General features: G+C 54.3%; 50 protein-coding genes and 1 tRNA gene (2 of these 51 cut by a window edge). 26 read left to right on the top strand and 25 right to left on the bottom strand.

Features of this window, described 5'->3' with window-relative positions; translation table 11 throughout:
* From ada to mgtE, 4 genes are all read left to right on the top strand, one after another.
* Positions 1-595: the 3' portion of a bifunctional DNA-binding transcriptional regulator/O6-methylguanine-DNA methyltransferase Ada gene (gene ada / locus LZ634_RS09220; protein ID WP_234504238.1), read on the top strand. It extends 461 nt beyond the left edge of the window; 595 of the gene's 1,056 nt are visible here — the last part of the coding sequence; its start codon lies off the left edge, out of view; the stop codon is at positions 593-595.
* Positions 595-1,236 (top strand): DNA oxidative demethylase AlkB, encoded by a 642-nt coding sequence (gene alkB, locus LZ634_RS09215; RefSeq protein ID WP_234504235.1) that lies wholly within the window; start codon positions 595-597, stop codon positions 1,234-1,236. Before ada ends, alkB begins: the two co-directional genes overlap by 1 nt.
* A gap of 84 nt (positions 1,237-1,320) precedes the next feature.
* Complete coding sequence (locus LZ634_RS09210) at positions 1,321-2,964, top strand: multidrug ABC transporter permease/ATP-binding protein (protein WP_234504232.1); 1,644 nt, start codon at positions 1,321-1,323, stop codon at positions 2,962-2,964.
* Positions 2,965-3,092: 128 nt separating this feature from the next.
* Positions 3,093-4,529, top strand: coding sequence for a magnesium transporter (gene mgtE, locus LZ634_RS09205; RefSeq protein ID WP_234504229.1), 1,437 nt, complete (start codon positions 3,093-3,095; stop codon positions 4,527-4,529).
* On the opposite strand, the gene LZ634_RS09200 is transcribed toward mgtE, so the two are convergent.
* Positions 4,492-5,721, bottom strand: coding sequence for a SulP family inorganic anion transporter (locus LZ634_RS09200; RefSeq protein WP_234504226.1), 1,230 nt, complete (start codon positions 5,719-5,721; stop codon positions 4,492-4,494). The two genes, mgtE and LZ634_RS09200, sit on opposite strands and share 38 nt — an antisense overlap.
* A gap of 273 nt (positions 5,722-5,994) precedes the next feature.
* On the opposite strand from LZ634_RS09200, the gene mqo reads away from it, so the two are divergent.
* A complete protein-coding gene (mqo, locus tag LZ634_RS09195; RefSeq protein ID WP_234504222.1) occupies positions 5,995-7,647 on the top strand; it encodes a malate dehydrogenase (quinone) in 1,653 nt (550 codons plus the stop codon).
* Positions 7,648-7,725: 78 nt separating this feature from the next.
* Here the strand turns inward: mqo and eco are convergent, their stop codons facing one another.
* Positions 7,726-8,217, bottom strand: a complete 492-nt coding sequence (gene eco, locus LZ634_RS09190) for a serine protease inhibitor ecotin (RefSeq protein ID WP_234504219.1) — start codon at positions 8,215-8,217, stop codon at positions 7,726-7,728.
* A gap of 179 nt (positions 8,218-8,396) precedes the next feature.
* Between eco and LZ634_RS09185 the strand changes: the two genes are divergently transcribed.
* From LZ634_RS09185 to LZ634_RS09175, 3 genes are all read left to right on the top strand, one after another.
* Entirely contained in the window at positions 8,397-8,897 is a 501-nt protein-coding gene (locus LZ634_RS09185) for a phospholipase D family protein (RefSeq protein WP_234504217.1), read from the top strand.
* Positions 8,898-8,933: 36 nt separating this feature from the next.
* Positions 8,934-9,266: a hypothetical protein gene (locus tag LZ634_RS09180; protein WP_234504215.1), complete on the top strand. Its 333-nt coding sequence runs from the start codon at positions 8,934-8,936 to the stop codon at positions 9,264-9,266.
* Positions 9,267-9,489: 223 nt separating this feature from the next.
* Positions 9,490-10,128: a CatB-related O-acetyltransferase gene (locus LZ634_RS09175; RefSeq protein ID WP_234504213.1), complete on the top strand. Its 639-nt coding sequence runs from the start codon at positions 9,490-9,492 to the stop codon at positions 10,126-10,128.
* A gap of 94 nt (positions 10,129-10,222) precedes the next feature.
* Here the strand turns inward: LZ634_RS09175 and LZ634_RS09170 are convergent.
* The 3 genes from LZ634_RS09170 to LZ634_RS09160 all read right to left on the bottom strand — a co-directional run bounded on the left by LZ634_RS09170 (position 10,223) and on the right by LZ634_RS09160 (position 12,375).
* Positions 10,223-10,299 (bottom strand) — tRNA-Pro (locus LZ634_RS09170).
* Between the two features lie 75 nt (positions 10,300-10,374).
* Positions 10,375-12,129: an LPS biosynthesis-modulating metalloenzyme YejM gene (gene yejM / locus LZ634_RS09165; RefSeq protein ID WP_234504210.1), complete on the bottom strand. Its 1,755-nt coding sequence runs from the start codon at positions 12,127-12,129 to the stop codon at positions 10,375-10,377.
* A gap of 18 nt (positions 12,130-12,147) precedes the next feature.
* A complete protein-coding gene (locus tag LZ634_RS09160; RefSeq protein ID WP_234504208.1) occupies positions 12,148-12,375 on the bottom strand; it encodes a YejL family protein in 228 nt (75 codons plus the stop codon).
* 183 nt (positions 12,376-12,558) lie between these two features.
* Here LZ634_RS09160 and yejK point away from each other — a divergent pair, with 183 nt between their 5' ends.
* Together yejK and LZ634_RS09150 are read left to right on the top strand one after the other, a co-directional pair.
* Complete coding sequence (gene yejK / locus LZ634_RS09155) at positions 12,559-13,566, top strand: nucleoid-associated protein YejK (RefSeq protein WP_234504206.1); 1,008 nt, start codon at positions 12,559-12,561, stop codon at positions 13,564-13,566.
* Between the two features lie 280 nt (positions 13,567-13,846).
* Positions 13,847-15,811, top strand: a complete 1,965-nt coding sequence (locus LZ634_RS09150) for a glycosyl hydrolase family 28 protein (protein ID WP_234504202.1) — start codon at positions 13,847-13,849, stop codon at positions 15,809-15,811.
* 53 nt (positions 15,812-15,864) lie between these two features.
* Here the strand turns inward: LZ634_RS09150 and rplY are convergent, their stop codons facing one another.
* Together rplY and LZ634_RS09140 are read right to left on the bottom strand one after the other, a co-directional pair.
* A complete protein-coding gene (gene rplY / locus LZ634_RS09145) occupies positions 15,865-16,149 on the bottom strand; it encodes a 50S ribosomal protein L25 (RefSeq protein ID WP_061279436.1) in 285 nt (94 codons plus the stop codon).
* Between the two features lie 188 nt (positions 16,150-16,337).
* Positions 16,338-17,297 (bottom strand): YbgA family protein, encoded by a 960-nt coding sequence (locus LZ634_RS09140; RefSeq protein ID WP_234504199.1) that lies wholly within the window; start codon positions 17,295-17,297, stop codon positions 16,338-16,340.
* Positions 17,298-17,410: 113 nt separating this feature from the next.
* Between LZ634_RS09140 and LZ634_RS09135 the strand changes: the two genes are divergently transcribed.
* Entirely contained in the window at positions 17,411-17,944 is a 534-nt protein-coding gene (locus LZ634_RS09135; protein WP_234504195.1) for a lipocalin family protein, read from the top strand.
* On the opposite strand, the gene LZ634_RS09130 is transcribed toward LZ634_RS09135, so the two are convergent.
* On the bottom strand, positions 17,941-19,698 hold the full coding sequence (locus LZ634_RS09130; RefSeq protein WP_234504191.1) for a DEAD/DEAH box helicase: 1,758 nt from the start codon (positions 19,696-19,698) through the stop codon (positions 17,941-17,943). The two genes, LZ634_RS09135 and LZ634_RS09130, sit on opposite strands and share 4 nt — an antisense overlap.
* Before the next feature lie 153 nt (positions 19,699-19,851).
* On the opposite strand from LZ634_RS09130, the gene rsuA reads away from it, so the two are divergent.
* From rsuA to LZ634_RS09115, 3 genes are all read left to right on the top strand, one after another.
* Entirely contained in the window at positions 19,852-20,559 is a 708-nt protein-coding gene (rsuA, locus tag LZ634_RS09125) for a 16S rRNA pseudouridine(516) synthase RsuA (RefSeq protein ID WP_234504188.1), read from the top strand.
* Positions 20,560-20,578: 19 nt separating this feature from the next.
* The gene (locus LZ634_RS09120; RefSeq protein WP_234504185.1) at positions 20,579-21,775 is read left to right on the top strand and encodes a Bcr/CflA family multidrug efflux MFS transporter; all 1,197 of its coding nucleotides are present in this window, start codon (positions 20,579-20,581) and stop codon (positions 21,773-21,775) included.
* 315 nt (positions 21,776-22,090) lie between these two features.
* Positions 22,091-22,432 (top strand): YejG family protein, encoded by a 342-nt coding sequence (locus LZ634_RS09115; RefSeq protein ID WP_234504183.1) that lies wholly within the window; start codon positions 22,091-22,093, stop codon positions 22,430-22,432.
* Between the two features lie 3 nt (positions 22,433-22,435).
* Here the strand turns inward: LZ634_RS09115 and yejF are convergent, their stop codons facing one another.
* The 9 genes from yejF to LZ634_RS09070 form a co-directional block, all read right to left on the bottom strand.
* Positions 22,436-24,025 (bottom strand): microcin C ABC transporter ATP-binding protein YejF, encoded by a 1,590-nt coding sequence (gene yejF, locus LZ634_RS09110; RefSeq protein WP_234504181.1) that lies wholly within the window; start codon positions 24,023-24,025, stop codon positions 22,436-22,438.
* Position 24,026: 1 nt separating this feature from the next.
* Positions 24,027-25,049, bottom strand: a complete 1,023-nt coding sequence (locus LZ634_RS09105; RefSeq protein ID WP_234504179.1) for a microcin C ABC transporter permease — start codon at positions 25,047-25,049, stop codon at positions 24,027-24,029.
* 1 nt (position 25,050) lies between these two features.
* Positions 25,051-26,142, bottom strand: coding sequence for a microcin C ABC transporter permease YejB (locus LZ634_RS09100; RefSeq protein ID WP_234504177.1), 1,092 nt, complete (start codon positions 26,140-26,142; stop codon positions 25,051-25,053).
* 9 nt (positions 26,143-26,151) lie between these two features.
* Positions 26,152-27,942 carry an extracellular solute-binding protein gene (locus LZ634_RS09095; RefSeq protein ID WP_234504255.1) on the bottom strand — a complete coding sequence of 597 codons (1,791 nt, stop codon included), beginning with the start codon at positions 27,940-27,942 and terminating at the stop codon, positions 26,152-26,154.
* 99 nt (positions 27,943-28,041) lie between these two features.
* Positions 28,042-29,607 carry a cyclic di-GMP phosphodiesterase gene (locus LZ634_RS09090; protein ID WP_234504174.1) on the bottom strand — a complete coding sequence of 522 codons (1,566 nt, stop codon included), beginning with the start codon at positions 29,605-29,607 and terminating at the stop codon, positions 28,042-28,044.
* 123 nt (positions 29,608-29,730) lie between these two features.
* Positions 29,731-30,303, bottom strand: a complete 573-nt coding sequence (gene mepS / locus LZ634_RS09085; protein ID WP_234504170.1) for a bifunctional murein DD-endopeptidase/murein LD-carboxypeptidase — start codon at positions 30,301-30,303, stop codon at positions 29,731-29,733.
* Positions 30,304-30,717: 414 nt separating this feature from the next.
* Entirely contained in the window at positions 30,718-31,437 is a 720-nt protein-coding gene (locus LZ634_RS09080) for a phosphatase PAP2 family protein (RefSeq protein WP_234504167.1), read from the bottom strand.
* A 44-nt stretch (positions 31,438-31,481) separates the two neighbouring features.
* Positions 31,482-32,459, bottom strand: coding sequence for a CobW family GTP-binding protein (locus LZ634_RS09075; RefSeq protein ID WP_234504165.1), 978 nt, complete (start codon positions 32,457-32,459; stop codon positions 31,482-31,484).
* Positions 32,460-32,575: 116 nt separating this feature from the next.
* The gene (locus LZ634_RS09070; RefSeq protein ID WP_234504162.1) at positions 32,576-34,042 is read right to left on the bottom strand and encodes a mannitol dehydrogenase family protein; all 1,467 of its coding nucleotides are present in this window, start codon (positions 34,040-34,042) and stop codon (positions 32,576-32,578) included.
* 205 nt (positions 34,043-34,247) lie between these two features.
* On the opposite strand from LZ634_RS09070, the gene uxuA reads away from it, so the two are divergent.
* Positions 34,248-35,438 carry a mannonate dehydratase gene (gene uxuA / locus LZ634_RS09065; protein ID WP_234504158.1) on the top strand — a complete coding sequence of 397 codons (1,191 nt, stop codon included), beginning with the start codon at positions 34,248-34,250 and terminating at the stop codon, positions 35,436-35,438.
* A gap of 92 nt (positions 35,439-35,530) precedes the next feature.
* Here the strand turns inward: uxuA and yeiP are convergent, their stop codons facing one another.
* On the bottom strand, positions 35,531-36,103 hold the full coding sequence (gene yeiP / locus LZ634_RS09060; protein ID WP_061279423.1) for an elongation factor P-like protein YeiP: 573 nt from the start codon (positions 36,101-36,103) through the stop codon (positions 35,531-35,533).
* A 155-nt stretch (positions 36,104-36,258) separates the two neighbouring features.
* Between yeiP and LZ634_RS09055 the strand changes: the two genes are divergently transcribed.
* On the top strand, positions 36,259-36,513 hold the full coding sequence (locus tag LZ634_RS09055; protein WP_234504156.1) for a YkgJ family cysteine cluster protein: 255 nt from the start codon (positions 36,259-36,261) through the stop codon (positions 36,511-36,513).
* Here LZ634_RS09055 and setB read toward each other — a convergent pair.
* On the bottom strand, positions 36,510-37,691 hold the full coding sequence (gene setB, locus LZ634_RS09050; protein WP_234504154.1) for a sugar efflux transporter SetB: 1,182 nt from the start codon (positions 37,689-37,691) through the stop codon (positions 36,510-36,512). The two genes, LZ634_RS09055 and setB, sit on opposite strands and share 4 nt — an antisense overlap.
* Before the next feature lie 362 nt (positions 37,692-38,053).
* Between setB and fruB the strand changes: the two genes are divergently transcribed.
* Genes fruB through fruA form a run of 3 tightly spaced genes read left to right on the top strand, consistent with a single transcriptional unit; the run spans position 38,054 to position 41,827 of the window.
* Positions 38,054-39,184, top strand: a complete 1,131-nt coding sequence (gene fruB / locus LZ634_RS09045) for a fused PTS fructose transporter subunit IIA/HPr protein (RefSeq protein ID WP_234504153.1) — start codon at positions 38,054-38,056, stop codon at positions 39,182-39,184.
* On the top strand, positions 39,185-40,123 hold the full coding sequence (fruK, locus tag LZ634_RS09040; protein ID WP_052285143.1) for a 1-phosphofructokinase: 939 nt from the start codon (positions 39,185-39,187) through the stop codon (positions 40,121-40,123).
* Positions 40,124-40,138: 15 nt separating this feature from the next.
* A complete protein-coding gene (gene fruA, locus LZ634_RS09035) occupies positions 40,139-41,827 on the top strand; it encodes a PTS fructose transporter subunit IIBC (RefSeq protein ID WP_234504150.1) in 1,689 nt (562 codons plus the stop codon).
* An 84-nt stretch (positions 41,828-41,911) separates the two neighbouring features.
* On the opposite strand, the gene nfo is transcribed toward fruA, so the two are convergent.
* Together nfo and LZ634_RS09025 are read right to left on the bottom strand one after the other, a co-directional pair.
* On the bottom strand, positions 41,912-42,769 hold the full coding sequence (gene nfo / locus LZ634_RS09030) for a deoxyribonuclease IV (RefSeq protein WP_234504149.1): 858 nt from the start codon (positions 42,767-42,769) through the stop codon (positions 41,912-41,914).
* A gap of 66 nt (positions 42,770-42,835) precedes the next feature.
* Positions 42,836-43,888 carry a YeiH family protein gene (locus LZ634_RS09025; protein WP_234504148.1) on the bottom strand — a complete coding sequence of 351 codons (1,053 nt, stop codon included), beginning with the start codon at positions 43,886-43,888 and terminating at the stop codon, positions 42,836-42,838.
* Between the two features lie 118 nt (positions 43,889-44,006).
* Here LZ634_RS09025 and yieE point away from each other — a divergent pair, with 118 nt between their 5' ends.
* The 3 genes from yieE to cirA all read left to right on the top strand — a co-directional run bounded on the left by yieE (position 44,007) and on the right by cirA (position 48,755).
* Positions 44,007-44,873: a DNA-binding transcriptional regulator YeiE gene (gene yieE / locus LZ634_RS09020; RefSeq protein WP_234504147.1), complete on the top strand. Its 867-nt coding sequence runs from the start codon at positions 44,007-44,009 to the stop codon at positions 44,871-44,873.
* A gap of 134 nt (positions 44,874-45,007) precedes the next feature.
* Positions 45,008-46,477, top strand: a complete 1,470-nt coding sequence (locus LZ634_RS09015) for an amino acid permease (RefSeq protein ID WP_234504146.1) — start codon at positions 45,008-45,010, stop codon at positions 46,475-46,477.
* A gap of 310 nt (positions 46,478-46,787) precedes the next feature.
* Positions 46,788-48,755, top strand: a complete 1,968-nt coding sequence (gene cirA / locus LZ634_RS09010) for a catecholate siderophore receptor CirA (protein ID WP_234504145.1) — start codon at positions 46,788-46,790, stop codon at positions 48,753-48,755.
* 113 nt (positions 48,756-48,868) lie between these two features.
* Here the strand turns inward: cirA and LZ634_RS09005 are convergent, their stop codons facing one another.
* From LZ634_RS09005 to LZ634_RS08995, 3 genes are read right to left on the bottom strand one after another with little or no spacing between them, the layout of a single operon-like run.
* On the bottom strand, positions 48,869-50,062 hold the full coding sequence (locus LZ634_RS09005; protein WP_234504144.1) for a glycoside hydrolase family 88 protein: 1,194 nt from the start codon (positions 50,060-50,062) through the stop codon (positions 48,869-48,871).
* Between the two features lie 18 nt (positions 50,063-50,080).
* On the bottom strand, positions 50,081-51,346 hold the full coding sequence (locus LZ634_RS09000; RefSeq protein WP_234504143.1) for an oligosaccharide MFS transporter: 1,266 nt from the start codon (positions 51,344-51,346) through the stop codon (positions 50,081-50,083).
* A 31-nt stretch (positions 51,347-51,377) separates the two neighbouring features.
* Positions 51,378-53,156 (bottom strand): DUF2264 domain-containing protein, encoded by a 1,779-nt coding sequence (locus tag LZ634_RS08995; RefSeq protein ID WP_234504141.1) that lies wholly within the window; start codon positions 53,154-53,156, stop codon positions 51,378-51,380.
* 186 nt (positions 53,157-53,342) lie between these two features.
* On the opposite strand from LZ634_RS08995, the gene LZ634_RS08990 reads away from it, so the two are divergent.
* Positions 53,343-54,230: an AraC family transcriptional regulator gene (locus tag LZ634_RS08990; RefSeq protein WP_234504138.1), complete on the top strand. Its 888-nt coding sequence runs from the start codon at positions 53,343-53,345 to the stop codon at positions 54,228-54,230.
* Positions 54,231-54,266: 36 nt separating this feature from the next.
* Here LZ634_RS08990 and fghA read toward each other — a convergent pair whose 3' ends face one another.
* On the bottom strand, positions 54,267-55,103 hold the full coding sequence (gene fghA, locus LZ634_RS08985) for an S-formylglutathione hydrolase (RefSeq protein ID WP_234504135.1): 837 nt from the start codon (positions 55,101-55,103) through the stop codon (positions 54,267-54,269).
* A 330-nt stretch (positions 55,104-55,433) separates the two neighbouring features.
* Between fghA and folE the strand changes: the two genes are divergently transcribed.
* From folE to galS, 3 genes are all read left to right on the top strand, one after another.
* A complete protein-coding gene (gene folE / locus LZ634_RS08980; protein WP_234504133.1) occupies positions 55,434-56,102 on the top strand; it encodes a GTP cyclohydrolase I FolE in 669 nt (222 codons plus the stop codon).
* Positions 56,103-56,123: 21 nt separating this feature from the next.
* Positions 56,124-57,281: a DUF418 domain-containing protein YeiB gene (gene yeiB, locus LZ634_RS08975; protein ID WP_234504131.1), complete on the top strand. Its 1,158-nt coding sequence runs from the start codon at positions 56,124-56,126 to the stop codon at positions 57,279-57,281.
* Between the two features lie 156 nt (positions 57,282-57,437).
* Positions 57,438-57,671: the start of an HTH-type transcriptional regulator GalS gene (galS, locus tag LZ634_RS08970; RefSeq protein ID WP_234504130.1), read on the top strand. It continues 789 nt past the right edge of the window; 234 of the gene's 1,023 nt are visible here — the first part of the coding sequence; its start codon is at positions 57,438-57,440; the stop codon falls past the right edge of the window.

Below are 57,671 nucleotides of genomic sequence, written 5' to 3'. Positions count from 1 at the left end.
ACTGGCGGCCGGATTTCCAACCAGCAGCAGCTATTATCGGCACGCGGATGAGATGCTCGGTATGAGCGCGAAAACCTATCGGCAGGGTGGAAAGGCGACAGAGATACACTATGCGACAGGTGAGTGCTCACTGGGGCGCTGCCTGGTGGCGATAAGCGAGCGCGGAATTTGTGCGGTGCTGTTGGGTGATGATGAGCCTGCCTTGATCGATGAATTACAGCGCAGCTTCCCCGCCGCGCGTTTTCTGCCGGCTGATGCCGCCTTTAGCCAACACATTGCCGCTGTTGTCGCCAGTCTCAATCAACCGACGACAGCGTTATCTTTACCTTTAGATATTCGCGGCACCGCGTTTCAACAGCTGGTATGGCAGGCGCTGCGCGCTATACCCGTGGGTGAAACACGCAGCTACCAGCAGGTGGCGCAGAGTATTGGTAATCCGCAAGCGGTGCGGGCGGTCGCTAGCGCCTGCGCGGCAAACCGGCTGGCTATCCTGGTGCCTTGTCACCGGGTTGTGCGCGGCGATGGTTCGCTTTCTGGCTACCGCTGGGGCGTGGCGCGGAAAGCGGCACTCTTGCAACGTGAAAAGGAGCGCTGATGCTGGATCTGTTTGCTGATGAATCGCCGTGGTCTGAGCCGCTGGCGCCCGGCGCGGTGATTCTTCGCCGCCAGGCGCGTGAACAAAGCGCGGTGCTGTTGGCTGCAATCGAACAGGTGGCGGCTATTTCTCCTTTTCGCCAGATGGTGACCCCGGGCGGTTACACGATGTCCGTGGCGATGACCAACTGCGGTCCATATGGCTGGAGTACAGACCGTCACGGCTACTGCTACGCTGCCGTTGATCCGCTGACAGGCGAGCCGTGGCCTGCGATGCCGGAGTGTTTTCGCAGGCTGGCGCAGAGCGCCGCTGCCCGCGCGGGCTATCCGGTGTTTAACCCTGATGCCTGCCTGATTAACCGCTATCAACCCGGTGCAAAGCTGTCGCTTCATCAGGATAAAGATGAAGCATTACTGGATGCGCCGATTGTTTCCGTCTCACTCGGTTTGCCCGCCACCTTCCAGTTTGGTGGTTTGAAACGTACCGATCCGCTACAGCGCGTGTGGCTTGAGCACGGTGATGTGGTGGTGTGGGGCGGCGAATCTCGGCTATTTTATCACGCGGTCCTACCGCTTAAGGCGGGAAACCATCCACAGGTTGGCCCCTGGCGCTATAATCTGACCTTTCGTTGTGCCACCTGATAACGAATAAAAATAAGAATTATTCTTGATGTAACCTCTGAGCAGTTTACACTGCGGGCTGTTTTTTCTTGCCTGGTTGCTGCTATGGAACTTCTGTTACTCGTCTGGCGTCAATACCGCTGGCCTTTTATTGGCGTGATGGCCCTGAGCCTGCTCAGCGCAGCGCTGGGTATCGGGCTTATCGCCTTCATCAACGTCCGTCTGATTGAGACGTCAGATACCACTTTCACCGTACTGCCGGAATTTCTTGGTCTGTTGCTACTGCTGATGGCGGTCACGCTCGGTTCTCAGCTGGCATTGACGACGCTAGGACATCACTTTGTTTATCGGCTGCGCCGCGAATTTATCAAACGTATCCTCGATACGCAGATTGAGCGGGTAGAAAAGCTTGGCAGCGCTTCTTTGCTGGCGGGGCTGACCAGCGACATTCGGGCTATCACCATCGCCTTTGTGCGCCTGCCTGAACTGGTGCAGGGGATTATTCTGACCTTCGGTTCTGCCGCCTATCTGGCGGTGTTGTCGACCAAAATGCTGCTGATCACCGCGCTGTGGGTGGCGCTGACCATTTGGGGCGGTTTCCTGCTGGTGGCGCGCGTCTACAAACATATGGCGACGCTGCGTGAAACCGAAGACCGGCTGTACAACGACTACCAGACGGTGCTGGAAGGGCGCAAAGAGCTGACGCTTAACCGCGAACGCGCGGAGTACGTGTTTGAACAACAGTTCACGCCGGATGCGAAAGCCTATCGTCACCATATTGTGCGGGCGGATACCTTCCACCTGAGCGCGGTCAACTGGTCGAATATTATGATGCTTGGCGCCATTGGCCTGGTGTTCTGGATGGCTAACGGTCTGGGCTGGGCGGATACCAACGTCGCCGCCACCTATTCATTGACGCTGTTGTTCCTGCGTACGCCGCTGCTGTCGGCGGTGGGCGCACTGCCGACGCTGTTAAGCGCACAGGTGGCGTTCAACAAGCTGAATAAATTCTCGCTGGCGCCGTATCAGGAAGCCTTCCCGCAGCCGGTGGCACATCCGAACTGGCAGACCCTTGAGCTGCGCGATGTGACCTTCCACTATGAAGACAACACGTTTGCCGTTGGCCCGCTGAATCTGACGCTAAAACGCGGTGAACTGGTGTTCCTGATTGGCGGCAACGGGAGCGGTAAATCCACGCTGGCAATGCTACTGACCGGGCTTTATCAGCCGGTTTCGGGACAAATTCTTCTCGATGGTCAACCGCTGGCAGCGGAAAAACCGGAGGATTACCGCAAGCTGTTCTCGGCGGTGTTTACCGATGTCTGGCTGTTTGAGCATTTACTGGGACCGGATGGTCAACAGGCTAATCCTCAATTGGTCGATAAATGGCTGACGCAGCTGCAGATGACCCATAAGGTTAAACTTGAAAACGGCCGCATTCTGGACCTGAAATTATCCAAGGGACAGAAGAAGCGTGTGGCGTTGCTGCTGGCGTTGGCGGAAGAGCGAGATATCATCATGCTGGATGAATGGGCCGCCGATCAGGATCCGCACTTCCGTCGCGAGTTTTATCAGGTGTTACTGCCGCTGATGCAGCAAATGGGCAAAACCATTTTCGCCATCAGCCATGATGACCACTACTTCGTGCATGCGGACCGCCTGCTGGAGATGCGCAACGGCCAGCTCAGTGAGCTGGTGGGTGAAGAGCGTGAACGCGCCTCACGAGATGCTGTGGCTCGTACTGCCTGATTTTTTGGCCGCTCTGCTGTTTTTTTCAACGCTTGAGCGGCCGGTTTAACCTTTTTTACATCACCCCGCGCTATGCTTAGAGCGCCCAGTCATTCGATTGGGCGAACCTTCACGAATAAGGATTATTCATGTCTCTGTTGAAGAAGAACAGCGCCCGGCTGCGCGATGAAGAGCGTATGCGCCTTATCTGGTTGCTCACCACCGATAAGGCCATTACCTCAGCGCTACTGGGCAAACTGACGCTCGCCGAGCAGTATGATGAAAGCACGCTGGCTGACGATCTTGCGGAGGTCGGCATGCTGGTGGCCCACCTTCAGCCGCCGGATCTCGCCGACACCCTGGAAGCGTTGCCGTCAGAAGAGCGTCATGCCCTGTGGAACATGATCGAAGACGATCGTCGCGGGAAGGTGTTGCTGGAAGCATCGGAGAACGTCTGGGACGACCTCATCGAAGATATGAGCGACCGGGCGTTGCTCGATGCACTGCAAACGCTGGATATTGACGAACAGATCTACCTCGTTCAGCACCTGCCGCGCGATCTAACCGGACGCCTGCTGGCCTCCATGACGCCTGAAGAACGCGCGCGCGTGCGTCAGGTGATGAACTATGCCCACGACTGTGTCGGTTCGATCATGGAGTTTGAGGTGATCACCATTCGGCCCGACGTCACGCTGGCTTCGGTGCAGCGTTTCCTGCGTCGGCTGGGCAAAATGCCGGAGAACACCGATAAGCTGTTCGTTATCAAGCGCGACCAAACGCTGATTGGTGAACTGGAGCTGAAAACGATTCTGCTTAATCCGGCCGATCGCCTCGTGCATGAGGTGATGGAAGCGGATCCGGTAGCTTTCCATCCGGAGGAGAAGTCGGAGAGCGTTGCGCGTACCTTCGAACGTGACAACCTGATCAGCGCCGCGGTCATTGATACTCAGGGTAAGCTGATGGGACGTTTGACCATCGATGAGATCGTTGATGTGGTTTATGAAGAGACCGACAGCGATTTACGTCGGATGGGGGGCTTGAGCAGTGATGAAGATGTCTATGCTCCGGTGATGAAAGCGGTGAAAACGCGTTGGGCGTGGCTGGCTATTAACCTCTGCACTGCATTTATCGCCTCGCGAGTGATCGACGGTTTTGAACACACTATTTCGCAACTGGTGGCGCTGGCTTCGCTGATGCCTATCGTCGCGGGAATTGGCGGTAACACCGGCAACCAGACCATCACCATGATTGTACGTGCGCTGGCGTTGCAGCACATTCAGCCGGGTAACTTCTCGTTCTTGATCCTGCGTGAAATGGGCGTAGCGCTGATTAACGGCGTCGTCTGGGGTGGGATTATGGGCGGCGTGACCTGGTTCTTGTATGACGACATGCATCTGGGCGCGGTGATGTCGCTGGCGATGATCTTAAACCTGCTGGTGGCTTCGGTCATGGGGGTGCTGATCCCGATGATCATGGTCAAGTTTGGCCGCGACCCGGCGGTCGGCTCAAGCGTGATGATCACCGCGATCACCGACACCGGGGGCTTCTTTATTTTTCTCGGACTGGCGACGGTGTTTCTGCTTTAAGCTTTGCCCGCTGCTTCAAACGGGCGGGTACCAACAGCATCATCACGATCCCTGCCAGTACGCCGATGGCCAGATTACCGGTGCTGACCGTCGCGGCGACGGTCACTATCATCACCAGCGTTTCCGGCCACGGCGTGCGTTTAAGCGTCGCGGGCTGGAGGCTCTGCCAGCTAAAGGTCTTAAACGCCACAATCACCATAATCCCCGCCAGTACCGACATTGGGATCATCGCCATCACTTCACTTAACGCAGTTACCAGCAACAGCAGCACCAGCGCGGCGGCGAGGGTGGAAATACGGCTGCGGCCTTTGCCCATCTCAACGTTAACGATGGTTTGACCAATCATCGCGCAGCCCGCGATACCGCCGTAGCAGCCCGCCAGGATATTGGCGATGCCCAGGCCGGCGCTTTCGCGGGTTTTGTTTGACGGCGTGTGGGTCAAATCATCCACCAGTTTGGCGGTGAGTAGTGACTCCATCAGCCCGACAAAAGCAATGCTCAGCGCGCATGGCCAGATAATCTGCAGCGTATCGAGGTTAAACGGCACCAACCACTGGGTGAACCCCGGTAGACCGCCTGCCATGGAACCTTCGTCGCCAACGGTCGGGAGAATTTGCCCGCTGGTCGCGGTATAGAGCGTTAATAAAACCACCGCAACCAGCGGCGAAGGGATACTTTTCACGACCTTTGGCAGCCACAGCACAATCAAAATAGTGGCGGCAAAGAGCGCGACGATAAGCGGGCTGCGGCTCCAGAAGTGGGGCACCTGGGCGAAGAAGATGAGGATACCCAGCGCGTTCACAAAACCGCTCATTACCGATGCGGGGATAAAGCGCATCAGTTTTGCCATGCCGCACAGCGCAAATAGTATTTGAATCAACCCTGCCATTACCACGGCTGGCAAAATGTATGCCACCCCGTGCTGGTGTACCATTGGTCCGATAACCAATGCCACCGAACCGGCTGCCGCAGTGACCATCGCCGGGCGGCCGCCGAGAAACGACATCGACAGGCATAACACCACCGAAGCAATCAGGCTGACTTTGGGGTCGACGCCAGCAATCACTGAAAACGAAATAACTTCCGGGATCAGCGCAAGGGCGGTAATGACGCCAGCCAGTACTTCACGGGTCAACAGAGTAGGCGATTGTAAAATTGTAACGAAGGAACTGCCAGGAGAGGAGTTTGACATAGGTTATTCGCAGGTTATCGATGGCCGGTTTTCCATAAGCCACTGCTTCCGTGCGTACCATCACAAAGGGGAGAATAATACCGCTTCCCGTCACACTCTACCAGTACCAAATCTCATTTTCTGTACACATTTATTAAACATTTTAATAACAGATCTCAAAACTCAACTTAAATTTTAAACAATATTTAAATTCAACCCGCCTGGTGGTAACGTAACCGTACGGATGTTTTTACCTGCATGTAACAAATCGCAAGTCAAGTAAGGCCCCCTACGATGAAAAAAAACAAAGCTGTACCCAACGCACAGAACTCGGGTACCGAGACGGTTTCTGTGGCGACTAAGGCGAAGACTCGTGAGGTGCACGAGACAGATGTATTGCTGATCGGTGGCGGAATCATGAGCGCCACGCTGGGTACATGGCTGCAGGAGCTTGAGCCAGACTGGTCGATTACCATGGTTGAGCAGATGGAGAGCGTGGCAGAAGAGAGCTCTAACGGCTGGAACAACGCTGGGACCGGCCACTCGGCGTTGATGGAACTCAACTATACCCCGCAAAAAGCCGATGGCTCGGTCAGCATTGAAAAAGCCATTGATATTAACGAAGCCTTCCAGATTTCCCGTCAGTTCTGGGCGCACCAGGTGACCCGCGGCGTGCTGACGCAGCCGAAAAGCTTTATCAACACCGTGCCACACATGAGTTTTGTGTGGGGCGATGACAACGTTAACTTCCTGCGCGCGCGTTATCGTGCGTTGCAAAAGAGCCCGCTGTTTAACGGTATGCGCTACTCTGAAGACCACGAACAGATTAAACAGTGGGCGCCGCTGGTGATGGAAGGGCGCGATCCGCAGCAGAAAATTGCCGCCACCCGTACTGAAGCAGGCACCGACGTTAACTATGGCGAGATCACCCGCCAGATGATTAACGCGCTCAAAACACACGACCGCTTCACGTTGCAGCTCAACACCGTGGTCCGCCGTTTCCGTCGCAATGCGGATAACAGCTGGAACGTCACGGTTTCTGATGCCAACAACAGCCACGAAAAACGCACCATCAAAGCGAAATTCATCTTTATTGGTGCCGGTGGTGCAGCGCTGAAGCTGATGCAGCAGACCAAAATCCCACAGGCCAAAGAGTATGCGGGCTTCCCGGTTGGCGGCCAGTTCCTGGTGTGCGACAACCCTGAGGTGGTCAATCACCACCTGGCCAAAGTCTACGGCCAGGCTTCGGTTGGTGCACCGCCGATGTCGGTGCCGCATATCGATACCCGTATCATTGACGGGAAGCGTGTGGTGCTGTTTGGGCCGTTTGCCACCTTCTCAACCCGTTTCCTGAAAAATGGGTCGCTGTGGGATCTACTGGCATCCACTAACAAATCAAATATTCTGCCGATGCTCAACGTGGGGCTGGATAACTTTGACCTGGTCAAATATCTGGTAGGTCAGGTGCTGCAAAAAGACAAAGATCGTCATGCGGCGCTGCGTGCTTACTATCCAATGGCGAAAAAACAGGACTGGCGCCTATGGCAGGCGGGCCAGCGCGTGCAGATTATCAAACGTGATGCGCGTATTGGCGGCGTCCTGCGTCTGGGCACCGAAGTAGTGAGTGATGATGAAGGCACCGTTGCCGCGCTGCTAGGGGCATCTCCAGGCGCATCAACGGCGGCGCCGATCATGCTGGATCTGCTGGAAAAAGTGTTTAAAGACAAAATGCAGACCGCCGAATGGCAGGAGAAAATCCGCGCCGTAGTGCCTACTTATGGCTCGACGCTCACCGAGAATCCGCATTTAATCGACAAAACGCTGGCTTACACCAGTGAAATACTGGGGCTGCATCATGAAGTTGCGCGTGAGGCCGATCCGGTCCCGGCGGTGCAGGTCCCAGCGAAGCCGCTCGAAGTGAAAGAAGTCGCGGATATTGCGCTGTAAGTTTATGGCATAAAAAAACCGGCCTGCGGGCCGGTTTTTTGTTTCTAAATTCCAGGGGAAGGGCTCTGGATTTTGCGATTAACGCACAACGGCATCCTGCACGGTTTCCTGTGCTTGCCACACGCGATATTTCACGTCGACGTTATCCGGGGTATAGACCACGATTGGCAGTTTGCTGTTGTAACGCAGCATGCCATCATCACCCAGCGTTGCGCTAACAAATTGCTTGGTTTTCTTCTGGTTAGGACAAGCCATCATGGTGGACATTGGCCCACTGACTTTCTCAACGACGTAGTAGTCGTAACCCCAGCCTTCCAGCGTCTTGCTTTCCAGCTTAGCGCCCAGGCGATGGTGGTTGCAGTCGACGTCCAGCGTCTGACCAATCAATAACTCTACCTTATAGGTAGATTCATCTTTCTGTACCGGCAACTGAATGACCTGACGCTTCATGCCTTTCTGTGCCTGCGGATAAGGGGCGACCTTTTCCAGCGGCTGTTCTGCGGCCCATGCGGTGCTGGAAGCACAGGCAATGGCGAGTAATGAAGCGGCAAGTTTATGTGTGTTTTTCACTGTTCATCCTTTATATCAGTATGCAACAAGAGGAGAATATCATTCCTGACATCAATGGTAATCGTATTTTACTGAATTTTGCATTAGGAATAGTTCTATATATTGAGTTAGTGAATGATTGTAGCGATTATCACTTCGTTCTATTAACGATGTTGTCCGGACATTCCGCGGAGTGACTCATGATCAAACGATTGGTAATTATAGCCACAATGTTGGCTTCTATCTCTGCGGCGCACGCTTCGGTACAGGTGGGCTTTTCTCCAGAAGGCTCTGCTCGCGCACTGGTGCTTACGTCAATCAATCAGGCCCAGCGGTCGATCGATATGATGGCCTACTCCTTTCAGGCGCAGGATATTGTCGAAGCTTTAGTTCGTGCCGAAAAACGCGGCGTAAAGGTGAGGGCGGTGATTGATAAACGGCGCAATAAAGGTCGCGTGAGTCAGAAGGCCATCGCGCTGGCTCAGGCAAATGGCGTTGAGCTTCGCCTTGACGATCACTACCACCTTCAGCATGACAAGCTAATGATTATTGATGACAATATGCTGGAAACGGGTTCGTTTAACTTTGCTAAATCTGCCGAGGTGGCTAACTCAGAGAATGTTCTGGTTATCCGTGATGAACCCGCCGTTATTGGCCAGTATCAGGCGCATTTTGATAGCCGCTGGCGGATAGCAAAATAATGGCGCAATACTGAGTTTTTTACCGGGGTTCACTTTATGAAACGTCTTCTTTCTTTGTTATGCCTGTTTATTTGTAGTGCAACCGCCTATGCCAATGGCTATGAAGGCACTTACAAAGCAGTGGAGACAAAGTACAGCTTCAAAACGCTGGTGGTTGGCCCTGATACCTTCCAAAACCGCATCCGCTACTGGTTTGTCGACGACAAGGGTAGCCGCAGCATTTATGACATTGCTGAGAAAGTGAAATCTGGTCGCTATAAAATCATCAGCAATGATCGCAACTATTTGTTATTTAAAGGTGACGTGGTTGAGGTGCATCACGTTGGTTCAACCGGTTGGGTCGATGTTTTCCAAAAGGTGAAGGAATAAAAGGGCACCAGGATATGCCTTGCAGTTTACCGCCTTAAGATAAGTCTCTGCTGGAGAAATGCCAGCGCTTCTTTTTTCACTGTACTAGATTGAATCAGGTACAACGTGACAGCGTTGACCGTAATACGGCTAATCGTCAGATATATGATGCTCAATATCTTTAAAGGTAAAATACCTCTTCATGACGACAAACTAACCTCAATTCATCGAGTTACATAAAATAATGAATGATAAACACTGGACCGAAGTTGAGTATTTGCACCAAACAGTCACCAATCCAAACATTATTATAAAAGGGACTCGCAGCTACTACAGCGACTGTTGGGATCACGGCTTTGAACGCTCAGTCGTGCGTTATCTGCACGGCAGCGCGTTGAGCCAGCAGTGGCCGCCATTAGGGCCAGTGGACCAATTGATAATCGGTAATTTTGTCTGTATTGCGGCCGAGGCAGTTATCCTGATGGGAGGAAATCATACTCATCGGATGGACTGGATTAGCCTTTACCCTTTTGCGGAGTCCATTGAAGCGTGTTACCGGGAGCGCGGTAATACCGTGCTAAAAGATGGATGCTGGATTGGTATGCGCGCCATGATAATGCCTGGCGTCACGATAGGTGAGGGCGCGGTTATTGCCGCAGGGGCGGTTGTCACCAAAGATGTTCCTGCGTATGCGGTATATGGTGGAAATCCGGCAAGGTTTATTAAATATCGCTTCGCGGAACCGGACGTTGCGCGTATACGGGCATTAAACCTCTATGAACTGAACGAAGATGAAATCCTTTCCCTTCAGCCACTGCTCTCCAGTACCGATATTAACGGACTTGAAAAAGCAGTACAGCAGCTACGAAAATATCCTGACTAAAATTTCAGCGAATCAATGTGCCATATCGGTCCTGATGCACAGATGAGCAAACGTAAAAAAACCAGCCCCGAAAAGGCTGGTTTCTGTTAATTTTTGGTCGGCACGGAGAGATTTGAACTCTCGACCCTCGCCACCCCATGACGATGCGCTACCAGGCTGCGCTACGTGCCGATGCATGGATAAAATACTACTGCTTTTATCGCTGATTGCAAGCGGGCAACTGTCGACTGATTCACAATTAATCAATCAGTTAGCAATGAAGCGTTTTTCCTCGGTCAGCACCTGTAGCAGCAAGCTGAGCTGCGGTTTTGGATCGTGTTCCTTCTCACCCGCAGCGGTCCACGTTTTATAGTGGCCATTGTGGTCTAGCACCACAGTCATGGTCGGCGTCGTAATCGCCAGCGTACTGTTATCCGCCGCTGTGACCCAATTGTGCCGACGGGTGGCGCTGAACAGATCCTGACCCTGAGAGTACTCATTGGCCGGGGTGCTGACATGCAGCAGGCGTTGCATCAGGGTGGTCATAATATCTTTATGGTCGGTCAGCAGGTCGATACGCTGCGCCGGTGTCCCCGGCCAATGGATGACCAGTGGAACCTGCAGTCGCGCGCGAGACCAGTCGGAATTGCTCTTCTGGTTGTTCAGCGCGACGCCGTGGCCTGCGGTAATAATGACCACCGTATCGTTAAGCTTGCCGGACTCACGCAGCGTATCCAACACGCGACCAATCTGCGTGTCGACATCAGCTGCTGCACGGGAGTACTGGCGATCGCTGAGCTCAGTGTTGTTGACCGTGGTGCCGTTAAACGAAACCCATGAGAACCAGCGGTTTTCATCCTGAGCATTATTATTCAGCCAGCTTATCCACTGGCTGGCAGTCTGCGTATCGTTCTGTGACTTGCTCGGCGGCAATGAAAAATCGGACAGCAACGCCTGACGATAGATTGGGCTGGTAAAGCCGTCAGAGGAGAATAAACCCAGCTGATAGCCCTGTTGATTGAGGGCGCTAATTAGCGCCGCAGGCATACGCGCGGCGAGCACACCATCCATATAGCCTGGAGAAATGCCGTAAAACAGACCAAAGATGCCGTTGTCCGCGGTGTTACCGGCACTCATATGCTGGGTGAAATTCACGTTGTTATTGGCGAAGCTCGCCAGCGACGGCATCTGTTGCTCGTAGCGCGAGTAGTTCAGCCCGTCGATGGTAATCAGCAGCACATTTTTCCCGGCACCCATATCCCGGTAGCGTAAATCGCTTAACGGATATTGCACGGAAACCGCTTCAGGATCGCCTTGTTCAATCAGGCGACGCTGGTAATCCTGAGCATCAAGCAGACCGTGTTTCTCCAGAAAACGGCGAGCCGTCATTGGATAAGACAGCGGCAGGTTAGCGCGCTGCATGGTCACCGGACGATAGAAATTGGCGTCCGCCCAGATATACATCACGTGTGAAGCGATGAATGAGGCGAAAAAGAACCAGGCGACTGGCCGCGCGTAGTGGCGGCGGCGCGTCAGGCTGCGCAGCTTTTGCCAGCTCCAGGTGGCGAACAGCATCTCAACTAAGAGAATCACCGGCACGCTGATAAACATCAGCTGCCAGTCGCGCGCCATCTCATTCTGGTCGGGGTTTATTACCAGTTCCCATACCACCGGGTTCAGGTGCAGGTGGAAACGGGTAAAGACCTCGCTATCGATAAGCAGCAAAGTCATGCCCGCCGTCGCCAGAATGGCGGACAGGAAGCGCATCAGGCGCTGGGACATGACGATAAAGGTCAGGGGGAACAAGATCAGCAGATAGGTGGAGAACACCAGGAAGCTGAAATGCCCGACAAGGCTGATGTAGGAGTAAATCCGTCCTGCTAGCGTCGTCGGCCAGTCGGCGACAAAAAGATAGCGACTACCGAGCACCATGGCCAACAGCATGTTGAACAGGGCGAACCAGTGCCCCCAGCTAACCATCTGGGAGACTTTTTCTCGATAAGGCTGACGATGTGTCACCATAAACTGTTGCTTGTACCCTTAGTGCGCAGGATCGCTGTCAATAGAAGACTGCAGCGCCTGGGCGAAAGAACGTGCGATAGCCTGGCGTTGAGCCGGAGCTACGCTGCTGTTAATCAGGTTGGTGACCATATTACCCAGCACCATCAAAGACAGGTCGGTTGGGGTCTTATGTTCTTCCAGTACGTTGGCGAGCTCGCTCAGCAGCTGTTCGACGTGTTCATCACTATAGCGGGATTGTTGTGGCATAAATCGAAATCGGTCCGTTCATTAAAGGGCAGTATATTACCGTAGCAGCAGTATTTTTTCCGCTTTTTTTCAGCGTAACGCGTTATCCTTTCGCCATTATACTGCCACCACCGCGGTAATGTGCGAGTTGCACTGTTGCATCGGGGGTGGTTGAATACACCCGATCTTAAAGGAGAGTTTAACATGAGTCTGGATATCGACCAGATTGCTTTGCATCAGCTCGTCAAACGCGACGAGCAAAACCTGGATGTTGTGCTGCGCGATTCGTTGCTGGAGCCCACCGCGCCGGTTGAAGAAATGATGGCTGAGCTACATCGGGTGTATAGCGCGAAAAACAAAGCGTACGGTCTGTTTACCGAAGAGAGTGAACTGGCGCAGGCGCTTAAGTTGCAGCGCCAGGGCGAAGAAGATTTCCTCGCGTTCAGCCGCGCGGCCACTGGTCGTCTACGCGATGAGCTGGCGAAATACCCGTTTGCTGACGGCGGTATCGTTCTGTTCTGCCACTACCGCTATCTGGCGGTCGAATATTTGCTGGTGGCGGTGCTGAACAACCTCAATAGCATGCGTGTAAATGAGCAATTGGATATCAGCGCTACCCACTATCTGGATATCAACCATGCGGATATCGTGGCGCGTATTGACCTCACCGAATGGGAAACCAACCCGGAATCAACCCGCTACCTGACCTTCCTGAAAGGACGCGTTGGGCGCAAAGTGGCTGATTTCTTTATGGATTTCCTCGGCGCAAGCGAAGGGTTGAATGCCAAGGTGCAAAACCGTGGCCTGCTGCAAGCGGTGGACGATTTTGCAGCCGAAGCCCAGCTTGATAAAAACGAACGCCAGAACGTGCGTCAGCAGGTTTACAGCTACTGCAACGAACAGCTACAGGCAGGTGAAGAGATTGAATTGGAATCACTGTCGAAGGAGCTTTCCGGCGTCAGCGAAGTGAGCTTCAGCGAGTTTACCGCGGAGAAAGGCTACGAGCTGGAAGAGAGTTTCCCGGCAGACCGCAGCACGCTGCGCCAGTTGACCAAATTTGCCGGTAGCGGTGGCGGGCTGACGATTAATTTCGATGCCATGCTGCTGGGCGAACGAATCTACTGGGATCCGGCCACTGATACCTTAACCATCAAAGGTACGCCGCCGAATCTACGCGACCAGCTACAGCGCCGCACCTCCGGTAAAAGCTAACTTACCGCTAAAGCCCGCTCAGCACCGAGCGGGCTTTGTCTATCAGCGCTATCGCCTGTTTTGGGTGACGCCACTCTCATTTCTGCTATCGACTATTTTTCACACGGGTTAAATCTTGACCTGACTCTCAGTTATTCCTTATAAAAATAAATAAAAATGCGTTTCATTTTAAATGCAAAAATATTTTGATTTTTAAAAGAGAGAGCTGAACCTTGCTGGAAGAGGCTCATGGACGCGGTATTTGCAGACGACCGCGAATAACAGAGAGGAAAAATAAAATATGCACAATACCTTCAGACCCTCCCGACTTATGCTGGCAACCACGGTCATGCTCGCAGGAGCCGCAAGCGGCTGCGATGATAGTGCGGCCGCACAGCGCGAGGCATCGGCTGCGCCACAAAATGTTCAGTCACCGGTATTATCCGCCGATGACGACAGGGTGGTGCTGGTGTGGGAAAAACCGCTGGCGGAGGCTGATAAGGTGGTGGATTACCATGTCTACCGTAGCGGGCAGCTTCTTGGCAGCGCGCGGGATAATCAGGATAGTTTTTCCCCCGCCAAACCCTATATCGACAACTTCTACCAGACGCTGGATAGCGATAACTGGCAGCACCGAGTCGATCTGCGCACCTTTACCGTGGATGGTCTGAAGGCGGATAGCGAATATCAATTTACCGTGCGGGCGGTCTATTCCGATGGTAATGAGTCCATTGACAGCGTGCCGGTGACTCTCCATACCACTCAGGAACCTCACGTAGTCGATGTGAAAACGACCGGCGCCGTGGGTGATGGGAAAACGCTCGATACCGCTGCCTTACAGCAAGCGATTGATAGCTGTACGATTGCCAGTTATCCGCAGGGATGCAAGGTTAGCGTGCAGGGCGGCGTATTTAAAACCGGGGCGCTGTTCCTGCACAGCGATATGACGCTGGAAATTGCTGAAGGCGCAACGCTGCTCGGCTCAGAAGACCCCGCGCAGTATCCGCTGAGTAAAGGCTATTATCTCTATCCTTATACCGATAACCCGCTGCCGAAGCGTCCGCCGTCGCTTATCAACGCCCTGACTGAAGATGATAAGGGGAGCTCGCTCGCAGGAACATTCCGTAATATTCGGATCGTAGGCAAAGGTACTATCGATGGCAACGGCTGGACGCGCGGCGTGAAGCATGGCGGAGCCGAGTCTATCACCGATGAGCTAGGTAACTCGCTGCCGCAGTATCGTGCCAGTAACGCCAAAAAGGTTGGCGATGACGGCATTCTGGCGAAAAACCAAACTGAACTGGCGGTAGCGGAGGGTATGGACCGCGATAGTGCCTATAAAAACCGCCGCTCCAGCCTGATGACCCTGCGCGGCGTCAGTAACCTCTATATCGAAGGACTGACCATTCTCAACCCGGCGTTCCACGGCGTGATGGTGCTGGAGTCGGAAAACATCACCATGAATGCGCTGGTGCATAAAACCTTCGACGGCAACAATGCCGACGGTATTGAGCTGGGCAATAGCCAGAATGGGCTGATATTCAATAACTTCTTTGATACCGGCGATGACGGCATGAACTTTGCGGCAGGTTTTGGCAAAGGCGTGGAAACCTTTGGTCAGAAAGCGCAAAGCGGCGCGTGGATCTTCAATAACTATTTCCGTAAAGGGCATGGCGCGGTAGTGACCGGTAGCCATACCGGCGCATGGATTGAAAAGATCACCGCCGAAGATAACGTCATGTACCTCACCGACGTTGGCCTGCGCATGAAAAGTCGTCCTTACTACGGCGGCGGCGCGCGCGACGTGGTGTTCCGCAATAATGCGATGAAAGATTTGGCCAAGGAGCCGTTTGTCTTCACCATCAAGTACAGCGCGGACGTCAATGATACGACGCCTGCGGCTGAACCGGCGCAATTCCGCGATGTTACCGTGCAGGACGTGAGCGTCGATGGCACGGCTGCGAAGAAGAGCATTATGGTCGATGGGATGACGATGCAGGAGATGACGGCAGCGTACGGAATGACCTATTCGCGCGATGCGTACCATCAAAATCTGATGTTTAGTAACGTGAAGTTCCGTAACGTGCAGGCGAGCAACATAACGTTCCTGCACGATAGCCAGTTTAACCACGTCACATTTGAAAATACCGACAAAGCCTGGAATTTTGCGCAGGTCAGCGGAGTGACGCTTTCAGACAGCGTGAATAATGAGAAAATTTCGGCAACAGGGAAGGAAACGGTGGTGCGGGAGGCGGCAACAAGGTAAAAAAAAACGGCTCCGTAAGGAGCCGTTCTTCCGTCACGTTGACTTGTTTGCGATTAAGCGCGAACGAAGTCGATGTGAGCCAGCTTTGGCTTGAACGGGTGACGCTGTACAGCCTGAGCTTTAACTTTTTCTTCTTTACCATCAACAACGATGGTCAGAACTTCGCTGTAGAATTCAGCGTTGTTCTGGAGGTTCCACAGCTTGTCGTGATCCAGTTCGATAGCAACCGGAGCTGCTTCGCCACCATAAATGATAGCTGGGAACTTGTTAGCTGCGCGCAGGCGGCGGCTCGCACCCTTACCCTGCTCTTTACGTGCTTCTGCATTGAAAGTAAACATTGATAGCTCTCTATATATAAATCCTGCTACAGGCGACCCAGCAGCAGGCAATTGATCTGCTTCACGGATGTGAAAGCGGGCGGCATTATAGCCTCCAATTGCCTGTCGGGCAATGAAAACATCGAATTGGCCGGGAGGAGAGGCTGCCCAGTAAAGGCTGGGCAGCGATATAGCTTGCGCAGGGTGGGTCAGTTGGCCGTTAAGCGCAACCTCAGGCTATCGGGATAAGGTGCGAAATACTTCTGCGTCAGTAGATAATCGTCGGGATGCTCGGCCAGATAATGCTGTAGCAGCGTCAAAGGTGCGAGGATGGGCAGGCGCCCTGCGTGGTAGTTCACAATCACATCGCGTAACTCGGCCCGTTGGCGGACGTTAAGCTGCTCGCGGAAGTAACCCTGAATATGCATCAGCACGTTGGTGTGGTTTTTGCGCGAGGCGGGCTGCTGCAAAATGGCCATCAGCTTTTCCCGGTACGCGACAAAAAAAGCCTCCAGATCGTCCCATTCATGAATACGCGCGATAAACGGACCGATTTTCCGATATCCCGGCTGACTGTGTGCCAGCAGATGCAGTTTATAGCGGCTGTGAAACGCCAATAGCGCCCCACGACTCAGACCGTCATTGCGTAGAGCGTTGAGTTCATGCAGTGCAAATACCCTCGCCACGAAATTTTCGCGCAAAACCGGATCGTGTAACCGGCCATCTTCCTCAATCGGCAGCCACGGATAGCGCGCTCGAAGGGCCGCGGTAAACAAGCCAACGCCTTCTTTAGCTCCGCGATTTCCTTGTTCATCATATAACCGCACGCGCTCCATACCGCAGCTTGGGGATTTGGCGCAGACAATAAAGCCGGCAAAATCGGCGGCATTGGGTAGGTAGCCGTCGGCAAAATGCTGCATTTTCTCGGTAATGTCTTTATCCAGATCGAGGCTAAAGCGTAATCGGGTATCCCCGGCAGTCGTATTAACGAGCCTTAGCGCCGGACGAGGCGTTGGCAGGCCGATAGCCATCTCCGGGCAGACCGGTTTGAATGTCACCCATTCGGCGAGTTCATCCATGATGAATCCCATTCGTTTATGCCCACCGTCAAAGCGCACCGCCGCGCCGGTCAGGCAACCGCTAATCCCGAGTGTCGGTTTATTGTTCATGCTCCCTTCCGTTTACCGTGCGTGATACCTAAAGCATAGATTCTTCTGTTTCTGGTAGCGTCAGTTTTTTATCCTCTACACTTAACAAATTAATAATCCGCAGGGGAGGTTACATGAAGTTATGGCCCGTTGTGACCGGGGTTGCTATCTCACTGGCGCTGGTGGCCTGTCGTGCGCCCACGCCGCCGAAAGGCGTCACGCCGATAAACCATTTTGATGCCAGCCGCTATCTCGGTAAATGGTATGAAGTTGCACGTCTGGAGAATCGCTTCGAGCGGGGACTAGAGCAGGTGACGGCGACCTATGGCAAGCGTCAGGATGGCGGTATTTCGGTGTTAAATCGCGGTTTTGACCCGCAAAAAGGTGTCTGGAAAGAGAGCGAAGGCAGGGCTTATTTCACCGGCGAACCGACCACTGCCGCGCTAAAAGTCTCATTTTTCGGGCCGTTTTACGGAGGCTATAACGTCATTGCGCTGGATGATGACTATCAGTACGCCTTGGTTAGCGGGCCGAATCGCGACTACTTGTGGATCTTAGCGCGCACGCCGACGCTGCCGCCCCAGGTGCGGCAGAATTACCTGAGCATCGCGCGTGGTCTCGGCTTCCCGACCGACAAACTGCTGTGGGTGAAACAGCCCGGCGGCTAGCGTAGCTCGCCGGCGCGGCGAAAGCGCCCCTGATAGTCGAACACTTTTTCGCGCACCTGCCAGTATCTGTCTTTTTGGCGGGCGACGACAAAATCCGGGGCGCGCAGCAGCGCCTGCTGAGCGAGGATGTCGCCCGGGGTAATCCAGCGTAGCGGCACACCCGGTGTGCGGGTGTGCGGGCGGAGAAATAGCTGCTCAAAGGCCATTCGCTGCGCGGGAGTATGCAGGCGGAAGCGCTCACTAACGTCCGCGCCATCTTCATCGTAGTAGGTGATTTTCAGCCAGCCGCCTTTCTCATCCATCCCGTCCTGAAGCGTCATTCCACTACAGCGTAATACCAGCGCATCTTTTAGTTTGAGCGCGGCTTTCAGCATATCGTCCGGGTCCACCAGCACCGTGTCACACTCGCGGCAGCGGCGGGCGGCAATATCATTTTCGGCGTTACACTGCGGGCAGTTTTTAAAGCGAAACCGGTAGTCGCACTGCTCGCGGTGCCCGTCGTCATCTTCCAGCCAACCCTGACAGCGGCGGCCGAAGTGCTCAATAAGAGTGCCGTCGGCGGTCGTTTTTCCCCAGAAGGTGTTGGCAAAACCACAGCCGGGGCAAAAAACCTGCACCGGGACGTTATCGCTTTTGCCCTTCGGCGTGCCGACCTCCGGCGTATAGAGATCGTGTGGGTTACCGGCATAATCGAGAATTAAGCAGTCGGTTTTCCCCGGCGCCAGACGCAGACCTCGGCCGACAATCTGTTGGTACAAACTGATGGATTCGGTCGGGCGCAGAATGGCTATCAGGTCGACGTGCGGGGCATCAAAACCGGTAGTCAGCACAGAAACGTTAACCAGATAGCGGAACTGTTGCTGCTTGAATGCTTCGATCAGATCATCGCGCTGCGGGCCGGGCGTTTCACCAGTTATCAGCGCCGCATCGTTGGCGGGTAGCAGGCCGGTAATTTCGCGGGCGTGTTCGACGGTGGCGGCAAAAATCATCACCCCTTTGCGATCCTGGGCAAACTCAATAATCTGGCTGATGATATGCGGCGTAATGCGCTGCTGCTGTTTAAGCTCGCGATTAAGATCGGCTTCGCTAAACAGCCCGTTGCTGTTGGCCTGCAGGCGGCTAAAATCATACTGCACCACAGGCATATCCAGCCGCTCCGGCGGCGTGAGATAGCCGTGTTTAATCATGTAGCGGAGCGGCAGTTCGTAAATGCAATCACGGAACAGGGCTTTCTCATCGCCACGGACCATGCCGTGATAGTGGAACTGATAAATCCACCCTTTGCCCAGGCGGAACGGCGTGGCCGTCAGCCCCAGCAGGCGAATGTGAGGATTCACTTTGCCGAGGTGAGTGAGGATTTGCTGATACTGGCTGTCATCGTCGTCGCTGATTCGATGACACTCATCGACAATCAGCAGCGAAAATTCTCCCTGGAAATGGTCAAGATTCCGGGCCACGGACTGCACGCTGCCAAACACCACTTTGCCGTGGCTCTCTTTGCGTTTCAGACCCGCGGCGTAGATATCGGCCTCGAGACCCAGCGCGAGGTATTTCGCATGGTTTTGTGCAACCAGCTCTTTGACGTGCGCCAGTACCAGCACGCGGCCGCGTGCCAGCCGCGCCAGCTCGGCAATAACAAGGCTTTTCCCCGCACCCGTCGGCAGAACGATAACCGCCGGTTGGGTATGGCGACGAAAATAGGTCAGGGTGGCGTCAACCGCTTCCTGTTGATATGGGCGTAGTGTAAAAGTCATTAGCGTGATGATTGTCCTTAACTGCCAAATAGTATGCCATGAATCTTTTCACTTGAGTGACATGACAAGCCCGTTATACTTACCGGTTGTTACTACCCCTTTTTTCGGACGCTAAGTCCGACACCCGGCACTATTACAGGCTAAAAATACTTCATGCGACTTGATAAGTTTATCGCTCAGCAACTCGGCGTCAGCCGTGCTATTGCCGGGCGTCAGATCCGCGGCAACCACGTGACCATCGACGGCGAAGTGGTGCGCGATTCGGCCTTTAAACTGCTGCCTGAACACGAGGTTGCCTATGAAGGCAACTCGCTGACGCAGCAGAACGGCCCACGCTACTTTATGCTGAACAAACCTCAGGGTTACGTCTGCTCGACCGACGACCCGGATCATCCAACGGTGCTTTATTTCCTCGATGAGCCGGTTGCGTACAAGCTTCATGCCGCCGGGCGTTTAGATATTGATACTACCGGTCTGGTCCTGATGACCGATGACGGCCAGTGGTCGCACCGCGTTACCTCGCCACGCCATCACTGCGAGAAAACCTATCTGGTGACGCTGGAGAACCCGGTCAGCGATGATACCGCCGAGCAGTTCACGAAAGGCGTTCAGCTGCACAACGAGAAAGATCTGACCAAACCGGCCGTGCTGGAAGTTATCACGCCGACCGAAGTGCGTCTGACCATCAGCGAAGGGCGCTACCATCAGGTGAAGCGCATGTTTGCCGCCGTGGGCAATCGCGTGATTGGTTTACACCGTGAACGTATCGGTGCGATTGCTCTTGATTCAGACATGGAACCGGGTGAATACCGCCCGTTAACCGAAGAAGAAATTGCCAGCGTTGGCGCGCCAGAGCGCTAACAAACCACAGAGGTAGATTGTGACGTCCAGGCCGCGCTCGTCGTTAAGTATTGTCTTTATTCTTGGCCTCTTGGCCATGTTAATGCCGCTGTCGATCGATATGTACCTTCCGGCACTGCCGGTCATTTCGGCGCAGTTCGGCGTGCCGGCGGGCAGCGCGCAGATGACCCTCAGCACCTATATTCTTGGGTTTGCTGTCGGTCAGCTGCTGTATGGTCCAATGGCGGATAGCCTTGGGCGTAAGCCGGTTATTCTCGGTGGTACGCTGATATTCGCCGCCGCTGCGGCGGCCTGTGCGCTGGCGCCGACCATCGACTACCTCATTGCGACCCGTTTCTTCCACGGCCTGGCGGCCGCGGCGGCAAGCGTGGTTATCAATGCGTTGATGCGCGATATCTACCCGAAAGAAGAGTTCTCACGAATGATGTCATTCGTGATGCTGGTGACCACCATTGCGCCGCTGGTTGCGCCTATCGTCGGCGGGGCGGTGCTGGTGTGGTTTAGCTGGCACGCGATATTCTGGATCCTGGCGGTGGCAGCGCTATTAGCTTCGGCGATGGTTTGCTTCTTTATTGATGAAACCCTGGCCGTCGAAAAACGCCAACCGTTCCACCTGCGCACCACGCTTGGCAATTTTGCCTCGTTGTTCCGCCATAAGCGCGTGCTTTCTTATATGCTCGCCAGCGGCTTTAGCTTTGCGGCCATGTTCTCGTTTTTAAGCGCCGGGCCGTTTGTTTATATTGAACTGAACCACGTTTCGCCACAGCACTTTGGTTACTATTTCGCACTGAATATCGTCTTCCTGTTTGTGATGACCACCATTAACAGCCGCTTCGTTCGCCGGATGGGTGCGCTGTGGATGTTCCGCGCCGGGCTGACCATTCAGTTTTTAATGGCGGTGTGGATGGTGGCGTGTGCGCTGCTGGACGTCGGCTTCTGGTCGCTGGTGCTGGGGATTGCGGTATTTATCGGCTGCGTGTCGATGGTCTCTTCCAACGCAATGGCGGTGATCCTCGATGAGTTTCCGCATATGGCCGGGACGGCGTCGTCGCTGGCAGGCACCTTCCGCTTCGGTATCGGCGCGATTGTTGGCGCGTTACTCTCAATGGCGACTTTTACCACCGCCTGGCCAATGCTCATCTCCATTGCTTTATGTGCCACCGGCTCGATTTTCTTCTACCGCTACGCCAGCCGCCCACGAAAAACCGCGCAATAATCCCTCATCCCTGGGGCGAATTGCGCCCCTTTTTTGATAAACATCAACAGAAATTGCATTTCCGATAGGGTGTAATGTTTCTTTTATGTAAAATCCATTTGTGTAAAAAGTCACATTGTTGTAGATAAAAAGGTTGTGTTAGATCACAGAAACGGGTACATATAGCGCGAAAACGCATCAGTACACCGAACTATGTCGTAGGAAGAATGTTGAATGCTGGCGTTTTTTTTCGGGATACAGGACGATTTGTCAACAATGTGTTAATATGGATGTGAAATAATTGTGAAGCACTTTTGCTTCCGGGGAAAGAACGTAATGACATTTCAGCTCTCAATCGTACATCGACTGCCGCAGGACTATCGCTGGTCTGCGGGTTTTGCAGGTTCGAAGGTTGAACCGATTCCGCAAAACGGCACGTCAAATGACAACACGCTGGTGGCGCTTAAATTATTGAGCCCAGACGGCGATAAAGCGTGGCCGGTAATGCACTCGTTAAGCCAGGCGTTAACCGATATCTCCGTCGACTGCTCGGTGCTCGAGTGCGAAGGCGAGCCGTGCCTGTTCGTAAAGCGCCAGGACGAGTTTGCGGCAACCTGTCGACTGAAGAATTTTGGTGTGGCAATAGCTGAACCATTTTCTGGTAACAACCCGTTTTAACCGTCAGCTCAATGCAATGAGCTGACGCGTATACGCCTGTTTCGGTGCCGCAAAGATGCGCCGACACTCACCTTGCTCGACGACCTCTCCTTGCCGCAGAACGATAACCTGGTGGCACAGTGAACGAATCACCTGCAAATCGTGGCTGATAAAGATATAGGCCAGCCGATGCTTTTCCTGTAATGCCTTGAGCAATGCCAGAATCTGCGCCTGTACCGTACGGTCGAGTGATGACGTGGGTTCATCCAGAACAATAAGCTGCGGCTTAAGAATCAGCGCCCGGGCAATCGCAATACGCTGACGCTGACCGCCGGAAAACTCCGCAGGATAGCGCTGCCGTGTTTCGGGCTCCAGCCCCACCTCATGCATCACCTGAATAACTTGCAGCTCGCGCTCGCTCGCTGAGAGCGCAGGATGATGCACGCGTAGTCCCTCCTCGATAATCTGTAACGCCGTCAGACGTGGATTCAGCGATGAGTTGGGATCCTGAAACACGACCTGAATACGGTGACGCAACGGCAACATCTGCTTGCGCGTGCGGCCCTGTAAGGGCTCACCATTGAAGCGAATGTCTCCCTGCGAGGCAATAAGACGCAGTAGCGCCAGCCCGGTGGTACTTTTGCCAGAACCGGACTCGCCGACCAGCCCCAGCGTTTCGCCTGCCCGCAGCGTAAAGCTCACCTCTTTGACCACCTGATTGTCATCAACGACCCGACGTAGAATGCCTTTGCGGATAGGAAATGCCACGCTGAGCTGTTTCACCTCCAACAACGGCGCAGACTCAGGCGGCAACGGAATAGGCTCACCGGCGGGTTCGTTGTCGAGCAGCTTGCGGGTATACGGGTGTGCAGGGGCTGCGAAGAGTGTCGCGGCGCGGTTGTGTTCCACGCAGCGGCCGTGCTGCATGACCGCCACCCGATCGGCCAGCTTACGCACAATGCTGAGGTTGTGGGTGATAAACAGCATGCCCATGTTCAGCTCAACGCGCAGTTCACGCAAAAGCTGGAGAATTTGTGCCTGTACCGAAACATCCAGGGCCGTGGTCGGTTCGTCGGCAATTAGCAGTTCCGGGCGCGTTAGCAGCGCCATGGCGATCATCACCCGCTGGCGTTCACCGCCGGAGAGCTGATGCGGAAAATCAGCCAGCCGTTTGGCCGCATTGCGAATACCCACCCGGTCAAGGCAGTCGAGGATTTCACCGCGTGCAGCCTCTTTACGCATTCCTCGGTGTAGAGAAAGCACCTCGTAAAGCTGTTTCTCCAGGTTATGCAGCGGGTTCAGTGACACCATCGGTTCCTGAAAAATCATCGCAATACGGTTGCCGCGCACGCTGCGTAACGTCTGCTCGCTGGCATGAAGCAGCGATTCGCCATTAAAACGGATATCGCCGGTCGGGTAACAGGCTGGCGGTTCAGGCAGCAGACGAAGGATGGACAACGCCGACACACTTTTACCCGAGCCAGATTCGCCGACCAGCGCCAGCGTTTCTCCGGCGTTAACCGTTAACGACAGCTCTTCCACCACGGTGGTTATCCGGCCTTGCTGACGAAAGGCAATGGAGAGGTTGTCAATATCCAGAAGTGGCTGCTGCATCTTATACCGCCTTAGAAGGATCGAAAGCGTCACGCACCGCTTCGCCGATAAAGATCAGCAGCGACAGCAGGACGGCCACACAGAGAAAACCCGCGATCCCAAGCCATGGAGCCTGTAGATTATTTTTACCCTGTAACAGCAGCTCACCCAACGACGGCGAGCCGAGAGGCAGACCAAAGCCGAGAAAATCCAGCGAGGTCAGAGTGGTTATTGAGCTGCACAGAATAAACGGAATAAAAGTCAGTGTAGCCACCATCGCGTTTGGCAGCATGTGGCGCAGGATAATACTGCGGTCGTCGACGCCAAGCGCCTGCGCGGCCCGGATATAGTCAAAATTTCGGGTACGTAAAAATTCTGCCCGCACTACGCTAACCAGCGACATCCAGCCAAACAGCACGGTAATCGCCAGCAGCCACCAGAAGTTCGGCTGCACTACGCTTGAGAGCAGAATAATCAAGAACAGCGTCGGCATACCCGACCACACTTCAATGAAGCGCTGACCCCATAGGTCGATGCGCCCGCCGTAATAACCCTGTATCGCGCCAACCAGTACGCCCGTGACGCTGGCGCAGAGGGTGAAAATCAAGCCAAATAACAATGAGATCCGGGTGCCGTAGAGAATGCGCGCCATCACGTCCCGGCCGTTGGCATCGGTACCGAGCCAGTTTTGTTTCGACGGGGGGGAAGGGAAGGGGATATCCGTACTGTAGTTAATGCTGCTGGCCGCAAAGCGGATCGGCGCCCATAGCACCCAACCGTTGTTCTCCAGCCGCTGCTGTAACCACGGATCCTGATAGTCAGCGGTGGTCGCAAACTCGCCGCCAAAGGTTTTCTCACTGTAGTTTTTCAGCACCGGCGCATAGAGGCTGCCCTGATAGCTGACCAGCAGCGGACGATCGTTAGCAATCAGCTCGGCGCACAGGCTACAGAGAAAGATAACCGCGAAGATCCACAGCGACCAGTAGCCGCGACGGTTATGGCGAAAGCGCGCCCAGCGCGCCTGGTTAACGGAGCTCAGCGTCATGTTAGCGGCCCTCAAAATCAATACGCGGATCCACCAGCGTATAGCTGATGTCGCTGATGATATTCGCCAGCAGTCCGATGAGCGTGAAGATGTATAGCGTGCCAAACATCACTGGATAATCGCGCGAGACCGTCGCCTCGTAGCCCAGTAGTCCCAGTCCGTTTAAGGAGAACATCACTTCAATCAGCAGCGAGCCGGTGAAAAACATGCTGATGAAGGTGGCTGGGAAACCGGCAATGACCAGCAGCATGGCGTTGCGAAAGATGTGTTTCCACAGGATCTGTTGTTCGCCAACCCCTTTTGCCCGCGCGGTGACCACGTACTGTTTACGGATCTCATCGAGAAACGAGTTTTTGGTCAGCATGGTGAGCGCGGCGAAACCGCCAATCACCGTCGCCAGCACCGGCAGGGTGATATGCCAGAGATAATCGGTGATTTTCAGATACCAGGGAAGGGAGTCAAAGTTAGCGGATACCAGCCCGCGCAGCGGGAAAATATCGTAGTAGCTGCCGCCGGCGAAAATAACAATCAGCACGATGGCGAACAAAAACGCCGGAATAGCGTAGCCGATAATAATGCCGGTGCTACTCCAGATATCAAAGCGGCTGCCGTTATACACCGCCTTGCGGATGCCGAGCGGAATGGAAACGAGGTAGATAATTAATGTGCTCCACAACCCTAATGAGGCCGATACCGGCAGACTTTCTTTCATCAACTGCATGACCGACGCGTTGCGAAATAGGCTGTTGCCGAAATCAAAGCGCAGATAGTCGCCGAGCATTTTGAAATAGCGCTCGTGCAGCGGTTTGTCGAAGCCATAGCGCTGGGTTATCTCGGCGATCACTTCTGGATCAAGGCCGCGTCCGCCACGGTACTGGCTTTCAGCAATATTGCTGATGCCGACTCGCGATTGACCGCCGTCCATGCTGCCACCGCCGCCGGGCAAGGTGCCTTGATGGCCAAATTCCACCGCGGCAATCGCCTGGTCAACCGGGCCGCCGGGCGCTATCTGCACGATAAAGAAGTTGAGGGTGATGATTGCCCATAGGGTAGGGATTATCAGCAGCAGGCGGCGTATCAGGTAGGCACCCATAAAGTCTCCTTAACGTCGGGAAGCGGGCAGCTTCGCCGCCTTGTTAACGTCATACCACCAGGTGTCAAAGCCGGGCGCATCGGTGCCAGAACTGTAGAGCGGGTGAATTCCAGGGTATGAAAATTTATCCCAGTGGGCGATTCGGCTACCGGACATAAACCACATCGGCAGCATGTAATAGTTCCAGGTGAGCACCCTGTCCAGTGCGCGTCCCAGGGGGATGAGCTTCTGTTGGTTGCCCTGCCAGCGGATTATTTGATTAATCAGGCTGTCGATTGCCGGACTGGCAACACCTGGGGCGTTGTAGGTTGAGTTGATGTATTCAGACGACCACGAGATCTGTAAATCAGCGCTAGGCCATGGGGTGGCGCGCCACAGGCTCGGCATCATGTCGTAATCACGTTTACGCAGCCGGTTGGTAATTTGTGAGATATCCACCTGACGAACGTCCATGGTGACGCCCAGGCGCTGTAAATTATGCTGAAACGGCATAACCCATTGATCGTTGCCGCCGGACGGCAGCAACAGTTCAAAGCGCAGCGGCTGACCGGTTTTAGGGTTGACGCGCTGCTGGCCTTTTAGCACCCATCCTGCCTCGGTAAGCAAGTTTCCCGCTTTTAGCAGATTCTCGCGGTCGAAGCCGTCGCCGTTAGACGTCGGCGGCTGATAGATAGCGGTGAATACTTCGGGCGGAACTTCATTTTTTAACGGCGCCAGCAGCGTCAGTTCATCGGCTTTCGGATAGTCGCGAGCCGCGTATTCGGTATTCTGGAAATAGCTGCTGGCACGGCTGTAAGCGTTGTAAAACAGCGCCTTGTTCATCCATTCAAAATCAAATGCCATGCTGACTGCCTGCCGTACCCGGCGGTCGGCAAACACCGGGCGCTGAATATTAAACGCCAGCCAGCGGGTATCACGGGCGGCGTTATTCTTCTGCTCATCTTTGACGATATAGCCGTTGGCAAAATTTTTACCGATATAGCGGGTGGCCCAGTTCTTGGCGCTGCTTTCGGTACGCACGTCGAATGCGCCCGCCTTAAAGGCTTCAAAGGCCACGTTATCATCGAGGTAGTAATCGTAGCGCAGCGTATTGAAATTCCAGCGTCCACGGTTAACCGGTAAATCGGCGGCCCAGTAGTCATTTACCCGCGAGTAGACGATGTACTGCCCCATTTTCCAGTCGCTGATGCGATACGGGCCGCTGGCCAGTGGTGGCGTACTCAGCGGCTCGCTGAGTTTATGATCCTTCCAGAATTTCTCCGGCAAAATCGGCAGGGTAAACAGCCCCAACATGTCCTCTTTACCCGGTTTTGCCAGCGCGATGCGGATGGTCAGTAGCGAAATGGCTTTGACGGTGGTGCCTTTGTAGAGCAGGCGAAACTGCGGTACGCCTTCGGTCATGAATTTATTGAAGGTGAACGCAACGTCGCTGGCGAGAATAGGGCTGCCGTCGTGGAAACGGGCGTGGGGATTAATGGTCAGCTCAACCCACGAATAGTCATCGGCGTAGCGGGCGTGTTCGGCGACCAGCGGATAGTAGCTACCGGCCTCGTCGTCTGAAGTGGTAAATAAGGCATCATACAGCGACTCAGTGCGGACGGCAGCGTTACCGCGTAGTGCATAACGGTTGAAATTGTCGAAGGTCCCCAGCGCCGCCAGCGTGACGTTGCCGCCCTTGGGGGCGGCGGGGTTAACGTAGTCGAAGTGATCAAAATTTACGGCGTATTTGGGTTCGCCAATCACCGCAAACGAATAGCTCTCTTTGACAGTCTGGGCCTGAAGAGACAGGCTAAACATCATGAGCAGGGCAAAACAGATACGCGCTATGATCACGACTTGGCTACCCCGCGGTAAACATATTGATTGAGCTAACTTTTATCAGTAAATCTTAAATGACCTTCAGACGCTTGTGAAATACTTTGCTGGCTTATTATGTTCTTCTATCAGCTGTTGTAAGGTCAGCGGCCGGCTTATCAGGTAGCCCTGCAGGTAATCGACGCCATGCTCGCGCAGCCAGGTTGCCTGTTCTTCGGTTTCAACCCCTTCGGCAACGGTCACCAGATTCAGGCGTTGAGTGAGCGTTAACACGGCATCGAGAACCGGGGAGGTGATGGTTTCACGGCCAATCGCATTAACGAAACCGCGGTCGATTTTCAGGTAATCAAGAGTAAAGCGCTCAAGATAGATAAGTGCGCTATGGCCGGTGCCGAAATCATCAATAGCCACCTCAATGCCCTCGCCGCGCAGCCAGCTAAACAGGCTCATCGCTTTTTCCTGATTCAGCATGTCGCGTTCGGTAATTTCCAATACTAACTGGAAATAGTTATCCGGCAAGCTCGCGTTAAACCGGCGGATATCTTGCTGGAAGCTCTCGGCAATAAGATGGCCCGGGGCAATATTAATACCGAGTTTAGCGCCTGGCGGCAGAATATCTTTCAATGTTGGCGCATCGCGAGCAATCAAATCAAACAGATGGTGGGTAAGTGGCACAATGAGATTCTGCGCTTCAGCAAAGCTGATAAAGGCATCGGGAGGGATATTCCCCGCCGAAGGATGCGACCAGCGCATCAACGCTTCAACCCCGGCAATCTGCTGATTTTTGGCATCCACCACCGGCTGATACACAACATAAAATTGACGATGTTTGATGGCGGAAAGGATCTCTTTTCCCGGACGCGAACGGATGGTCAGAATATAGAAACAGAGCAACCCGCCGACCAGGCCGCAGGCCAAGCCTAATAAAATGGAATACAACGAGTTATCGGTGCCCGACGTATTGCTGTAGAGATAGATTTCCAGCGGGACGCCTTTGACCTTCACGTGCCTGACGGCGGTATCGGTAATGGCACTGAGCGGGAGGGGCTTATTGCTGAAGGTTGAAATCGCCGTTTTGCCGTTAACCACCAGCGCGACCCCATTGTACGGGCTCTGTTTCGATGAGTAGAGCACCCACGGCATCAGGTTGGCGTTAATTGAGGCGAAAATGCCGCGATTTTCAAACAGCGGACTTTTCACCCACAGCACGAAGGCCGGGGTGGTTGGCATCATTGGCGTGCCGGGCAGAATGCCCATGACATGATTTTTGCTGAGATCGAGATCCGGCACCAGAACCTTTAACGGCAGCGACATCGGACCGGTAGCCGAAGAACAGTAGGCAACCTGATCGTTCACCAGCAAAAATGCCCGTACGTTCATGCTAAACGCCGCACGGGCGGTCAGCTCTGAGGTGACTTCTTCACAATGATTCAGGGTTAAGGGCTGCAGTGAGTCCATCGTAACCAGAATCTGGCTGAAGTAGTTATCCAGGTAGTTTTGCAGGCTGGAAATAGTAACGTCAAACTGAACCGCGCGACGGTGATGAAAAATAGAAAACTGTACTGCGCCGGAGATAAGGGCTACCAACAGGCCGGCAGCAATACTGGTGAGAATAGTCCGGCGGTTAATTGATCTTTGACGAGTAAACATGCTACTTCTCTATGCTGCGGAACTCTAAAGAAAAGAATACTGATGAAGCATAAAAAAAGCACTGCCATAGCAGTGCTTTTTTTATGCTTACCGTCAGCCAAGGGAAACCGACGGTAAACGACATTACGAACGACTCAAGACTCGGCGAGCTTCGTTGTAACGCTTATTCCAGTATGGCTCATTCATGCTGGAGATGGTCACACCGCTGCTGGTGGATGCATGAACGAACTGGTTATTACCAATATAAATGCCAACATGACGTCCGGTAGAGCCTGCACGGAACAGGACTAAATCACCGGTACGGAGCTGATTGCGTGAAACAGATTTACCTGTTTCCTGCTGTTCCCAAGTGGAACGCGGCAACTCTAAACCGAACTGTTCGCGGAATGTGCGTTGCACAAAGCTGGAACAGTCAATACCTCGTTTAGTATCGCCGCCCAGACGGTAGCGAACACCTTTCCATCCTGCGTATTGATCCATCAGACGGGATTTCACGTCGAGGTTACGCACCATGGTTTCAAATTCATCCTGAGAGGCTTGCAGTGAAGAAGTGTCTTCGCTACCCACACCATGCGTCTCAGAATGCATATTCTTAGCGGTATTACTGGTTGTACTACATGCAGAAAGCAGAACCGCGACTGCTACTGCTGGAATCGCTCGCAAGATATATCTCAAAATCGGCTGAGATTTGACCATTTTAGTTGTTTTCCCTTGAAGTCCTTAACGACAGAGTCGTTATAAAAAATGCCAAACGCGTCTGAGACTAAATACACGCAATCAATGAGACAATTCTTTGAATTCAGTTTTGTGGTGCAGCGCACAAAACTTTAATTAATGACCACAATAATTGCTCTTTGAAACGACAAACGCAAATGAGAGTACCTTAACGAAAGGGGCATTGCGAGTGCTTTTGGCCGATTTTTTATAAGAAATTGTGATACAGAAAGTTAAAAAATGTGAATGGCTAAAAATACATCTTTATCGTATGAATAATAGGCAACTCATTCATTATAAACACGAATGTTGTGACAAGAAGATGACGGGAAATAGACGGGGTAAAAAAACAGGCGAAAAGCGATGACTCTTCGCCTGATATGTCAGAGGCAATGGTTATTTATTGGCTGATTTTAATTTGCCCAAATTGGGTAAATTACGCTCAAATATCCCGATGGTTTTATCGCTCAATGGTGTCAACAGAACCCACGGTACACCGATCAGGACCGAGGTCAGCGATCCCACGGCGATATCCGTGAACCAATGCGCTCCAATCATCACCCGTGGGAAAGCGAAAACCACAAAAATAACCAGTGAAATAAGGAATGCTTTCCCGCCAAAATAGCGCCACATGAAGCAGGAGAATATCAGCAGCATCATACCGTGATCGCCCGGGAAGCTATCGCGTGAACCGTCTTTGGTGTTAAAGGCCACGTAGTCGCTTACCCGATGAGCGCCTTGAACAGAAAGCGACGGGCTGCTGCGAGTGACCGGGATGAGGTGCTGCGCGAGTTGGTTGATGATGACCGCTGCCAGCAGCATCACCAGGCCCATAATAATGATGCGGCGACGCCCTGTAGCGTTTTCCTTTAACCAGTAGCTCAGCATCAGGCCGCCCATGGCTAGCAGCGAGCAGCCGTCAAAGGCGCGATTGTTGATAATGGCTAAAAACCACGCGTAGGTCAGATTCCCGGCATTCAGTCCCTGGTTGAAGAAACGGAAAATAGCAACATCAATAGTCGACCAGATCCCGTGGTTTACCGGCAGGTACCAGGACAGAAATAACGCCACACCGGCGGCGTTAAGCATAATAATCAAGGGAAAGCGTGTACGCATTATCATCTTCACAGCAGTTAATCTCGCTGGCAACCTTAGCGGCATTACCCTAAACGAAGTTTCAACAGTGCGGATTGGAGCACATTCCAGTCGGTCTCAGCATCATTGATGAGCTCAATACGGCTGTCAGGTGGCGCAACGTTTTGGGTCTCAATATGCAGGTCCGCGCCCTGACGATTAATGCGTATCAGCCCTTCGGGGATGCGCATTACAGCTTTGAGTCGAGCGACCGGTGCCAGCCGCGCCCACTCTAACAGGCCGATGGTCGCAAACTGGGTATCAGCATCAAAAATCCAGCCGCAGGCGTGGTAGCCCTGTCCCTGGTTTACGCTCCGCCGCCAGCGCTGGTGTTCAGGCAGACTTAACGCGCCCAGCCCTTTGGTTGAAGGGTGCGAGTGCGCATGCGCGGCGCTTGCTGCAAGCTCGGTTAGGTTAGTGCGCGTGGTATCAAGAAGTGCGACATCAATATTGCCCTGCGTCGTGTCCAGATGCAGGCGCTCGCCGCCGTTTTGTTGCCACCACTCGGTCATCGCCCGCTGGCTTTCCGGCGTGGCGCGGTCAGATTTATTGCTGACCACAATGTCCGCCGCCGCCAGCTGGTCGCGAAAGTTTTCGTTGTTGACGATTTTCTCGTCCAGCAGTTGGCGCGGGTCCATCACACAGAGCGTCGCCCGCAGGTCGATCCACGGTTCGTAAACCTGGGCGGTCAACAGGTCGAGGATCTGTTTGGGATGACCGAGGCCAGTGGGTTCAATCAGCAAACGGTCTGGTTTACCCTGGCGTAGCAGAGTGTTCAGGCCGACCTGCATCGGCAAACCGTTGACGCAGCACATACAGCCACCGGGGATCTCCTTCAGCAGTGCACCGCTGTCAGCCAGTAGCGCGCCGTCAATGCCGACTTCGCCAAACTCGTTGACCAGCACGGCCCATTTTTCATCGGCGGGCTTATTGGCAAGAAGGTGCAAAATAGAGGTAGTTTTCCCGCTACCGAGAAAGCCGGTGATCAGATTGGTTTTAGTCACGAAAACTCCACAGAGGAAAGAGTGTTAACCAGATCACTTTATCCTGGGGAAAAGGCGACGAAAAGAGGTGCTTTTCGGTGAGCCGGATGAATCGGCTCACCGGAGGAGTAAAAATCTTAACCGTTCAGCGCTGTCAGCAGCGCCTGACGCGCACCTTGTTGAACCAGGTGTTGCCAGGCCTGACTGACCGCGTTGACGAACTGCGGGTTGGCCGGCAGATCATTGCCGAAGATTTCCTGGAGCGTTAACAACGTCTCTACGCGGGTATCATTATTGCTGTTTGCAACCAGCGCATGAATTTTCTCTGCCAGCGGATCGCGAATATCGATGGTGTTACCGGCATCATCCACACCGCTGACGTAACGCATCCAGGCGGCAACGCCCAGCGCCAGCAACGGCCAGCGGCTGCCTTCGCTGAGATGGATACGGATCCCATCAAGTAGACGCTGGGGGAGTTTCTGGCTGCCGTCCATGGCAATTTGCCAGGTACGGTGCTGAAGCGCAGGGTTGCTAAAGCGCTCAACCAGGCTGTCGGCGTAGGCGTTAAGGTCAACGCCGGTAATGCCCAGCGTTGGAGCCTGTTCGGTCATCATCAGATGACGCGCGGCGCGGCGGTAGGATTCATCCTGCATGCAGTCACTAATGTGCGCGTAACCGGCCAGATAACCGAGATAGGCGAGGAAAGAGTGGCTGCCGTTGAGCATCCGCAGCTTCATCTCCTCCCACGGCAGTACATCATCGACCAGCTGCGCGCCTGCGCTACCCCAGTCAGGACGTCCGGCGACAAAGTTATCTTCAATGACCCACTGAATAAACGGCTCGCAGCTAATAGCGCAAGGATCTTCCACACCCAGCTCGCGGGTGATTTCCGCCAGTGAGGCATCGGTCGCCGCCGGGACTATGCGGTCGACCATGGTGCCCGGGAAGCTGACGTGTTCAGCAATCCATGCCGCCAGCTCTGGTGAGCGGCGGGTCGCCATATCGAGCACCGCGTTTTTGACCACGTGGCCATTATTGGGAATGTTATCGCAGGAGAGCACGGTAAAAGCCGCAAGCCCGCGTTCGCGGCGGCGGTGAAGGGCTTCAACGAGAATACCAGGGGCGGAATGCGGTTCGCTCGGCGACTGAAGATCATGGACGATCCGCGGCTGAGTCGCATCCAGATGCCCGGTTGCCGGGTCAATGCAGTAGCCTTTTTCGGTAATGGTCAGCGAGACAATCGCCACCTGCGGTTCACAGAATTTTTCAATGATAGCCGCCAGCGTATCGAGCTTCGCGTTGAGACACTCGTTCACCGCGCCGACAATAATCGGCTGATTGCCAGCCGCGCTTTTCTCCATCACCGTAAACAGATGGTCCTGTTGACGTAGCTGGCTCATCAGCACATCGCCGCTAAACAGGCTGATTTCACAAATGCCCCAGTCGCCGCCATGCTGATTCAGCACCCGGTTGGTTAACAACGCCTGGTGCGCACGGTGAAAGGCACCGAAACCGAAGTGCACAATCCGCGAGCGTAGCTGTTGTCTATCATATTGCGGTAACTCAACGCAGGCGGGAAGGGCGACAGAGGCTATTGTATTCATTGTGTACACATCCGATTAACGATTAATTAACGTCGCCAGTGTAAAGTTATATGACAGCAAATTGAATTGGTGTGCCGTATTTATCGCGTTAGTGTGAGCTGGATCAATCAATCCAGGCGGATTTATTGACCGTCACGAATAAGCCTGTATGGTAGTCGTCATTAACAGTGATTTTATTGGTATAACAACTTTAGAGGGTTAGGCAATGGAACAAACCTGGCGTTGGTACGGCCCGAACGATCCGGTATCTCTTGATGATGTGCGTCAGGCTGGCGCGACGGGTGTTGTCACGGCATTGCACTACATTGCAAACGGTCTGGTATGGCCGGTTGAAGAAATCAAACAGCGCCAGGCGATGCTGGCTGAAAAGGGGCTGACCTGGTCCGTTGTTGAAAGTATTCCGGTGCACGAAGATATTAAAACCCACTCCGGTGAATATAAGACCTGGATTGCGAACTACCAGCAGAGTATTCGTAACCTGGCCGAGTGTGGCATTGATACCGTGTGCTACAACTTTATGCCAATCCTCGACTGGACGCGTACCGATCTTGAGTACACGCTGGAAGATGGTTCGAAAGCGCTGCGTTTTGACCAGATTGCTTTTGCTGCATTTGAACTGCATATCCTTAAGCGCGAAGGCGCGCAGAACGATTACACCGCAGAAGAGCAGCGCCAGGCTCAGGCTTACTTCACCGCGATGAGCGAAGCAGAAGTCACTAAGTTAACCCGCAATATCATTGCTGGCCTGCCGGGCGCGGAAGAGGGCTACACCCTTGACCAGTTCCGTGCGCGTCTGGCGGAATACGATCACATCAGCAAAGATCAACTGCGTGAAAATATGGCCGTGTTCCTGCGGGCGATTGTCCCGGTTGCGGAAGAAGTGGGCGTGCGTCTGGCCGTTCACCCGGATGATCCACCGCGTCCAATCCTCGGTCTGCCGCGTATCGTTTCGACCATTGAAGATATGCAGTGGCTGAAAGAGACCGTCGACAGCATCAATAACGGTTTCACGATGTGTACCGGTTCTTACGGCGTACGCGCTGATAATGATCTGGTGAAAATGATTGAAACCTTCGGCGACCGCATTCACTTCACGCACCTGCGTTCTACCTGTCGTGAAGAGAACCCGAAAACCTTCCACGAAGCTGCGCATCTGCAGGGCGACGTGAATATGGTTGCCGTCGTTGATGCGATTCTGACCGAAGAGCAGCGTCGTAAGAAAGCCGGCGATCTGCGCCCAATTCCAATGCGTCCTGACCACGGTCATCAGATGCTGGACGACCTGAAGAAGAAAACCAACCCGGGCTACTCGGCGATTGGTCGCCTGAAAGGTCTGGCGGAAGTCCGCGGCGTTGAGCTGGCGCTGAAAACCACCAAGTTCCGCGATCTGCTGTAATCTAGCGAATCCCTGTAGCGGGAAAGCGGCAGCAAGAAACAAAAAAGGACAGCCAACGGCTGTCCTTTTCTTTTAATGCGTATAGCCAGAGCTTAGTCTGCGCGGCACATATAGCGTTTTTCTTCGATATGAACGCGGATTTTTTCGCCGGTAGTCAGGTACTCAGGAACCTGGACAACCAGACCGGTGGTCAGGGTTGCTGGTTTGGTACGGGAGCTAGCGGACGCGCCTTTGATGCCCGGTGCGGTTTCAACGATTTCCAGATCGACCGTCTGCGGCAGTTCCAGCGCCAGAACCTGGCCGTCCCACAGCAGAACCTGCATATCCGGCATGCCGCCTTCTGGAATAAACTGCAGTTCGTCAGCAATCTGATCGTGAGCGAAGATATACGGGGTGTAGTCTTCTTTATCCATGAACACGTATTCGTTGCCGTCGATATAGGAGAAGTCAACGAAGCGGCGGTTCAGAGTCACGGTATCGACCATGTCATCGCCTTTAAAACGCTCTTCAACTTTCAGACCGGTGCTAACGTCAGAAAAACGCATTTTGTACAGCGTTGCAGCGCCGCGGGCGCTCGGTGACTGAATATCAATGTTTTTTACAATCAGCAGTTTGCCGTTGTAATTCAGCACCATACCTTTTTTGATTTCGTTCGCTCTTGGCATTGCAATTATCCTGTGAAAAAGGGTGTCGAAAATATCGCGTAAAAGTACTCGTGCCGGGCGTTTCAGGCAAGAGGAATTAAAGGCTTTTGCTATCCCTGACTAAAAGGTGGTACTGTGCCCGACTGCTAACCCAATACCCGAACAGAGAGCCCGCGATGGAATGTCGTCCCGACTGCGGCGCTTGCTGCACTGCACCTTCTATATCCAGCCCCATTCCCGGAATGCCTGATGGCAAACCCGCCAATACGCCCTGCATACAGCTAGACGAGCGTCAACGCTGTAAAATTTTTGCGTCACCTCTACGCCCGAAAGTGTGCGCCGGGCTGCAGCCAGCACATGATATGTGTGGCGCAACCCGAATGGAGGCGATGACCTGGTTATTGCATCTGGAAGCGCTGACCGCGCCCTAAACGTCTTTAATCCGTACCAGACACGCCAGGGTGCTGACACACAGCACCAGCGCAATCCAGAAAACGGTGTGATAGTTCCAGATTTCTGCCACGACGCCGGCCAGTGAACCGGCAATTATCCAGCCGACGCGTGAAGTATTGGCATACAGCGTAGTGGCCGAACCCGCTTGTCCCGGCATCAGATCCTGAAAATAAAGCATCCCAATCCCGCCGAGAATCCCAATATAAATAGCGTTCAGCAGTTGCATCGCCAATAACAGCGCAGGGCTGTTAAAGGTCAGCATACCGATATAGAAGAGTAGACCGGCGACTGCCGCGATGCGCATCAGGAAACGCTTGCCGAGGTGTTTAGCAAAGTATCCGGCAATCAGCATGGTCGGGATTTCCAGCCCGGCGGCGGTACCCATCATTATCCCCGCTAGCTTCTCTGGCAAGTGCAGTTCGTTGATGATGTACAGCGGCATGTTGATGATATACAGGCTGTTAGTGCCCCACATCAGCGTACAAATCACACACAGCAGCAGGGTATCTTTGCGGTTAGAGCGTGGAGCCTGGATGCCGCCGCTGGCGGCGGCTTTTTCCTTGCGCATGGTGGGCAGGCAGAACCAGACCATCGCACCGCAGACGACAAAGGCTACAGCGGCGGACAGATACATGGTGGTAAAACCAAACCCCATCGCCAGCGCGTAGGCCAGCGGTGGGCCAATCACCCACGCCAGCGAGACCTGGGCACGCATGATTGAACTGAACATTACCGCTTCGCGGCCGGTTTTGTCGGCGTGTTCGCGGGCAAGAGCAAACATCTGCGGGTTAGCCGTAGAACCAAAACTGCTGAGGAACACGCCCACGAACAGCAAAATGAAGTAATTGCGGTTCCAGGCAAACAGCATGCAGGCCAGCACGCCCAGCAGGCAGCAGAAGACTATAAGGTTTTTACGGTCGCCGCGTTTATCGGAATAGCTGGCCAGAAACTGGCTGACAAAGATGCCAATGATGGCGCTACCGGTAAAAAAGAAGCCGACCATGGCCGGGCGAACATGGACTTCATTGCTAAGAAACAGGCTCAGCGTTGGCGTTTGTAGGGCACCCGCAATGCCGGTTAAAAATGCGACAATCAGAAACGAGGATGAGGTGAAATCAAACGATCGCCGTGGGGCGGCGGCGGTACTGTTTTGCATGTTGTTTTATCGGTCACTTTAGGAGAGCCGGGGAGTTTACGCCGCGACTCAGAAAATGAACAGTAACCTAAATCAAATTCGGCACTAAAAAATAAAAGACCATTTTAAAAAGTTAGCTTACGTCTTGCTGACGCTATTAGGAAACGGCACAACGCGCTTCAGCAGATGTGGCGATAATGCTAATGAAATGTGCAGTAGATCTGATTTTTGCGATCAAGTTTGCTGCATAACTTGCAGGCTGATTAAGAAAGGCACAAAATTATTGAAACGTTTCAGCGTCGTCTTCAGCACTTATCACGCTAAGTACGGCAATTTTTTCTCACTAAAGCTGAATCGATTCAATTCGAAAAGCGAGGGGAACCATGTTCCAGTTAACTGTTCAGGATATTCATCCCGGCCAGCAGGCCGCGAATAAAGAAGAGGCTATTCGGCAGGTTGCAGCGGCGCTGGTTAGCGCAGGCAATGTTGCTGATGGTTACGTTGCCGGCATGCTGGCGCGTGAGCAACAAACCTCCACTTTCCTCGGCAATGGCATTGCCATTCCGCACGGCACCACCGATACCCGCGATCAGGTGCTGAAGACCGGCGTGCAGGTTTACCAGTTCCCGCAGGGCGTGACCTGGGGCGAAGGGCAGATTGCTTACGTTGCGATTGGTATTGCCGCCAGCTCCGACGAACACCTTGGCCTGCTGCGTCAGCTGACGCACGTGCTGAGCGATGACGCCGTGGCTGAACAGCTGAAAACCGCCACCACCGCCGAAGAACTGCGTGCGCTGCTGATGGGGGAGAAGCTTAGCGAAGCGCTGAAGCTCGATAATGACATGCTGTCGCTTGATGTTGCCGCCAGCGATCTGGTCACGCTGCAGGCGCTGAACGCCGCTCGCTTGAAAGAAGCGGCGGCGGTTGATGCCAACTTTGTGGCTCGCGTTATTAACGAACAGCCGCTGAATCTGGGTCAGGGTATCTGGCTTAGCGACAGCGCGGAAGGCAATCTGCGCAGCGCTATCGCAGTCAGCCGTGCGGCCACGCCGTTCAGCGTTGGCGAGGCTCAAGCCGCCGTGCTGATCACCGTTGCGATGGCCGATGCCCAGCCGACAGCGGTGCTGAATCGCCTGGTTAACCTGCTGCTGGACAATAAAGCTGAACGTCTGCTGAAAGCGGATGCTGCCACCGTGCTGGCTCTGCTGTCCAGCGATGACGCTGTGGCTGACGATGCGCTGAGCGAAGAGTTCGTTATCCGTAACGAACACGGCCTGCACGCCCGTCCAGGCACCATGTTGGTGAATACCATCAAACAGTTTACCAGTGAAATTACCGTTACTAATCTTGACGGTAGCGGAAAACCAGCCAACGGACGCAGCCTGATGAAGGTTGTCGCGCTGGGTGTTAAAAAAGGACATCGTCTGCGCTTTACCGCTCAGGGTGATGATGCTCGTCAGGCGCTGGACGCCATTGGCGAAGCAATTGCTTCAGGCCTTGGGGAGGGCGCATAAATGAGCAGAAGAGTAGCCACAATTACCTTAAACCCGGCCTATGATTTGGTAGGGTTTACGCCAGAAGTTGAGCGCGGGGAAGTTAACCTCGTGCGCACGACCGGGCTGCATGCCGCGGGTAAAGGTATCAACGTTGCCAAAGTGCTGAAGGACTTAGGCATTGATGTGACCGTGGGCGGCTTCCTTGGCAAAGATAACCAAGACGGTTTTCAGCAGCTGTTCAGCGAGCTGGGGATTGCCAACCGCTTCCAGGTGGTGCAGGGCCGTACTCGTATTAACGTCAAGCTGACGGAAAAAGACGGTGAAGTGACCGATTTTAACTTCTCCGGTTTTGAAGTTACCCCGGCTGACTGGGAGCGTTTCGTTAACGATTCCCTGAGCTGGCTGGGTCAGTTCGACATGGTCTGCGTCAGCGGCAGTCTGCCAGCAGGCGTTAGCCCAGAAGCGTTCACTGACTGGATGACGCGTCTGCGTAGCCAGTGTCCGTGCATTATTTTCGATAGCAGCCGTGAAGCGCTGGTGGCGGGCCTGAAAGCCGCGCCATGGTTAGTGAAGCCAAACCGCCGCGAGCTGGAAATCTGGGCTGGCCGCAAGCTGCCTGAAATGAAAGACGTGATCGACGCCGCACACGCACTGCGTGAACAAGGTATCGCCCACGTGGTTATCTCACTCGGCGCAGAAGGCGCGCTGTGGGTTAATGCTTCCGGCGAGTGGATTGCCAAACCGCCTTCAGTTGAGGTTGTGAGTACAGTGGGTGCCGGTGATTCCATGGTGGGTGGCCTGATTTATGGTCTGCTGATGCGTGAATCCAGTGAGCACACCCTGCGTCTGGCAACGGCAGTCGCTGCGCTGGCGGTAAGCCAGAGCAACGTCGGCATTACCGATCGTACCCAGTTGGCCGCGATGATGGCGCGTGTCGACCTGAAACCCTTTAACTAACAGCGGGAGAGGCGTATGAAAACGCTGCTGATTATCGATGCTAAACTCGGACAGGCTCGTGCTTACATGGCGAAGACCCTGCTGGGTACAGCTGCGCAGAAAGCGCACCTGGAGTTGATTGATAACCCGAATGACGCCGATCTGGCGATTGTTCTGGGCTCTACTTTACCAGTCGATACTGCGCTGGTGGGCAAACAGGTTTACTTAGGCGACATCAACCGTGCGGTTTCGCATCCGGAACTGTTCCTGAGCGAAGCCAAAGCGCATGCCAAACCGTATGAAGCCCCGGCCCAGGCTGAACCAACGGCGACCGGCACGGTTAAGCGCATTGTCGCAGTGACCGCCTGTCCGACCGGTGTGGCACATACCTTTATGGCGGCGGAAGCGATTGAAACCGAAGCCAAAAAACGCGGCCTGTGGGTGAAAGTCGAAACTCGCGGTTCCGTGGGCGCGGGCAATGCGATTACGCCAGAAGAAGTAGCTGATGCTGACCTGGTTATCGTGGCCGCGGATATCGAGGTGGATCTGGCGAAGTTTGCCGGTAAACCGATGTACCGCACCACTACGGGTCTGGCGCTGAAGAAAACCGCGCAGGAGCTTGATAAAGCGATCGTTGAGGCGAAACCGTATCAACCTGCTGGTCAAAGCAAAGCGTCCACTGATGCGGCGAAGAAAGAGAGCGGCGGCGGGGCGTATCGTCACCTGCTGACCGGCGTTTCCTATATGCTGCCGATGGTGGTGGCGGGCGGTCTGTGTATCGCCCTGTCATTTGCCTTTGGTATTAAAGCCTTTGAAGTGAAAGGCACGCTGGCCGCGGCGCTGATGCAAATTGGCGGTGGTTCAGCCTTTGCTCTGATGGTGCCGGTACTGGCAGGTTTCATTGCCTTCTCCATCGCTGACCGTCCGGGTCTGACCCCAGGTCTTATCGGCGGTATGCTGGCAGTGAGCGGCGGTTCCGGATTTATCGGCGGTATCATTGCGGGCTTCCTTGCAGGTTACGTGGCGAAACTTATCAGCACCAAGCTGAAGCTGCCGCCAAGCATGGAAGCACTGAAGCCTATTCTGATTATCCCGCTGGTCTCCAGCCTGATTGTCGGTCTGGCGATGATTTACCTGATTGGTACCCCGGTTGCGGCACTGCTGAACTGGCTGACCCACTGGCTGCAAACCATGGGCACCGCGAATGCGGTACTGTTAGGCGCAATCCTCGGTGCGATGATGTGTACCGACATGGGTGGCCCGGTGAACAAAGCGGCATATGCCTTTGGCGTTGGTCTGCTGAGTACCCAAACCTATGCACCGATGGCGGCGATTATGGCGGCCGGTATGGTGCCACCGCTGGCGATGGGTATTGCCACACTGGTTGCACGTAGCAAGTTCGACAAAGGTCAACGCGAAGGCGGTAAAGCGGCGCTGGTACTGGGTCTATGCTTTATCTCTGAAGGGGCGATTCCGTTCGCGGCTCGTGACCCAATGCGCGTTCTGCCATGCTGTATCATTGGCGGTGCAGTCACCGGCGCTATCTCCATGGCGGTAGGCGCGAAACTGATGGCACCGCACGGTGGTCTGTTCGTGCTGCTGATCCCTGGCGCTATCACTCCTGTACTGGGTTACCTGGTGGCGATTGTTGTCGGTACGCTGGTGGCGGGCCTCTCTTACGCGGTGCTGAAACGCCCGGAAGGTGAAGTGGTCGCCAAAGCGTAAGTTTGTTAAGACGATAAAAAGGGCCGATGATTTGGCCCTTTTTTTACGTCCAGCAATTGTCGCCCGACAATAGAACACATTAACTCAGGCAGCGGCAGACTCAGTCTGCTGTGCCTTCAGCCACGCAATCTCTTCTGCCCAGATATCCGGATTAATGGTTTCCAGAATCAGCGGAATACCGTCAAAGCGGCTGTCCTGCATAATCCATCGGAAGGCGTCATGCCCGATATTGCCTTCACCCAAACTGTGGTGACGGTCAACCCGGCTGCCGAAGGCGCTTTTCGCGTCGTTCAGATGCATGCCGCGCAGATACTGGAAGCCAACGATGCGTTCAAAATCAGCAAAGGTCTCAGCGCAGGTTTCGGTGGTGCGCAGATCGTAGCCTGCGGCAAATGCATGGCAGGTATCGATACAGACGCCGACGCGAGATTTATCTTCCACGCCGTCGATAATCGCCGCCAGGTGCTCAAACTTAAAACCGAGATTGCTGCCTTGCCCGGCAGTGTTCTCAATCACCGCCGTCACCCCTTCAGTCTGGGCGAGGGCTATATTGATAGATTCGGCAATCCGCGCCAGACACTTATCTTCATCAATTTGCAGTAAATGGCTGCCCGGATGGAAGTTCAGCAACGTCAGCCCAAGCTGCTGACAGCGCGTCAGCTCGTCGATAAAGGCTTCGCGAGATTTTTCCAGCGCTTCTTCAACCGGATGGCCGAGGTTAATCAGGTAGCTGTCGTGCGGCAGAATTTGCGCTGAAGTGTAGTGATACTTTTCACATGCGGCTTTGAAATCGTCGATGATTTCCGTTGTCAGCGGTGCGGCGCGCCACTGACGCTGATTTTTGGTGAACAGGGCGAATGCGGTCGCTTCGATTTCCGCTGCCCGAATAGCGGCGTTAGCCAGTCCGCCTGCGGCGCTTACGTGCGCTCCAATGTATTTCATATCGTTAAACCCGCCATACTCAAAAAGGGAGAGTATAGCGGGTTAGGGTAGGGGAGTCGTGCTCCTTTATGCCATCACGGTATGGATGGCGAAGTTAATCGCACCGCCGCCTACAATCAGCCAGATGAACAGCACTAGCGCCATCAAGAGCGGTTTCGCACCGGCTTTTTTCAGCGCGCTGATATGGGTAGTGACCCCGAGAGCCGCCATTGCCATCGCCAGTAAAATAGTATCCAGCGTAATCAACATCTGCACCACGCTTTGCGGCAGCAGGTGGAACGAGTTGAAGATAGCCACCACGATAAACAGAATCGCGAACCACGGAATGGTGATTTTGCTTTTCTGCTCGGCGTTGGCCGGAGCCAGCTGTTTAACTCGGGCTGCCAGAATCAGCAGGAACGGAGCCAGCATCATGACGCGCAGCATTTTGGCAATCACCGCCGCGTTTTCCGCTTCCGGGCTGATGGCATGACCCGCGGCCACCACCTGGGCGACTTCATGCATGGTGGAACCGATATAGATGCCGTAGGTTTCCGGGCTAAACCAGTGTGCCACCAGCGGATACATGGCTGGATAGAGGAATATCGCCAACGTACCGAAGATAACCACCGTCGCCACGGCGACCGTCACTTTACTCGCCTCGGCTTTGACTACCGGTTCCGTTGCCAGAATCGCCGCCGCGCCGCAGATACTGCTGCCCGCACCAATCAGCCAGCTGGTGTGTTTGTCCAGGCCAAAGACTTTCTGACCGAGCCAGCAGGCCATCAGGAAGGTGCTGGAAAGCGTCAGCACGTCAATCACGATACCGCTGACGCCGACGTCAGCAATCTGCGAGAACGTCAGGCGAAAACCGTACAGGATGATCCCCAGCCGCAGCAGATGCTGCTTGGCGAAGATGACCCCACCGTCGCAGGACTGCCACAGTTTTGGATACACGGTGTTACCGATGACCATCCCGAACAGAATAGCCAGCGTCAGCGCACTCATTCCCGCCCCGGCAATGGCCGGAACGTTGCCTGCCCATATCGCCGCGCCGGTAATGACCGCGGTGAGCGCAAGTCCAGGAATAAAATGTTTGATGCTACGATGATGATGCGTCTGTAAGGTGACTTGTGTCATAACCTTCTCCTTTGTCTGGCTAAAAGGTTACGCCTGGCTGGCTTAAAGATAAAATTGATTATATATTTATAATTAATCGTAATAACTGGTAAGGGCGGCTCCGGCGGGCCGAAAAACTATGCATATCACGCTGCGTCAGTTGGAAGTTTTTGCAGAGGTGCTGAAAAGCGGCTCGACCACCCAGGCATCGCAGATGCTGGCGCTGTCGCAGTCGGCGGTCAGCGCGGCGTTAACAGACCTGGAAGGGCAGCTTAGCGTGCAGCTGTTTGACCGCGTCGGAAAGCGGCTGGTGGTCAATGAGCACGGGCGGTTGCTGTATCCGCGTGCGCTGGCGCTGCTGGAGCAGGCCAGTGAGATAGAACAGCTGTTTCGTGAAGATAACGGCGCTATTCGCGTGTATGCCAGCAGCACCATCGGTAACTATATTCTGCCGGGCGTGATTGCCCGTTACCGTAAAGACTTTCCCACGCTGCCGCTGGAGCTGAGTGTCGGTAATAGTCAGGATGTGATTAACGCGGTCGCTGATTTCCGCGTGGATATTGGGCTGATTGAAGGGCCGTGTCACTCTGCTGACATCATTGCTGAACCCTGGCTCGAAGATGAACTGGTGGTCTTTTCCGCTCCTAACAGCGCCTGGTTGCAAGGGGAGATTACGCTCGACACGCTGGCGAAAGCGCCGTGGATACTGCGTGAAAAAGGCTCGGGCACGCGGGAAATTGTCGACTATCTGCTACTTTCGCACCTGCCGCAGTTCCAGCTGGGCATGGAGCTTGGCAACTCTGAAGCAATCAAACATGCGGTTCGCCACGACCTCGGTATCAGCTGTTTGTCCCGTCGGGTGATTGCCGAACAGCTGGAAGCCGGTTCGCTGGTGGAGGTCAATATTCCGCTGCCGACCTTAAGCCGCACCCTGTGGCGTATCCATCATCGGCAAAAACATCTCTCCAACGCGTTAAGGCGTTTTCTTTATTACTGCAATACCTAAACCGGCGTGCGGATGCTTTACTTATAATAAGGGAGCGATCATGAAGCTCTCTTATAACTGCGCATTTCTGCCGTGAGATGCCCGAATCGTCTGTTACAATCGCGCCTCATTTTTTGGATGGATAGCATTTTCACATGGGTTCCGAAACAAAAACCACACAAGCGCCCGCGCTACGTCGCGAACTCAAGGCGCGCCATCTGACGATGATCGCCATTGGCGGTTCTATCGGTACAGGTCTGTTTGTCGCGTCCGGTGCGACAATTTCTCAGGCGGGCCCTGGCGGCGCGCTGTTTTCCTATATCCTGATTGGCCTGATGGTGTACTTCCTGATGACCAGTCTGGGCGAGCTGGCGGCGTACATGCCGGTATCCGGTTCTTTTGCGACCTATGGCCAGAATTACGTCGAAGAAGGCTTCGGCTTCGCGCTGGGCTGGAACTACTGGTACAACTGGGCAGTGACCATCGCCGTTGACCTGGTAGCGGCACAGCTGGTGATGAACTGGTGGTTCCCGGATACGCCGGGTTGGATCTGGAGTGCGCTGTTCCTGTGCGTCATTTTCCTGCTGAACTACATCTCGGTTAAAGGCTTCGGCGAAGCAGAGTACTGGTTCTCGCTGATTAAAGTCGCCACCGTGATTATCTTTATCATCGTCGGTATCATGATGATCCTCGGTATCTTCAAAGGGGCGCAGCCGGTTGGCTGGAGCAACTGGACAACGGGCGATGCACCGTTTGCCGGTGGGTTCTCCGCGATGATTGGCGTGGCGATGATTGTCGGTTTCTCCTTCCAGGGTACCGAACTGATTGGTATTGCGGCGGGCGAATCTGAAGATCCAGAGAAGAATATTCCGCGCGCGGTGCGTCAGGTATTCTGGCGAATCCTGCTGTTCTATGTGTTCGCGATCCTGATTATCAGCCTGATTATTCCGTACACCGATCCAAGCCTGCTGCGCAACGATGTGAAAGATATTTCCGTGAGCCCGTTCACGCTGGTGTTCCAGCATGCCGGTCTGCTGTCTGCGGCAGCCATAATGAATGCGGTTATCCTGACGGCGGTACTGTCAGCGGGTAACTCCGGGATGTACGCGTCTACCCGTATGCTTTACACCCTGGCCTGCGATGGCAAAGCGCCGCGCATTTTCTCCAAACTGTCTCGCGGTGGTGTGCCACGTAATGCGTTATACGCGACGACCGTGATTGCTGGCCTGTGCTTCCTGACGTCGATGTTTGGTAACCAGACGGTATACCTGTGGCTGCTGAACACCTCCGGGATGACCGGCTTTATCGCCTGGTTGGGGATTGCTATTAGCCACTATCGCTTCCGTCGCGGCTACGTGATGCAGGGGCATGACATCAATAATCTGCCGTACCGTTCAGGGTTCTTCCCGCTGGGGCCGATCTTTGCCTTTGTCCTGTGTCTGATTATTACGTTGGGCCAGAACTATGAAGCATTCCTCGCCGACACCATTGACTGGGGCGGCGTGGCGGCAACCTACATTGGTATCCCGCTGTTCCTGATTATCTGGTTCGGCTATAAGCTGTCTCGTGGTACGCACTTCGTGAGCTACAGCGAAATGCACTTCCCAGAGCGCTTTAAGAAATAATTCTCCATTCTTACAACGCATCATAAACCTCTCCCCGGAGAGGTTTTTTTATGTCTTCCATTCATGGGATTGACACTGTTTATTACGTCCTGACATAACTTTAAATAACATTAATTGATAATTGTTATCATTACGTTTATCATCTTCTCCCATACAAAAGGATGAAGCCACTTCCTCTCCTGGCTGGATAACAGGCTGAGGGGACTAGCCACATCTGCAAAAAATAGGCCGCCGGTCAGCGGCTTCGAAGTAGCACGTGTGAGTAAAACCTCTTTGTTTTAATTCAGTATTAACCTCATGGAGAAATGGAATGTTTAGGTTAAACCCCTTCGTTCGGGGCGGGCTGTGTGCGTCCGTAATGTCCCTGGCGCTGCCTGTCGGTGCTGCAGATGATAATGAAGTTATGGTCGTTACGGCGGCTGCCACCGAGCAAAGCGTGAAGGATGCGCCTGCCAGCATCAGCGTTATTACTCAGGAAGATCTGCAGCGTAAGCCGGTGCAAAATCTGAAAGATGTGCTGAAGGAAGTCCCGGGCGTACAGCTCACCAATGAAGGGGACAACCGTAAAGGGGTCAGCATTCGCGGCCTCGACAGCAGCTACACCCTGATTCTGATTGATGGTAAGCGCGTGAATTCGCGTAACGCCGTCTTCCGTCACAACGATTTTGACCTGAACTGGATCCCGGTTGACGCCATCGAACGTATCGAAGTGGTGCGCGGCCCGATGTCCTCACTGTACGGCTCGGATGCGTTGGGCGGCGTGGTGAACATCATCACCAAAAAAATTGGCGCGAAGTGGACGGGAACCATCACCGCGGACAGCATCATTCAGGAACACCGCGATCGCGGCGATACCTGGAACGGCCAGTTCTTTACCTCCGGCCCGCTGATTGACGGCCTGCTGGGGATGAAGGCCTTTGGTAGCTTGTCGAAACGCGAGAAGGACGATCCGCAGACCTCCAACACAACGGCCACCGGCGACACGCCGCGTATCGAAGGCTTCACCAGCCGCGATGGCAACGTTGAGCTTGCCTGGACGCCAAATGAGAACAACGACATCACTGCCGGGTATGGCTTTGACCGCCAGGACCGCGAATCCGACTCGCTCGACCGCAACCGTCTCGAGCGCCAGAACTACTCCTTAAGCCATAACGGACGTTGGGATCTTGGTACCAGCGAGCTGAAGTACTATGGCGAGAAAGTGGCTAACAAGAACCCAGGCAATGCCAGCGAAATCACCTCCGAAAGTAATACCATCGACGGTAAATACGTGCTGCCGCTGGGCGTGATTAACCAGCTGGTGACCTTTGGCGGCGAATGGCGCCACGATGAGCTTAAGGATCCGGTAAACCTGACCGGCGGCTCCAGCAGCAAAACGTCCGCCAGTCAGTACGCGCTGTTTGTTGAAGACGAGTGGCGGATCTTCGAACCGCTGGCACTGACCACCGGTATCCGTATGGATGATCACGAAACCTACGGCGATCACTGGAGCCCGCGTGCTTACCTCGTCTATAACGCCACCGACACGGTGACGGTAAAAGGCGGCTGGGCGACGGCATTTAAAGCACCATCGCTGCTGCAGCTGAGCCCGGATTGGACGACCAACTCCTGCCGCGGCGGCTGCCGCATCGTTGGTAGCCCGGATCTGAAGCCGGAAACCAGCGAAAGCTTCGAAGTGGGTCTCTACTATCAGGGAGAAGAGGGCTGGCTGGACGGTGTTCAGGCAAGCGTGACCACCTTCCAGAATGATATTGACGATATGATCAATATCAACCGTACCCGTGATAAGAACGCGGCGCCGGGCTATCCGAACTTTGTCGGTTTTGAAAACGGTGTGCCGGTATTCGCCTACTATAACGTCAACAAAGCGCGTATTCGCGGCGTTGAATCCGAGCTGAAGGTGCCGTTTGGCGATGAATGGAAAGTCACGCTGAACTACACCTATAACGATGGCCGCGATTTGAGCAACGGTGGCGACAAGCCACTGCAGGAGCTGCCGTTCCATACCGGTAATGGTCGTCTCGACTGGACGCCGGTGCAGGACTGGTCATTCTACCTGGCGGCAAGCTATACCGGTCAGCAGCGCGCAACCAGCGCAACGGCTAAAACACCTGGCGGTTATACCACCTGGGATCTCGGCGGTGCATGGCAGGCAACGAAAGACGTCAAACTGCGTGCCGGCGTGCTGAACCTCGGGGATAAAGACCTCAACCGTGACGATTACAGCTATAACGAAGATGGCCGCCGCTACTTTATGGCGGTGGATTACCGCTTCTAAGCTGTTCTTTTCGCATGCACTAAACCCGGGGCGCTTTGCTTACCCGGGCTACATAAGAGGGTTATCCCTTCTCGTAGCCCGGGCCAGCGAAGCCCCCGGGAACTCACCGTATATTACCAGTAGCTATGCCAGTTCTTTGTGGCGCGGGTTATCGCTTCCATCAGGAAGTAATCTCCCCAGCTACAGCACTCGTCAACGCCCACATCGCCTTTGAAGTAATAGACCGAATGCTCCAGCAGCCCTTGTCCCGGCGCATGTTCCCGGTTGACGTAGTCGTCGAGCATATTGCCAATCATCCGCAGCGCTAAGGTTTCATAACTTTCTCTATCCGGATGGGTTAACGGAAGATGTTTTACCAGCTCCAACAGGGCGCAGGCGACAATTGCTGCCGCCGAGCTATCGCGTTCACTATCAGGGGCGGTGAGCGCCAGATCCCAGTAGCAAATCAGATCGTCGGGAAGACGGTTAAGGTAATAGTTTGCCAGCGTCTGGCTCAGCTCCAGCAGCCGTTTGTCGCCGGTATGCAGGTAGTTCAGCAGGAAACCGTAAACCCCCCAAGCCTGACCACGCGCCCAACATGAGTCATCGGAAAACCCCTGGTGCGTGTTGCCGAAACGCGGCGCACCGGTCTCCACATTCATATACCAGGTATGGAACGTGGAGCCATCCTCGCGCACGATATAGCGACGAGCCTGCTCAATATGCTGTTTCGCCGCAGCTGCATAGCGCGGGTCGCCGCTGGCCTGACTCGCCTGATACAGCAGCGGCAGGTTCATGTTGCAGTCGATAATCATCCGGCCTTGTTGCTCTGGGTTATTCAGTTCTCCCCACGCCTGAATAATTCCCGCTTTCTCGTTGTAGCGCTCCATTAGCGCTTCGGCGGCGAGTAGGGCAATGTAACCGGCCTCGCGGTTACCGGTCAGACGCTGGCCCGCCACGCAGGAGAGGCTGTAAAGAAAACCCAGGTCGTGGTGATTGGTGTGATCGCGGTTGATGATTCGCTTGCCGAAGGAATGGATATGCTGCTCGGCCAGCGCGCGGTAGTGCGCCTCACCGGTCCATTCGTAGGCTAACCATAGTTGCCCGGTCCAGAAGCTGGTGGTCCATTCAATGTTATCAATCACCGGATAGAGACCGTTTTCGCAGGCGGCATCCGGGAAACGCTGACCGAAATAGTCGGCGTTAGCGTCGATGGCTTTCAGCAATGAGGGCATTATCCGACGGATTTTCTGGCTAATCTCTTCTCGCTCTCCTGGCTTCAGGGTATGCAAAGCCAGGGGTTCTTTGTTGATCGTTTCAGAGGTCATGCGGTGCTATTCCCTTTTTTAATTAAGCGCTTGCTGTTTGATTTCCGGCTCCAGCGCCGTTTTGCGATGGCTGTAGCAGGTCGATAAGGTAAGGGTCGATACGCCGGTGAAGATGAGCGCAATGATCCCCATGATCAGATAGGTATGTTCAAAACCGATGGTTTGATAGGCATAGCCCGCCGGTGGCGCGACGACGATAGAGCCGACGTAAATCATCGCCTGATAGCCCAGCAGATACATGGTGGCGTTGACGCGCTTGTCGAAATGCTCGGCGATATATTTGAAGACCGAGACCAGAATGAGCGCTATCTCAATGCCGTAGAGCGGTTTTACCAGGCAGATAATCAGCGGGTCGCTGGTCAGGCCGGAAATAATCAGGCGCAGACTGATGACCAGACCGGTTAATAACATTCCTTGCTTGGCGCCGATGCGGTTAATAATCGAAGGAACCAGCATCATGCCGAAGAATTCGGCTGCCGACTGTGCGGTGCTCATGTAACCAAACATGGCATTGCCTTCTTCCTTAGTGGCAAAGAAGGTGACGAAGTAGCGGGAGAACTGCTGTTCGGCAATAAACATCATCCACGCCACGCCGGCGATATACAGCGAGAACATCCAGAACTTGCGGTTGGCCAGCAGGTGCAGCACGTCGGTAATGACGATCTTCTCTTTTGACAGGACGTCGTTATCCTCTTTACCGAAGTGGTCAACCTTCAGGGTCAGCAGCACGGCGAACATACAGAGTGCTGACACGCTGCTGATGGCGAAGTTAATCTTTGGCGAAATGTTATACAAGAAGCCTGAAAACGATGACGCCGTTGCCCAGCCAAGGGCTGCCCACATACGGATGCGGCCAAATTCCATGTTATAGAGGCGGCTAAAACGGTCGACGTAGGACTCTTCCGCCGCCACGCCTGCATACCAGCCGAGACTAAAGAACAGCGCCCCGACGATCATTCCGCTGATGAAATGGGTTTGCAGCAGCGGGAGATAGATCCAGATATAGAACGGTGCCATCAGCGCGGAGATGATGCAGACAAAATAAAGCAGATGCTTCTTCATGCCGATTTTGTCCATGATGTAGCCGTACACCGGCTTTATCACTACGGCAAAAACGCCGTTTACGGCAAATACGGTACCGATTTCTACAGCGTCCAGCCCGGCCTTATCGCCAAGCCAGATGGCGTACAGGCCGAAGCTTGCCGCCCAGGTAAAGGTAAACAGAAAAACAAACAGGCTTAGCTTTATATATGCCGAACGTGTCGACTGAATTGTTGTTGTCATTATGGTCTCCGCCGTTAATCAGAGGTCAAGGTTATACAATGGTGAGCGAGGTGCCGTTCACGGTTAGCTGCTGGGTAGAATGCGTAAAATGGATCGTTTCCGGCAGCGCCTGCGCCGCACCGGGATCGGCGCTGACGAAGCAGGCCAGCCAGTGCGTACCGGCGCCAAGCTGCGTGGATAAGCAAGGAATATCAGCCGGTGCGGCGTACAGCAGATTGCTGTTGGGCGGTGTCGTGATGAGCCGCGCCTGCCGATCGCCGCTGAGGTTAACGATCTGGCTATAGTCATGCGTTGTTTCGACGGTGACGGCTTCAGGGGTAGACGTCAGGCGCGTTTGTTGATGATGATTGGCCGCGAAGCCGCCTTCGACGCAGGAAAGCGGACGCGGCGTGGTGACGCGGTGGATACGGATATGGCCGCTTTGCTGCGGAATTAGCCAACTGGTGACGGCGACGTCATTCCATGGCCGCCACTCGCTGCGTACCCATTCATGGCTGACCGACACGCTGTCGCACTCGCGGCGGCCGCGGTAGTAATCGTCACCGTTGCTAAATAGCAGCATTGAGTCAACGGCAGCATGGTTCAGGCCGTAGCGTCCGCGTTCAAGGGTGAAACCAAATTGGCTTGAGTAGGCGAATTTGCAGTACTTTTGCTCAAAATTGACGAAGTTGTTTTTATCGAATTGGCCCGACATTAACATCCAGGCATGGCGATTTTTCGCACTGTGCACGATGATTTGCCCTGCTTCGGGGACCGGATGGGTGGCGTCAAGCTCCGGCAGCGGCTCGCATTCGGCCTGCCAGAATGCACTCTCTTCCGGTAGCGCCAGAATCAGCATCGCTTTAAGCGCCCAGTAGGGCGAGCCGGGGCTGTTGTAGTCTTCGGCCATAATCAGGTTGGGATAGCTGTAACCAATGCTAAACAGCCCGTCAGCGTTGATAAACGGCTGCGCCAGCCAGCTGTCGAGGTGGCGTAAAATCAACCCTTTCACGATCCCTGGCGTAAAGACATCGAGCCCGGTAAAGGCCACCGCGCTCCAGTAAGCGGCCTGCACAAATCGATAGGTCAGGCTGCGGCCAAACGGAATGCCCGCGCCATCAGCGGTAAAGTAGTAGACATAGTCTTTAGCAAACTGCTGCGCACGCTGGCGGTAACGCAGACAGCGCTCGGGATCGACATCCTGCATAAAATGGCTGTAGAGCAGGCTGTAAAAGTGAAAGCCGCTGGAGATGTAGTAGTCGCGCGGCTTGCCTTCGCCATCACAATACCAACCGTTTCCCAGCCAAAAAGGTTCAATGGCGTCGAGGTGATGGTTAATCACCGCCATATCGTATTCACGCCCGACGCACTTCAGGCCAACCTGAATCAAGGCGGGGAAAAAGTGCCAGTTATTATTTGGCACGGCGACTTCTGCGCTCTGAGAAAGCCAGTGCACGAGACTATTCTGTTCGGTCTTTGTTAGCTGCGACCACAACGGCGTTTGCAGCGCCAGCCCGAGACCGAATGCGGCCATTTCCACACAGCGCTGATCGTTATCACCGACCGCGCCCCAATAACCCGGATGCTGCGGATTACAGCCATTTCGCAGGCCAGTCAGAAACGTCTCCTGCCATTCGGGTGTGGTACCGCCGCTCATCAGCGGAAACAGGCCCCACAGCAGACGAACAAATCCCTCCATGCCTGCCACGTCGTCCGGATACTGTGCGGCGGTATTGCCGGCATGAAGCCGTGTGCAATCGGCAGAGAGGTGGGGGAGAGCCGCCGCTATCCATTGCTGTACTAAGGCACTGTAATGTTGTTTCGTCCGCATAATGAAATCCCGTTTCAGACCGTTGATGGCGGATGAATAATAGGAAGTTGCGGCAGCCGACAAATGTGATTGTGCTCGTACTTTTACGCATCATAGGTAATTAAAAATAATTTTATGGCGTAATTTAGGCCAAAAGTTTTATTCCAATGATGAAAATATAAGTTTATTAACATCGAGACTGACGCCATGACACCCTCCGGACGCACGGAAGACACCACCTATCTTGAGCAGATCCATCTCAACGATAAGTCGATTTATTTCAACCGAATGCAAAACATGCCGGCCAACTATTATCACTGGCATCAGTGTGCGGAAATTCTGTCGGTATCGCGTGGCGTGGGCATTGCGCTTATGGAACACCAGCAATATACGGTGAAACCGGGCCGGTTATTTATCTTCCCGCCCGGCAAGCTGCATAAGGTGTTCGTCGAGCAGGACGAGCGCAATGTTTATCACCGAACCACGCTGCACTTTAACTCCGTGTTGCTGGAGCCATGGCTGCGCGATTTTCCTCGCCAGCAAATGCTGTTACGTCAACTGTGCGGCCGTGGAGAAAAGGCGCGGGTCTTTGATGTCGGCGACTTACAGCCGGTGATTGAGACGCTATTGCAGCGTTTTGAAGCCCTCACCCGTGAAGCGAGCTGGAGCACCAGCGACAGCGCTTTTTTGATTATGCAGTTGATTAGCCTGTTACCACAGCAGGAGCAGGCGGCAGGGCATAACACATTCTCCTCCACCATTATCCGCTGGCTGGAAACACACTATCATCAGCGCTGTTCGTTGGAAGAGATTGCGGCGGCGATGGGCTGTTCGCGCGGACACACTTCGCGGCGATTTCACGATGAAACCGGCGGAACGATTCAGGAATATTTGATGATGCGACGGATCCGCCAGGCCTGTGAACTGCTGCTGCATTCAAAGCATTCGGTGCGGGAAATTGCGCAACGGGTCGGGTTTACCGAGTATGCGTGGTTTATTACCTGTTTTCGTAAGAATATGGGAAAAACGCCGTTACAGTATCGGAAGGCCTATCCCTACACGTTAGCAGATGAGCAGGAAAACTCAGCGATGTAGGCCTGATAGCACGAGGCTTATCAGGCCAGAAGCCGGTTATTTCAACAGCGACTCTGCGTGGAAGCGCAGATGATCTTCAATAAACGACGCAATAAAGTAATAGCTATGGTCATAGCCTGGCTGAATGCGCAGCGTCAGCGGCCACTCTTTCTGGCGCGCGGCTTCGGCAAATACCGCAGGCTGAAGCTGGTCGGCGAGGAACTGGTCGTTATCGCCCTGGTCAATCAGCAGCGGAATGGCATCGGCGTTTCGGCTTGCCAGCAGGAGTTCGGTACTGTCCCATTCGCTCCAGCGGGATTGATCGTCCCCCAGATAGGCGCTAAAGGCTTTTTGTCCCCACGGAACGCGGCTTGGGTTAACGATCGGCGCAAAGGCTGAGGCGCTGCAATAGCGCCCAGGATTTTTCAGCGCCAGCATCAGCGCACCGTGGCCACCCATTGAGTGGCCGCTGATAGCACGGCGAGTGCTGACGTTAAATTGCGCCTCAATCAGCGCTGGCAGTTCGTCACGCAGGTAGTCATACATGCGAAAATGCGCAGCCCACGGAGCCTGGGTGGCGTTCAGGTAAAAACCAGCGCCCTGGCCAAGATCGTAGCCGGCATCGTTGGCAACGCCTTCACCGCGAGGACTCGTGTCCGGCATAACCAGCACGATGCCCAGTTCGGCAGCAACCCGCTGTGCGCCTGCCTTGGTGGTGAAGTTCTCATCATTACAGGTCAGGCCTGAAAGCCAGTACAGTACCGGTGGCGGTGTTTTTTTCCCTTCAGGTGGTAAAAACAGGCTAAAGGTCATCGGGCAATTTAGCGTGGTGGAATGGTGCTGCCAGCGCTGCTGCCAGCCGCCAAAACAGCGGTGCTCTTCGAGCATTTCCATGCGTGATCCTCGCGTTTTTTGTCAGAATTAATCGTTCCATCATACAGATAATTCATTGGCGATGAGTAACTTTCACTTCCGCATTACCACCACATGCTGCATCATAAAGATAACTTTACATTTACATCTGAGGCGTTAATCGCGGCTCGCCTTCATGCCATAGTTGCTGTTGTCGGTCGATGAACAGATGGTCTCGAGACCTCAGCCTGACAGATATTAACGATTGCAATAATTATCACTACGAATACTGGATTCTGTGCGTCGCCTCACGCACAATGAGTACAAACTTTGCCCCTATAAAGCAAAGCGCACACCTGCAGGAGAGAAAAGATGTCATCACTGAGTAAAGAAGCGGTACTGGTACATGAAGCGCTGGTCGCCCGTGGCCTGGAAACGCCGCTGCGCCCGCCGGTGCGCGAAATGGATAATGAAACCCGTAAGAATCTGATTTCCGGCCATATGACAGAGATTATGCAGCTGCTAAATCTCGATTTGAGTGATGACAGCCTGATGGAAACGCCGCGTCGCATCGCCAAGATGTATGTGGATGAGATTTTCTCCGGCCTCGATTATGCCAACTTCCCGAAAATCACCGTCATCGAAAACAAGATGAAAGTGGATGAGATGGTGACGGTGCGTGATATCACGCTAACCAGCACCTGCGAACATCACTTTGTGACCATCGACGGTAAAGCGACGGTGGCCTATATCCCGAAAGAATCGGTGATTGGTCTGTCGAAAATTAACCGCATCGTGCAGTTCTTTGCGCAGCGTCCGCAGGTTCAGGAACGTTTGACGCAGCAGATTCTGACCGCGCTGCAAACGCTGCTGGGCACCAACAACGTCGCAGTTTCTATTGATGCGGTGCATTACTGTGTGAAAGCACGCGGCATCCGCGATGCGACTAGCGCGACCACGACGACGTCGCTGGGTGGCCTGTTCAAGTCCAGTCAGAATACCCGCCAGGAATTCTTGCGCGCGGTGCGTCACCACAACTAATGCGTTAACGGAGTAGGGTACATGGAGCGGAACGTCACGCTGGATTTTATTCGCGGCGTTGCCATACTCGGTATCCTGCTGCTGAACATTAGCGCCTTCGGCCTGCCGAAGGCGGCCTATCTGAACCCGGCCTGGTATGGCGATATCACTTCGCGCGATGCCTGGACGTGGGCCATTCTTGACGTCTTTGCCCAGGTCAAATTCCTCACCCTGTTTGCGCTGCTGTTTGGCGCTGGACTGCAGCTGCTGTTGCCGCGCGGTGCGCGCTGGATCCAAAGCCGCCTGACGCTGCTGGCGCTGCTGGGATTTATTCATGGACTGCTATTCTGGGATGGCGATATTCTGCTGGCCTATGCGCTGGTGGGCCTGGTGTGTTGGCGACTGGTGCGTGAAGCGCGCGATGTCAAATCACTCTTTAACACCGGTGTGCTGCTCTACGGCGTGGGCGTTGCTGTACTGATACTGCTGGGAATGATTGCCGATAACGGCCAAAGCCGCTCCTGGGTGCCGGATGCCTCCAGTCTGCTGTATGAACACTACTGGAAGCTTAACGGCGGTATGGAGGCTATCAGCAACCGCACCGATATGCTTTCCGCGAACCTGCTGGCGCTGGGCGCCCAGTACGGCTGGCAGCTTGCCGGGATGATGCTGATAGGTGCAGCGCTCATGCGCAGCGGTTGGCTTAAAGGCCAGTTCAGCCTGCGTCATTATCGACGCTGTGCGGCGGTCTGTATCCCGTTGGGCGTAATGATTAATCTGCCGGCTGTCGTTGCGCAGTGGCATCTTAACTGGGATTACCGCTGGTGTGCGTTCCTGCTTCAGGCTCCACGTGAAATCAGTGCCCCGATTCAAACGCTGGGCTACGCGGCGCTGGCCTATGGCTACTGGCCGCAAATCAGTCGTTTCCGGCTGGTGACGGCGGTGGTTTGCGTGGGGCGGATGGCGCTCACCAACTACCTGCTACAAACGCTTATCTGCACCACGATTTTCTACCACTTTGGCCTGTTTATGGACTTTGACCGCCTGACGCTACTGGCGTTTGTAGTACCGGTCTGGCTGGCAAATCTCATTTTCTCGTGGCTGTGGCTGCGCTATTTTCGTCAGGGGCCGGTGGAATGGCTGTGGCGACAATTGACCGCGCGTGCGTCAGGGATATCATTCCGCAGCACATTTAGATAACGATCCAGATCACAACCATTAACAAAACGGATGTAACCGTTTCCAGCCCTGTGACCTCTCTCACGTAGTTGCGCTTTAGACACTGCCAAAATAGCGCTCTTGCTGGACATAGGGGGTGTATCGTGAACTGCAGCAATTTATTACCGGACGGTGAGTATGATCACCATTCGTGATGTCGCCCGCCAGGCCGGCGTTTCCGTTGCCACCGTGTCCCGCGTGCTGAACAACAGCGCGTTGGTCAGTCAGGATACCCGTGATGCCGTGATGAAAGCGGTTTCTTCATTGGGGTATCGTCCCAATGCAAACGCTCAGGCGCTGGCGACCCAGGTCAGCGACACCATTGGCGTGGTGGTGATGGATGTGTCTGATGCCTTTTTTGGCGCGCTGGTG

It is taken from the genome of Kluyvera intermedia (assembly GCF_021440345.1).
In the GTDB taxonomy this organism is placed as follows: Bacteria; Pseudomonadota; Gammaproteobacteria; order Enterobacterales; family Enterobacteriaceae; genus Kluyvera; species Kluyvera intermedia_A.
This window is presented reverse-complemented; position numbering and strand designations above follow the sequence as displayed.

Excerpts from the sequence above, each read along its gene's own strand:
- alkB (WP_234504235.1), top strand. The coding sequence starts at position 595 with ATGCTGGATCTGTTTGCTGATGAATCGCCGTGGTCTGAGCCGCTGGCG.
- LZ634_RS09210 (WP_234504232.1), top strand. The coding sequence starts at position 1,321 with ATGGAACTTCTGTTACTCGTCTGGCGTCAATACCGCTGGCCTTTTATT.
- mgtE (WP_234504229.1), top strand. The coding sequence starts at position 3,093 with ATGTCTCTGTTGAAGAAGAACAGCGCCCGGCTGCGCGATGAAGAGCGT.
- LZ634_RS09200 (WP_234504226.1), bottom strand. The coding sequence starts at position 5,721 with ATGTCAAACTCCTCTCCTGGCAGTTCCTTCGTTACAATTTTACAATCG.
- mqo (WP_234504222.1), top strand. The coding sequence starts at position 5,995 with ATGAAAAAAAACAAAGCTGTACCCAACGCACAGAACTCGGGTACCGAG.
- LZ634_RS09185 (WP_234504217.1), top strand. The coding sequence starts at position 8,397 with ATGATCAAACGATTGGTAATTATAGCCACAATGTTGGCTTCTATCTCT.
- LZ634_RS09180 (WP_234504215.1), top strand. The coding sequence starts at position 8,934 with ATGAAACGTCTTCTTTCTTTGTTATGCCTGTTTATTTGTAGTGCAACC.
- LZ634_RS09175 (WP_234504213.1), top strand. The coding sequence starts at position 9,490 with ATGAATGATAAACACTGGACCGAAGTTGAGTATTTGCACCAAACAGTC.
- yejM (WP_234504210.1), bottom strand. The coding sequence starts at position 12,129 with ATGGTGACACATCGTCAGCCTTATCGAGAAAAAGTCTCCCAGATGGTT.
- LZ634_RS09160 (WP_234504208.1), bottom strand. The coding sequence starts at position 12,375 with ATGCCACAACAATCCCGCTATAGTGATGAACACGTCGAACAGCTGCTG.
- yejK (WP_234504206.1), top strand. The coding sequence starts at position 12,559 with ATGAGTCTGGATATCGACCAGATTGCTTTGCATCAGCTCGTCAAACGC.
- LZ634_RS09150 (WP_234504202.1), top strand. The coding sequence starts at position 13,847 with ATGCACAATACCTTCAGACCCTCCCGACTTATGCTGGCAACCACGGTC.
- rplY (WP_061279436.1), bottom strand. The coding sequence starts at position 16,149 with ATGTTTACTTTCAATGCAGAAGCACGTAAAGAGCAGGGTAAGGGTGCG.
- LZ634_RS09140 (WP_234504199.1), bottom strand. The coding sequence starts at position 17,297 with ATGAACAATAAACCGACACTCGGGATTAGCGGTTGCCTGACCGGCGCG.
- LZ634_RS09135 (WP_234504195.1), top strand. The coding sequence starts at position 17,411 with ATGAAGTTATGGCCCGTTGTGACCGGGGTTGCTATCTCACTGGCGCTG.
- LZ634_RS09130 (WP_234504191.1), bottom strand. The coding sequence starts at position 19,698 with ATGACTTTTACACTACGCCCATATCAACAGGAAGCGGTTGACGCCACC.
- rsuA (WP_234504188.1), top strand. The coding sequence starts at position 19,852 with ATGCGACTTGATAAGTTTATCGCTCAGCAACTCGGCGTCAGCCGTGCT.
- LZ634_RS09115 (WP_234504183.1), top strand. The coding sequence starts at position 22,091 with ATGACATTTCAGCTCTCAATCGTACATCGACTGCCGCAGGACTATCGC.
- yejF (WP_234504181.1), bottom strand. The coding sequence starts at position 24,025 with ATGCAGCAGCCACTTCTGGATATTGACAACCTCTCCATTGCCTTTCGT.
- LZ634_RS09105 (WP_234504179.1), bottom strand. The coding sequence starts at position 25,049 with ATGACGCTGAGCTCCGTTAACCAGGCGCGCTGGGCGCGCTTTCGCCAT.
- LZ634_RS09100 (WP_234504177.1), bottom strand. The coding sequence starts at position 26,142 with ATGGGTGCCTACCTGATACGCCGCCTGCTGCTGATAATCCCTACCCTA.
- LZ634_RS09095 (WP_234504255.1), bottom strand. The coding sequence starts at position 27,942 with ATGATGTTTAGCCTGTCTCTTCAGGCCCAGACTGTCAAAGAGAGCTAT.
- LZ634_RS09090 (WP_234504174.1), bottom strand. The coding sequence starts at position 29,607 with ATGTTTACTCGTCAAAGATCAATTAACCGCCGGACTATTCTCACCAGT.
- mepS (WP_234504170.1), bottom strand. The coding sequence starts at position 30,303 with ATGGTCAAATCTCAGCCGATTTTGAGATATATCTTGCGAGCGATTCCA.
- LZ634_RS09080 (WP_234504167.1), bottom strand. The coding sequence starts at position 31,437 with ATGCGTACACGCTTTCCCTTGATTATTATGCTTAACGCCGCCGGTGTG.
- LZ634_RS09070 (WP_234504162.1), bottom strand. The coding sequence starts at position 34,042 with ATGAATACAATAGCCTCTGTCGCCCTTCCCGCCTGCGTTGAGTTACCG.
- uxuA (WP_234504158.1), top strand. The coding sequence starts at position 34,248 with ATGGAACAAACCTGGCGTTGGTACGGCCCGAACGATCCGGTATCTCTT.
- yeiP (WP_061279423.1), bottom strand. The coding sequence starts at position 36,103 with ATGCCAAGAGCGAACGAAATCAAAAAAGGTATGGTGCTGAATTACAAC.
- LZ634_RS09055 (WP_234504156.1), top strand. The coding sequence starts at position 36,259 with ATGGAATGTCGTCCCGACTGCGGCGCTTGCTGCACTGCACCTTCTATA.
- setB (WP_234504154.1), bottom strand. The coding sequence starts at position 37,691 with ATGCAAAACAGTACCGCCGCCGCCCCACGGCGATCGTTTGATTTCACC.
- fruB (WP_234504153.1), top strand. The coding sequence starts at position 38,054 with ATGTTCCAGTTAACTGTTCAGGATATTCATCCCGGCCAGCAGGCCGCG.
- fruK (WP_052285143.1), top strand. The coding sequence starts at position 39,185 with ATGAGCAGAAGAGTAGCCACAATTACCTTAAACCCGGCCTATGATTTG.
- fruA (WP_234504150.1), top strand. The coding sequence starts at position 40,139 with ATGAAAACGCTGCTGATTATCGATGCTAAACTCGGACAGGCTCGTGCT.
- nfo (WP_234504149.1), bottom strand. The coding sequence starts at position 42,769 with ATGAAATACATTGGAGCGCACGTAAGCGCCGCAGGCGGACTGGCTAAC.
- LZ634_RS09025 (WP_234504148.1), bottom strand. The coding sequence starts at position 43,888 with ATGACACAAGTCACCTTACAGACGCATCATCATCGTAGCATCAAACAT.
- yieE (WP_234504147.1), top strand. The coding sequence starts at position 44,007 with ATGCATATCACGCTGCGTCAGTTGGAAGTTTTTGCAGAGGTGCTGAAA.
- LZ634_RS09015 (WP_234504146.1), top strand. The coding sequence starts at position 45,008 with ATGGGTTCCGAAACAAAAACCACACAAGCGCCCGCGCTACGTCGCGAA.
- cirA (WP_234504145.1), top strand. The coding sequence starts at position 46,788 with ATGTTTAGGTTAAACCCCTTCGTTCGGGGCGGGCTGTGTGCGTCCGTA.
- LZ634_RS09005 (WP_234504144.1), bottom strand. The coding sequence starts at position 50,062 with ATGACCTCTGAAACGATCAACAAAGAACCCCTGGCTTTGCATACCCTG.
- LZ634_RS09000 (WP_234504143.1), bottom strand. The coding sequence starts at position 51,346 with ATGACAACAACAATTCAGTCGACACGTTCGGCATATATAAAGCTAAGC.
- LZ634_RS08995 (WP_234504141.1), bottom strand. The coding sequence starts at position 53,156 with ATGCGGACGAAACAACATTACAGTGCCTTAGTACAGCAATGGATAGCG.
- LZ634_RS08990 (WP_234504138.1), top strand. The coding sequence starts at position 53,343 with ATGACACCCTCCGGACGCACGGAAGACACCACCTATCTTGAGCAGATC.
- fghA (WP_234504135.1), bottom strand. The coding sequence starts at position 55,103 with ATGGAAATGCTCGAAGAGCACCGCTGTTTTGGCGGCTGGCAGCAGCGC.
- folE (WP_234504133.1), top strand. The coding sequence starts at position 55,434 with ATGTCATCACTGAGTAAAGAAGCGGTACTGGTACATGAAGCGCTGGTC.
- yeiB (WP_234504131.1), top strand. The coding sequence starts at position 56,124 with ATGGAGCGGAACGTCACGCTGGATTTTATTCGCGGCGTTGCCATACTC.